At 46.8% G+C, this 57,671-nt stretch carries 44 protein-coding genes, 5 tRNA genes, 3 rRNA genes and 1 pseudogene (2 of these 53 running past the window's edge); 34 read left to right on the top strand and 19 right to left on the bottom strand.

The genetic code is table 11. The features are described 5' to 3' along the window. Together AB0763_RS12955 and thiH are read left to right on the top strand one after the other, a co-directional pair. On the top strand, positions 1–341 hold the 3' portion of the coding sequence (locus AB0763_RS12955; RefSeq protein WP_306102428.1) for a thiazole synthase. Its footprint begins 496 nt before the window's first position; only the last 341 of its 837 coding nucleotides appear in the window; the start codon falls outside the window, past its left edge; the stop codon is at positions 339–341. After that, entirely contained in the window at positions 342–1,454 is a 1,113-nt protein-coding gene (thiH, locus tag AB0763_RS12950; RefSeq protein WP_306102419.1) for a 2-iminoacetate synthase ThiH, read from the top strand. A 137-nt stretch (positions 1,455–1,591) separates the two neighbouring features. Here the strand turns inward: thiH and AB0763_RS12945 are convergent, their stop codons facing one another. Together AB0763_RS12945 and AB0763_RS12940 are read right to left on the bottom strand one after the other, a co-directional pair. Continuing rightward, on the bottom strand, positions 1,592–3,385 hold the full coding sequence (locus tag AB0763_RS12945; RefSeq protein ID WP_306102418.1) for an aminopeptidase P family protein: 1,794 nt from the start codon (positions 3,383–3,385) through the stop codon (positions 1,592–1,594). Positions 3,386–3,566: 181 nt separating this feature from the next. Further along, positions 3,567–4,523 (bottom strand): LysR family transcriptional regulator, encoded by a 957-nt coding sequence (locus AB0763_RS12940; protein WP_306102427.1) that lies wholly within the window; start codon positions 4,521–4,523, stop codon positions 3,567–3,569. A 165-nt stretch (positions 4,524–4,688) separates the two neighbouring features. Here AB0763_RS12940 and AB0763_RS12935 point away from each other — a divergent pair, with 165 nt between their 5' ends. Next, on the top strand, positions 4,689–5,870 hold the full coding sequence (locus AB0763_RS12935) for a multidrug effflux MFS transporter (RefSeq protein ID WP_306102417.1): 1,182 nt from the start codon (positions 4,689–4,691) through the stop codon (positions 5,868–5,870). Positions 5,871–6,043: 173 nt separating this feature from the next. Here the strand turns inward: AB0763_RS12935 and AB0763_RS12930 are convergent, their stop codons facing one another. From AB0763_RS12930 to AB0763_RS12915, 4 genes are read right to left on the bottom strand one after another with little or no spacing between them, the layout of a single operon-like run. Next, complete coding sequence (locus AB0763_RS12930; RefSeq protein WP_306102416.1) at positions 6,044–6,496, bottom strand: DoxX family protein; 453 nt, start codon at positions 6,494–6,496, stop codon at positions 6,044–6,046. A 9-nt stretch (positions 6,497–6,505) separates the two neighbouring features. Beyond that, positions 6,506–7,279, bottom strand: coding sequence for a DNA-binding domain-containing protein (locus AB0763_RS12925; RefSeq protein WP_306102415.1), 774 nt, complete (start codon positions 7,277–7,279; stop codon positions 6,506–6,508). After that, positions 7,276–8,127, bottom strand: coding sequence for a DUF692 domain-containing protein (locus AB0763_RS12920; RefSeq protein ID WP_306102414.1), 852 nt, complete (start codon positions 8,125–8,127; stop codon positions 7,276–7,278). The genes AB0763_RS12925 and AB0763_RS12920 overlap by 4 nt, the downstream gene beginning before the upstream one ends. A gap of 30 nt (positions 8,128–8,157) precedes the next feature. Continuing rightward, complete coding sequence (locus AB0763_RS12915) at positions 8,158–8,418, bottom strand: DUF2282 domain-containing protein (protein WP_306102413.1); 261 nt, start codon at positions 8,416–8,418, stop codon at positions 8,158–8,160. A gap of 259 nt (positions 8,419–8,677) precedes the next feature. On the opposite strand from AB0763_RS12915, the gene uvrD reads away from it, so the two are divergent. Beyond that, the gene (gene uvrD / locus AB0763_RS12910; protein ID WP_306102412.1) at positions 8,678–10,849 is read left to right on the top strand and encodes a DNA helicase II; all 2,172 of its coding nucleotides are present in this window, start codon (positions 8,678–8,680) and stop codon (positions 10,847–10,849) included. A gap of 810 nt (positions 10,850–11,659) precedes the next feature. Here uvrD and ggt read toward each other — a convergent pair. The 3 genes from ggt to rarD all read right to left on the bottom strand — a co-directional run bounded on the left by ggt (position 11,660) and on the right by rarD (position 15,108). Further along, entirely contained in the window at positions 11,660–13,411 is a 1,752-nt protein-coding gene (gene ggt / locus AB0763_RS12905) for a gamma-glutamyltransferase (protein ID WP_306102411.1), read from the bottom strand. A gap of 70 nt (positions 13,412–13,481) precedes the next feature. Beyond that, the gene (locus AB0763_RS12900; RefSeq protein WP_306102410.1) at positions 13,482–14,156 is read right to left on the bottom strand and encodes a LysE family translocator; all 675 of its coding nucleotides are present in this window, start codon (positions 14,154–14,156) and stop codon (positions 13,482–13,484) included. A 31-nt stretch (positions 14,157–14,187) separates the two neighbouring features. Beyond that, positions 14,188–15,108: an EamA family transporter RarD gene (gene rarD, locus AB0763_RS12895; protein WP_306102409.1), complete on the bottom strand. Its 921-nt coding sequence runs from the start codon at positions 15,106–15,108 to the stop codon at positions 14,188–14,190. A 177-nt stretch (positions 15,109–15,285) separates the two neighbouring features. Here rarD and recQ point away from each other — a divergent pair, with 177 nt between their 5' ends. The 3 genes from recQ (at position 15,286) to AB0763_RS12880 (ending at position 18,353) form a co-directional block, all read left to right on the top strand. Next, positions 15,286–17,124 (top strand): ATP-dependent DNA helicase RecQ, encoded by a 1,839-nt coding sequence (recQ, locus tag AB0763_RS12890; RefSeq protein ID WP_306102408.1) that lies wholly within the window; start codon positions 15,286–15,288, stop codon positions 17,122–17,124. Positions 17,125–17,163: 39 nt separating this feature from the next. Then, positions 17,164–17,475: a DUF3630 family protein gene (locus AB0763_RS12885; protein ID WP_306102426.1), complete on the top strand. Its 312-nt coding sequence runs from the start codon at positions 17,164–17,166 to the stop codon at positions 17,473–17,475. Between the two features lie 212 nt (positions 17,476–17,687). Continuing rightward, positions 17,688–18,353, top strand: a complete 666-nt coding sequence (locus tag AB0763_RS12880; RefSeq protein WP_306102407.1) for a 7-cyano-7-deazaguanine/7-aminomethyl-7-deazaguanine transporter — start codon at positions 17,688–17,690, stop codon at positions 18,351–18,353. 231 nt (positions 18,354–18,584) lie between these two features. Here the strand turns inward: AB0763_RS12880 and gppA are convergent, their stop codons facing one another. Together gppA and rhlB are read right to left on the bottom strand one after the other, a co-directional pair. Next, positions 18,585–20,078, bottom strand: a complete 1,494-nt coding sequence (gene gppA / locus AB0763_RS12875; RefSeq protein ID WP_306102406.1) for a guanosine-5'-triphosphate,3'-diphosphate diphosphatase — start codon at positions 20,076–20,078, stop codon at positions 18,585–18,587. A gap of 2 nt (positions 20,079–20,080) precedes the next feature. Next, positions 20,081–21,400 carry an ATP-dependent RNA helicase RhlB gene (rhlB, locus tag AB0763_RS12870; protein ID WP_306102405.1) on the bottom strand — a complete coding sequence of 440 codons (1,320 nt, stop codon included), beginning with the start codon at positions 21,398–21,400 and terminating at the stop codon, positions 20,081–20,083. Positions 21,401–21,513: 113 nt separating this feature from the next. Here rhlB and trxA point away from each other — a divergent pair, with 113 nt between their 5' ends. The 14 genes and pseudogenes from trxA to AB0763_RS12800 all read left to right on the top strand — a co-directional run bounded on the left by trxA (position 21,514) and on the right by AB0763_RS12800 (position 34,485). Next, complete coding sequence (gene trxA, locus AB0763_RS12865; RefSeq protein ID WP_306102404.1) at positions 21,514–21,840, top strand: thioredoxin TrxA; 327 nt, start codon at positions 21,514–21,516, stop codon at positions 21,838–21,840. Between the two features lie 199 nt (positions 21,841–22,039). Beyond that, positions 22,040–23,299 carry a transcription termination factor Rho gene (gene rho / locus AB0763_RS12860; protein ID WP_306102425.1) on the top strand — a complete coding sequence of 420 codons (1,260 nt, stop codon included), beginning with the start codon at positions 22,040–22,042 and terminating at the stop codon, positions 23,297–23,299. A gap of 97 nt (positions 23,300–23,396) precedes the next feature. Continuing rightward, positions 23,397–24,386, top strand: a complete 990-nt coding sequence (locus tag AB0763_RS12855) for a hypothetical protein (RefSeq protein WP_306102403.1) — start codon at positions 23,397–23,399, stop codon at positions 24,384–24,386. 188 nt (positions 24,387–24,574) lie between these two features. Further along, positions 24,575–25,738 (top strand): esterase-like activity of phytase family protein, encoded by a 1,164-nt coding sequence (locus AB0763_RS12850; RefSeq protein WP_306102402.1) that lies wholly within the window; start codon positions 24,575–24,577, stop codon positions 25,736–25,738. A 178-nt stretch (positions 25,739–25,916) separates the two neighbouring features. Next, positions 25,917–27,380: pseudogene (ubiD, locus tag AB0763_RS12845) on the top strand (4-hydroxy-3-polyprenylbenzoate decarboxylase); the annotation flags it as partial. A 127-nt stretch (positions 27,381–27,507) separates the two neighbouring features. Beyond that, positions 27,508–28,221 (top strand): NAD(P)H-flavin reductase, encoded by a 714-nt coding sequence (gene fre, locus AB0763_RS12840; RefSeq protein WP_306102400.1) that lies wholly within the window; start codon positions 27,508–27,510, stop codon positions 28,219–28,221. Positions 28,222–28,693: 472 nt separating this feature from the next. After that, a 16S ribosomal RNA gene (locus AB0763_RS12835) occupies positions 28,694–30,245 on the top strand. Positions 30,246–30,334: 89 nt separating this feature from the next. Next, positions 30,335–30,410 (top strand) — tRNA-Glu (locus AB0763_RS12830). Between the two features lie 41 nt (positions 30,411–30,451). Then, a tRNA-Lys gene (locus tag AB0763_RS12825) sits at positions 30,452–30,527 on the top strand. Between the two features lie 9 nt (positions 30,528–30,536). Further along, a tRNA-Ala gene (locus AB0763_RS12820) sits at positions 30,537–30,612 on the top strand. A gap of 10 nt (positions 30,613–30,622) precedes the next feature. After that, a tRNA-Val gene (locus AB0763_RS12815) sits at positions 30,623–30,698 on the top strand. Between the two features lie 323 nt (positions 30,699–31,021). Then, positions 31,022–33,912: ribosomal RNA gene (locus AB0763_RS12810) — 23S ribosomal RNA — on the top strand. Between the two features lie 242 nt (positions 33,913–34,154). Further along, positions 34,155–34,270, top strand: a 5S ribosomal RNA gene (rrf, locus tag AB0763_RS12805). The 16S, 23S and 5S rRNA genes sit together here with 5 tRNA genes alongside, the layout of an rRNA operon. Before the next feature lie 124 nt (positions 34,271–34,394). Continuing rightward, a tRNA-Ser gene (locus AB0763_RS12800) sits at positions 34,395–34,485 on the top strand. Positions 34,486–35,918: 1,433 nt separating this feature from the next. Here the strand turns inward: AB0763_RS12800 and AB0763_RS12795 are convergent. The 4 genes from AB0763_RS12795 to hemC are packed head-to-tail and all read right to left on the bottom strand — an operon-like array spanning position 35,919 to position 39,983. Beyond that, complete coding sequence (locus AB0763_RS12795; RefSeq protein WP_306102302.1) at positions 35,919–37,103, bottom strand: heme biosynthesis HemY N-terminal domain-containing protein; 1,185 nt, start codon at positions 37,101–37,103, stop codon at positions 35,919–35,921. After that, positions 37,100–38,281 carry a uroporphyrinogen-III C-methyltransferase gene (locus AB0763_RS12790; protein WP_306102303.1) on the bottom strand — a complete coding sequence of 394 codons (1,182 nt, stop codon included), beginning with the start codon at positions 38,279–38,281 and terminating at the stop codon, positions 37,100–37,102. The genes AB0763_RS12795 and AB0763_RS12790 overlap by 4 nt, the downstream gene beginning before the upstream one ends. Continuing rightward, positions 38,271–39,041 carry a uroporphyrinogen-III synthase gene (locus AB0763_RS12785; protein ID WP_306102304.1) on the bottom strand — a complete coding sequence of 257 codons (771 nt, stop codon included), beginning with the start codon at positions 39,039–39,041 and terminating at the stop codon, positions 38,271–38,273. Before AB0763_RS12785 ends, AB0763_RS12790 begins: the two co-directional genes overlap by 11 nt. 3 nt (positions 39,042–39,044) lie before the next feature. After that, complete coding sequence (hemC, locus tag AB0763_RS12780) at positions 39,045–39,983, bottom strand: hydroxymethylbilane synthase (protein ID WP_306102305.1); 939 nt, start codon at positions 39,981–39,983, stop codon at positions 39,045–39,047. A gap of 286 nt (positions 39,984–40,269) precedes the next feature. On the opposite strand from hemC, the gene AB0763_RS12775 reads away from it, so the two are divergent. From AB0763_RS12775 to AB0763_RS12740, 8 genes are all read left to right on the top strand, one after another. Beyond that, positions 40,270–42,789: a class I adenylate cyclase gene (locus AB0763_RS12775; protein WP_306102306.1), complete on the top strand. Its 2,520-nt coding sequence runs from the start codon at positions 40,270–40,272 to the stop codon at positions 42,787–42,789. Positions 42,790–42,972: 183 nt separating this feature from the next. Continuing rightward, a complete protein-coding gene (locus tag AB0763_RS12770; protein ID WP_306102307.1) occupies positions 42,973–43,089 on the top strand; it encodes a lipoprotein in 117 nt (38 codons plus the stop codon). Positions 43,090–43,126: 37 nt separating this feature from the next. Beyond that, positions 43,127–44,380: a diaminopimelate decarboxylase gene (lysA, locus tag AB0763_RS12765; RefSeq protein ID WP_306102308.1), complete on the top strand. Its 1,254-nt coding sequence runs from the start codon at positions 43,127–43,129 to the stop codon at positions 44,378–44,380. A gap of 11 nt (positions 44,381–44,391) precedes the next feature. Continuing rightward, a complete protein-coding gene (gene dapF, locus AB0763_RS12760; protein WP_306102309.1) occupies positions 44,392–45,222 on the top strand; it encodes a diaminopimelate epimerase in 831 nt (276 codons plus the stop codon). Further along, the gene (locus AB0763_RS12755; RefSeq protein ID WP_306102310.1) at positions 45,216–45,914 is read left to right on the top strand and encodes a DUF484 family protein; all 699 of its coding nucleotides are present in this window, start codon (positions 45,216–45,218) and stop codon (positions 45,912–45,914) included. The genes dapF and AB0763_RS12755 overlap by 7 nt, the downstream gene beginning before the upstream one ends. Next, positions 45,911–46,846, top strand: a complete 936-nt coding sequence (gene xerC, locus AB0763_RS12750; protein ID WP_306102311.1) for a tyrosine recombinase XerC — start codon at positions 45,911–45,913, stop codon at positions 46,844–46,846. Before AB0763_RS12755 ends, xerC begins: the two co-directional genes overlap by 4 nt. After that, positions 46,846–47,559, top strand: a complete 714-nt coding sequence (locus AB0763_RS12745; RefSeq protein WP_306102312.1) for an HAD-IA family hydrolase — start codon at positions 46,846–46,848, stop codon at positions 47,557–47,559. The genes xerC and AB0763_RS12745 overlap by 1 nt, the downstream gene beginning before the upstream one ends. 107 nt (positions 47,560–47,666) lie before the next feature. Beyond that, positions 47,667–50,153, top strand: a complete 2,487-nt coding sequence (locus AB0763_RS12740) for an EAL domain-containing protein (RefSeq protein ID WP_306102313.1) — start codon at positions 47,667–47,669, stop codon at positions 50,151–50,153. 39 nt (positions 50,154–50,192) lie between these two features. Here the strand turns inward: AB0763_RS12740 and AB0763_RS12735 are convergent, their stop codons facing one another. Beyond that, positions 50,193–50,741, bottom strand: coding sequence for a tRNA-uridine aminocarboxypropyltransferase (locus AB0763_RS12735; protein ID WP_306102314.1), 549 nt, complete (start codon positions 50,739–50,741; stop codon positions 50,193–50,195). Further along, entirely contained in the window at positions 50,738–51,487 is a 750-nt protein-coding gene (locus AB0763_RS12730) for a hypothetical protein (protein WP_306102315.1), read from the bottom strand. Before AB0763_RS12730 ends, AB0763_RS12735 begins: the two co-directional genes overlap by 4 nt. Before the next feature lie 36 nt (positions 51,488–51,523). Between AB0763_RS12730 and AB0763_RS12725 the strand changes: the two genes are divergently transcribed. Then, positions 51,524–51,994: an EVE domain-containing protein gene (locus tag AB0763_RS12725; RefSeq protein ID WP_306102316.1), complete on the top strand. Its 471-nt coding sequence runs from the start codon at positions 51,524–51,526 to the stop codon at positions 51,992–51,994. Between the two features lie 48 nt (positions 51,995–52,042). Here AB0763_RS12725 and AB0763_RS12720 read toward each other — a convergent pair whose 3' ends face one another. Continuing rightward, positions 52,043–52,876, bottom strand: a complete 834-nt coding sequence (locus AB0763_RS12720) for a Cof-type HAD-IIB family hydrolase (RefSeq protein ID WP_306102353.1) — start codon at positions 52,874–52,876, stop codon at positions 52,043–52,045. 138 nt (positions 52,877–53,014) lie between these two features. Then, entirely contained in the window at positions 53,015–53,989 is a 975-nt protein-coding gene (locus AB0763_RS12715; RefSeq protein WP_306102317.1) for an alpha/beta fold hydrolase, read from the bottom strand. 236 nt (positions 53,990–54,225) lie between these two features. Between AB0763_RS12715 and AB0763_RS12710 the strand changes: the two genes are divergently transcribed. The 4 genes from AB0763_RS12710 to AB0763_RS12695 form a co-directional block, all read left to right on the top strand. Continuing rightward, the gene (locus AB0763_RS12710; RefSeq protein WP_306102318.1) at positions 54,226–55,455 is read left to right on the top strand and encodes an EAL and HDOD domain-containing protein; all 1,230 of its coding nucleotides are present in this window, start codon (positions 54,226–54,228) and stop codon (positions 55,453–55,455) included. 208 nt (positions 55,456–55,663) lie between these two features. Beyond that, a complete protein-coding gene (locus AB0763_RS12705; RefSeq protein WP_306102319.1) occupies positions 55,664–56,680 on the top strand; it encodes an acyltransferase in 1,017 nt (338 codons plus the stop codon). A 198-nt stretch (positions 56,681–56,878) separates the two neighbouring features. Next, a complete protein-coding gene (locus tag AB0763_RS12700) occupies positions 56,879–57,253 on the top strand; it encodes a DUF4145 domain-containing protein (RefSeq protein WP_306102320.1) in 375 nt (124 codons plus the stop codon). Between the two features lie 251 nt (positions 57,254–57,504). Further along, positions 57,505–57,671, top strand: partial view of a lysoplasmalogenase gene (locus AB0763_RS12695; RefSeq protein ID WP_306102321.1) — the start only. Its footprint extends 457 nt past the window's final position; 167 of the gene's 624 nt are visible here — the first part of the coding sequence; the start codon lies at positions 57,505–57,507; the stop codon falls past the right edge of the window.

Raw genomic sequence — 57,671 nt, 5'->3', positions numbered from 1 at the left:
GCGCCGCTGTCATGCCGTTAGGGTCGCCTATTGGTTCAAATCAAGGTTTACAAACTCGGTCCTTGCTAGAGATCATCATCGAACAAGCTCAAGTGCCTGTTGTGGTCGATGCTGGTATAGGTTCGCCGTCAGATGCGGCGTTAGCGATGGAAATCGGTGCCGATGCCGTACTGGTCAATACGGCCATTGCTACCGCCAGTGATCCCCAAGCAATGGGGTATGCATTTAAATTGGCGGTAGAATCTGGACGCTTAGCGTATCTTTCTGGACTTGCGACACAGAACATGACGGCTCAAGCCTCTAGTCCGTTAACGGGTTTTTTGAATTCAGGGGGTGAGTGAATGAGCTTTCAAGCCTCTTTTGACCATTTGAATTGGGACGATATTCACCTGTCCTTATACAGCAAAACCGCGCGTCATGTTGACGTGGCGCTTGCGAAGCCAAAGCGTTCGTTAAGTGATTTAATGGCCCTGCTTTCTCCCGCGGCTGAGCCTTATCTTGAGCAAATGGCACAGATGTCTCAGCAACTGACTCGTCAACGGTTTGGTCACACCATGGGGATGTTTATTCCTCTGTACCTATCCAACTTGTGTTCCAATGTTTGTACTTATTGTGGCTTTTCGATGGAGAACCGGTTAAAGCGTAAGACGTTATCAGTTAAAGAAATTGAGCAAGAATGCCTGGCGATCAAAGCGATGAACTTCTCTCAGGTATTAATCGTGACAGGAGAACACGAAACCAAAGTAGGAATGGATTATTTTCGCCAAGCGATACCGGTTATTAAACGCTATTTTGATTTTGTTGCGATGGAAGTTCAGCCTTTGGATCTTGAACACTATCAAGAGTTGAAGCAACTGGGGGTCGACAGTGTGCTCGTTTATCAAGAAACGTACCATCGACGAACGTATGCACAACATCATTTACGCGGCAATAAATCCGATTTTGATTACCGCTTGCAGACGGCGGATCGGTTAGGTCAAGCGGGTATTGATAAAATAGGTTTAGGTGCCTTGCTCGGTTTACAGGACTGGCGTACAGATCTCATGTTTGTCGGCCATCATCTTGATTATTTACAACGTCGATATTGGCAGAGTCGATATTCTATTTCACTGCCCAGGTTAAGACCCTGTACCGGAGGGATTGAGGTGAAATCTGCGATGACGGACACGCAATTAGTACAAGCATTATGTGCATTTCGATTATTCAGTCCTGATCTTGATTTGTCCTTGTCGACACGTGAATCGCCTTGGCTTCGTGATCATCTGGTTGAGTTAGGGGTAACCAGCATGTCGGCGGCTTCCAAAACCCAACCCGGTGGATATTCTAACCCAGCGCCGGAATTAGAGCAGTTTTCGACAAGTGATGAACGTCCTGTCGCGATGATAGAAGATATGTTGATTAAACAAGGTATTACGCCGGTGTGGAAAGATTGGGATAGGGCCTATTCTTTTTAGCGTTCTACATGAGAGAAAAAGATAAATAGTGAACTTGCTTATTGTTCGTTTCACATGAAACACCGCCCAGATCGGGCGGTGTTTTTTTATGGCTAGCCATCGCTTAATGAAAGCCGTCTTAGCGTGATACGGGTTAATTAGCGTGACCTAACCAACGGGCGAGTCGCATGGGTGAGCCACTCAGCAAGGTCTCCTTCCACCAAGGGCAGTAGGGCATCGCGGACCTGCTGATGATAATGATTGAGCCATTGGATTTCTGTTTCAGTTAATAGTGTGGTGTCAATACAGCGCAGATCAATAGGGCAGCGAGTCAAAGAAGAAAAGCCATAACTCTCTCTGTCGCCTTGCGTCATCACTGGGGTGACTAGCTCAAGGTTTTCGATACGAATACCAAAACCGCCATCCTGATAATAGCCGGGTTCATTCGATACGATCATGCCTGGCTGTAGGGCGACTTCAACAGGACGCTTAGAAAGGTTTTGTGGTCCTTCATGAACATTCAAAAAATGGCCAACGCCATGACCTGTACCATGATCAAAGTCGTAGCCTTGCTGCCATAGTGGTTGGCGGGCAAAACTATCAAGTTGATAGCCGCACGTGCCTTTTGGAAAACGTGCGGTTGCAATATTGATGTGACCTTTTAAGACTAAGGTAAACATGCGCTTCATGTCATCTGTCGGTTGGCCAATGGCCACGGTTCTTGTGATGTCGGTTGTACCATCGCGGTACTGGCCACCGGAATCGACCAAGTATAGGCTGTTAAGGGTTAGGGTTTTAGGAGCAGGTTGGTTTTTGTGATTGTAGTGACACATCGCGGCATTTGAACCGGCCGCAGAGATAGTATCAAAACTAATATCAACAAAGCGCTCATCTTGCTGACGATAACTTAGCAGTTGGTCAGCTAAGGTGGCTTCGTCGTGTAAACGACCTGCCGTCACCTCGTTATCCAACCAAGCCAAAAAGCGAACCATGGCGACGCCATCGCGAATATGGCAGGCTCGCATCCCTTTTATTTCCGTGTCGTTTTTACATGCTTTTGGTAATGAACATGGGTCTTTTTGATTGATAATCTGCGCGCCCGCATTTTGTAAATGAAGGGCAAACCAGGCATTTGCACTATTCGCGTCCAGTTGCACATTCTGGTTGCTGAAGTTTTGTAAGTATTGTTGCAGTTGTTGTGGTTCGACAATCTGAACACCCTCGCCCCAGTGTGCAATGCATTCATCAGAGACGCGGTCTCGGTCGATGAACAAGGTGACTCGCCCTTGACTGTCGGCGATGGCGTGACAAAGAGCAACCGGTAAGCGGGATATGTCGCGAGCGCGAATATTTAACAGCCAACTGATTGAATCAAGGGCGGTAATGACAACAGCATCGATGTCCTGTTGTTGTAATTGAGCGGCCAGTTGTTGGCGCTTGTCGTAGGACGTTTGCCCACAATACTCGAGTGGCATAACAAATAATGGTGTAAGGGTTTGCGTTGGTCTGTCTTGCCACAAAGGATCAATGGCATTACTGTCGAGTAACTTGAGCGTCATGTTGCTCAGTTTGCTTTGCGCCTGCTGTAACCACGCAAAACTGTGTAGTTTGGGATCGATAGCGATGGTACTGCCTTTGGCAAATTGAGCATTGATCCAAGATAAAACCGGGGTCTCGATGAGGTGTTGATAACTGAAGAGGTCGTTGGGCACCTGTTGTTTGACTTGCACGGTATAGCGCCCATCCACAAAAATACCGGCCTGGTCCTCGACGCCAATGACGGCAGCCCCGGCAGAGCCCGTAAAACCGGTTAACCAAGCGAGACGTTCGTTATAAGCAGGGACATATTCGCCTAAAAACTCATCTTCACGTGGGACGATGATGGCATCAATGTGATGGTGTTGCATCCATTTTCTGAGGGCAGATACTTTATCGTGAGTCGACATTGCCATATAAAAAATCCTTGTTGTTGAGCCCTGTACTGGCCTTAAGCAAATGAGTGGGCACTTCATTGAGAACACATTATTGAGAGTCAATTAAGCTACTCTTTTTCCGATTGACGTGCAAATGACACGATCATGGCTATCGGTATAATAAATGCATTTTGTGTCTTTTTGTTGATTGCTTGAGCATTTACGTTAGCCCCTCAACACGCAAATGTTGTGTACTGGCAATGATCAGCTCTTTGAGCCAGTGTAATGCTGGGTCGCTATTTCGTTGCTGGTGCCAAAATAAAGTATAAGCCATCGCGGGAAAATTCATTGGTAAAGGCATTGTGACTAAGCCGTGCTGTTTCGCTGCCATGGTGACAAAGTGTTGTGGGGCGGTAAAAATAAAGTCGGTATACGTGCACAGTGAAATGGCACTATTAAAGTCGGGGACGGTAATCGCAATGTCTCGTTCAAGACCTTGGTCGGCTAATCGATAATCGAGTAGCCAGCGTTCATTACCGTCACAACGTACTTGGATATGGCGTGCTTGAAGGTAAGTGTCGAAGCTCCACTCTTGCTTTAATAATGGGTGAGACGCTCTTAGGGCACAAATTTGTACATCGCGAAAAATTTCTTGCTCGCAGATTTCACTGGGCGGATATAGGGTGAGTTTGGCATCGTTTATATCGAGGTCTTTACCGGTTAAGCCAAAGTCGAGATCGCCTCGTTTGAGTTGTTCGAAGGTGGTGTCAGACCAAGTATGAGTACTGATGGTTACCTGAGGCGCTTGTTGGAACATCTGTGGTAAAAAATGAGGTAAAATAAGCGGGTAAGCGCTTTCTATTGTCGCAATTTGAAATCGATAATCACTGGTGCTTGGGTCAAAATGATCCGGCTCGTTCAGCATTTCAAACTGCAATAACAGCTCAGTGATTTTGGGTGCGATCGTGTTGGCTTTTAAAGTCGGTGTTAGACCTTGATGTTTGCGAATAAAAAGTGGGTCATTAAATTGTATCCTCAACTTTGCCAGTGATTTACTGATACTCGATTGGCTTAAACACAAACGGTGTGCCGTTCGGGTCACACTGCATTCATCGTACAAAACCTTAAAACACACCAATAAATTTAAATCGAGGCGAGCGAGCTTTTCTACCTGCATAGGATTACCCAATATTTCTTTCCGGGAATAATACCCATGACTATACATCATTTTTATTCATATCTCTGTATGGGTAGAATACAGATTCACTTTTCTCTTTTTGTTGCTTGTAACAAATGAGAAGCAGCTCTTTTTCATTGTATTTTTAAATAGGTCGGTCCGATCATGACATCAAAGTTAAGCTTTCAGCTTGCCTTACTGGTTGCCTTAGTTTTATTTAGCCCCTTGGGGATTGATTTATACTTACCCGCGTTACCGGATATTGCTAATGAGTTTCATGTGGAACACACCTTAGCTCAAGACACCATCACTTGGTTTTTATTTGCGATGGGGATTGGCCAGTTAGTGGCGGGACCCTTGGCGGATAAATGGGGCAGGCGTACGATCGGGTTAATGGGGATCAGTGTGTTTGGCCTCAGTGCCCTAGCGGCTTGGTACGCTTATTCGATTGACTCACTGCTCATCGCTCGTTTATTACAAGGCTTTGGTGCTTGTGCAACCTCTGTTGCTGCCTTTGCTACCGTACGTGATCGATTTGGTCCTGAAAAAAGCGGTCAAATGATCAGTTATCTCAATGGGGCAATCTGTGTTATTCCCGCTCTCGCGCCTATTCTTGGTAGTTTTCTGACCCAGTGGTTTGACTGGCGTGCCAATTTTGCGTTCATGGCATTGTTTAGTCTGGTGGTTGGTGCGGTGATGTGTGCTTTTTTTAAAGAGACCAACCCACAAAAAGCCGTCGGACCTATCTTTAAGCCCACGCGATACTGGTCAGTATTGAAAGTGCCGAGCTTTGTTTTTCATGCATCACTGTGTTTGTTGGCGATGTCAGTCATCTTAGCTTATGTCACCAATGCGCCTGTGGTGTTAATGGAAAGAATGGGCTTGTCCATGTCAGAGTTTACGTTTTGGTTTGGCTGTAATGCGGTGCTCAATATCATTGCTTGTCTGGTTGCGCCAAAGTGTATTCAACGTTGGGGCGCCCATAAAACCATTACCGTCGGTGTCATTTCTTTGGGGTTCTCAGGCGTCGTGATGTTGCTATTGTCACCCTGGCAAACACCATTCGGATTTATGTTACCTATTTTTATGTCCTCTTGGGGGTTTGCCTGGGTTTTGGGGGCTTCAGCCGGTAAGGCCCTTGAGGCATTTGGCGATAAAGCGGGGACGGCAGCAGCACTATTGGGTGTGTTTCAAATGAGTGGCGCAGGGTTATTGGTTGGTTTAATCCAACGCGTAGACTGGCCGGCCGAAATCATGATTGCAGGTCATATGTGGCTGATTGTACCTTCATTACTGGTGTTGTGGTCGAAAACTGGCCGAGGTTGGCACTGGCAACAATCTCATTAAATGGAGGACTACCTCAATGGGTAATAAAGCGCAATAATGGTTTAGATTCTCCTTGCTTATTTGCGCCGTGATGAACTCTGCACTTAACTAGGCAAGTGTCATCAACGAACTTAGACACAATGAAAGCCGCACTAAACTGTGCGGCTTTCTTTTATGTTAGCCTTGATGCAGGGTTACGACGTCAAAAACTTTCTCGTTAACCAATGATCGATGCTGACTTTTCCCGCCCCGTGAATCACTAACAAGAGCAGCATTAATCCCCACAGTTGGTGATCGTAAAAACCTTGTTGCCAAAGAACAGGGTAAGAAAGTACGGCAATGATATTAAAAGCAAAAAGGATGATTGCAAAAGGACGAGTGAGAAGGCCAAGCAAGATAAATACGGGCACGATTAACTCGACGGCAGTGCCAAGGTAAGCGGCCCATAGCCAAGGTAGAATCGGTACCGAATATTCATACTCAAACAAGAAAAGTGTACTGTCCCAACTGCTTATTTTTACCAGACCGGCCTTAAAAAAAGCCATGGCCACGACATAACGACTGATTAACAGCGTGATAGGCAGAAGGGTATGGTGAAGTGCATTCGTGAGGCTCGAATAGGTATTAATGAACGATGAATGAAGCATAAGTAATCCTTAGTCCTGTTTTAAAGTAAAGCCGACAAAGAGGTTATGGGCCAATAAATGATCAAGCTCTGTTAAGAGAGATTCATCGATAGACTTTAATGGCAAGGATTGATCAAACGCTTCAACTAACCCTATTGCGCGACTCGATACACGCAACGCTTGCCAACGGCCATCTGGGTAGACTTGAATAATGGCTTGTTCGTTTTGTTGTAATTGCACGTTTTCAAGGCCGCCTTGCTCCACCGCATCAATCAGGCTAAAAAGCGCAAAATGGGAATAAAAAGTCTTTATGCCGTGATGAAGATTCAGACTGACACAAGGCCATTGCTCATCTTGTAATGAGGCTAAATGGGTCAGTGGTAAGGTATCATCACTTACGGGCACGGTATTATGCAGACGATTTAGGGTTTGATCGATCAGACATTCTAAATGCGCGAGTTCGGTAATAAAAGGAGCCGCCTCGAGAATCGTATCGATTTGAGCCAATGTTTTCTCAAGGCCGTGGCCGTAATGGGTAATATCGCCCGTCGTTAAAGGGTGTTCTTCGATATAGCGTTTAGCGACGGCATTAAAGCACGCATCGCCGATCATTTTTCGCGTGTACGGATAGGTTGCTTGCAGTACTTCCGTCAGGCTAACCAATAAGTGATTTTGATAAATTTGAACGCCTGCCTCAACCGCTATTTGATGGCTGGCTAATTGGCAAGTTGTCAATTGCTGTTGCCAGTCATCACGTTGATAGAGAGAGTGACTGAAACATTGCTGCCAAGAGTGTAAGTTCATGAGGCCACCTGTTGTGTGAGTACTTGGCGTTGGATCTGAGCGGCTTTATTGGCTTCTTGATTGAGCACGGACAACTCGGGAATATCTGAATCCCATTCGATTAGGGTAGGAAATATACCGTGCACTTGAGTCCACTGTTGATAGAGTTGCCAAACCTCTGGGCACACGGGTTGATTATGAGTATCAATATAAATGGTTTGATTTTCACCAGTGTTTTGTTTGGTGAAGCCGGCGAGGTGGATTTCTTTGACGTGTTCGGCAGGGATAGCATCGAGATAAACTTGGCTATCAAAACCGTGGTTAAAGGCGGAGACATACACATTGTTGAGATCGAGTAATAAACCGCAATCCGTGCGCTTTTGAACTTCAACTAAAAATTGCCACTCTGATAATTCACTTTGAAAAGTCTGTAAGTAACTCGATGGGTTTTCGATCAATAAAGGGCGTTTCAATGCATCTTGAACCTGTAATACATTGCGGCAAAAAACATTTAACGCTTCTTCAGTATACGGAATGGGCAAGAGATCGTTGTGATAATAGCCATCGACTTGACTCCAGCTAAGGTGTTCAGAAACAAAGCGGGGCTGAACGTCATTAACGAGATGAACCAGTTGCTGGAGATGATTTGTTTTTATGCCGTCTGCAGACCCCAATGAGAGGCCAACACCGTGACAGCTAATTTGATAATGTTCTTGTAGCCGTTGTAATTGCCGTCGTTGCGGAGAGAAAGGAGCGAAATAATTTTCACTGTGAATTTCAAGCCATGAAATCGCATCAAAATTCGCGTGCTCAATGTCATTCCAATGTGGGTGTCGAAGTCCTATTCCCATATCCAATGTTGACGTCATTATCATCGCTCCTATTGTGGGTAAGCAAGATTAAGAAGAGGTAGTGCTACCGCCGGTTAATTTGCCACAAAGACCCGCAGGGACAATCACAAAGGCATCAGACTGGTTATCTTGTGTTGCTGTTCCTGCACAAGAACTGGTCTTGGTGGCACAATCGTTCTGACCCGCTTTAGACACGCCATAACACTTTTCTTTGCCAGCAGCTTCCGCTGGTGCAGAGGTGAGAATCGAGCCAGAAAATGCCACAAGACTCGTGACGGCGGCGGCCATTGCAATATTGGATTTTTTCATTGTGTCTTCCTTATTATCAGATTTCATCGTGGTGTGATTAAGTCAGCATGTATTCACTGAGCTTATGAATAAAGATAGGTAAAGACCGAAAAACCTTTCAGTTCGATGTCGTAAATTGTTAGTTTGATCAACTTTTTCGGATGGGAGGATTGATTCCATTGAGAAAAAAATCAGCACTTTTTCGCTTTGGCTCATGAAACACAGTACGTGTTTCGGTATACTTAGCCTTTATGTATAAATAACCAGTAGCGAGCCTGACATGGACCCTTCTCTTCTTCTCGACGGTTTAAACGAAAAGCAGCGTCAAGCCGTTGCTTCACCACTAAAAAATTTATTGATTTTGGCCGGGGCGGGCAGTGGTAAAACACGAGTATTGGTTCATCGAATGGCCTGGCTACTGTCTGTTGAGCAAGCGTCGCCATTTTCCATCATGTCGGTCACCTTCACCAATAAAGCCGCTGCTGAAATGCGAGGTCGAATTGAGGAGTTGATGCACGGCAGTGCGGGCGGGATGTGGACGGGTACGTTCCACGGTATTTGCCACCGTATTTTAAGAGCGCACTATCTAGATGCAAACTTACCAGAAGACTTTCAAATTCTCGATAGCGATGACCAGCAGCGATTGTTAAAGCGTTTGATCAAAGCTCAGAATTTGGATGAGAAGCAATGGCCAGCAAGGCAAGTGTCATGGTGGATTAACGGTAAAAAAGACGAGGGGTTAAGGCCTCAACACATCGACAGTTACCAAGACCCCATTACGCAAACCTACATTCAAATTTATCAAGCTTATCAAGAAGCGTGTGATCGCGCTGGCTTGGTTGATTTTGCAGAAATTTTATTGCGTTGTTTGGAGTTGTTACGCGACAAACACTACATCCGCGAACATTATCAAGCGCGTTTCAAGCACCTGTTAGTTGATGAATTTCAAGATACCAATAACATTCAATACGCTTGGTTACGATTGCTTTGTGGTCCAGAATCACGGGTGATGATCGTCGGTGACGATGACCAATCTATCTATGGCTGGCGCGGTGCGAAAGTAGAAAACATCGAAAAATTCACGCTGGAATTTAACGACGTAGAAACCATTCGCCTAGAGCAAAATTATCGTTCGACGAAAACCATTTTAGAAGCGTCGAATACCTTGATTGCGAATAATACTGAGCGCATGGGTAAAAGCTTGTGGACCGATGGCGAGGCTGGTGAGTTGATCTCGGTGTATTCTGCGTTTAACGAACTCGATGAAGCGCGCTTTGCCGTGAATAAAATTCAGCAATGGCAAGATAATGGCGGCAGCTTAAATGACTGTGCATTACTGTATCGCAACAATGCACAATCTCGCGTTCTTGAAGAGGCTTTGATTCAATCTAACTTACCATACCGTATTTACGGTGGTATGCGATTCTTCGAGCGGCAAGAAGTCAAAGACGCCCTAGGTTATTTGCGCTTGATGTCCAATCGCAACGATGATTCCGCTTTTGAGCGCATTGTTAACACGCCAACGCGCGGGTTAGGTGATAAGACCCTTGAAACCATTCGTTTTGCAGCACGCGATCGAGGGGCAACGTTGTGGCAGGCTTGCCAAGCACTGATTGACGAAAAAGTGTTAGCGTCGCGCTCGGCTTCGGCATTAAATCGCTTTATGGAGTTGATTGATGCTTTAGAGGATGATTCTCGCGATATGCCATTGCATCAACAGACGGATCACGTGATCAAAGCGTCTGGGTTGTACGCAATGTATGAGCAAGAAAAAGGTGAAAAGTCCAAAGCACGCTTGGAAAACTTAGAAGAGCTGGTGACAGCCACTCGGCAGTTCGAAAAGCCCGAAGAAGCGGAGGACATGACGTTATTAACGGCGTTTCTTACCCATGCCGCCTTAGAAGCAGGGGAAGGGCAAGCCGATGAATTTGATGATGCCGTACAATTGATGACACTGCACAGCGCCAAAGGGCTCGAGTTTCCCTTGGTCTTTATGGTTGGCGTTGAGGAAGGGATGTTTCCAAGCCAAATGTCTGCCGAAGAGGCGGGCCGTTTGGAGGAAGAGCGCCGGTTGTGTTATGTCGGTATGACGCGAGCGAAAGAAAAGCTGTATATGACCTATGCTGAAATGCGTCGTTTATACGGCCAAGATAAATACCATAAACCGTCGCGATTTATCAGTGAATTACCAGAATCCTGTTACGAAGAAGTCCGTATGAAGGCCAGTGTGTCACGTGCTTCACAAACAGGGCGCTTTAGCCAAACCGCAGTCAAAGAAAGCTTTAACGAAACGGGTTTTCAATTAGGCCAGCGCGTTGTACACCCCAAGTTTGGCGAAGGGACCATTATCAATTTTGAAGGCAGTGGGCCGCAAAGCCGGGTACAAGTCGCCTTCAATGGCGAGGGGATCAAGTGGTTAGTGACGGCTTACGCCAAGCTAGAACAGATTTAGCGCTCACAGGAGCAGAGTGATACCAACCAGGTTCAGCCTGTATTGCGCAACTGCGTATATCAATCTGATTAAGGAAGGCGCAGGGAAACCTTGCGAACAAGGCAACCTCTTTGCTGATAAAGACAAGAATATAAGTAGTTACTCTAAATGGTCTTTTCTTAACGACGTTATCGAGTTTTTAACCCGCTATTTATTCGTCGGTTTGGTATTGGTTAATTTGGTTGTGGGCATAAAAAGAAAAACCCCGATGGCTAAGCCAGTCGGGGTTTATGATCTTACTCGCAGCAATCCAGCTACTAAAGGTGCTCCATGCATCATTCCGTGATAGTGTGCTGATTCCTTCAGCGTAGTCCTTACGTCGCCTTCCTAGCGGTGTCCTAACTTTCCGTGTAACCAGTTATCCTAACTGGGCAACATCACTGTTCCTTTAGTGGTGTCCATTGCATCATCCTAATGCTAATCCTGCCTCTCCAGAGGGGTCCAAGCTATCCGTAATCATTACCATCCTAGTAACGATAAGCATCCATTCTTGTTCCATTTCTTCCATGGTGATTACTTATCCATAGTAACCTGTTTCATCCTGAAACCATTCCATGTCAGTCTCCGTTTGACGAAGTAGATATTACCCGACCCGATAATTTAAACAATCGATCAACTTCAAAGATTTGATAAGAGATAATAAACAAAATTAATAACAACTTTAAAATCAATTACTTATTTGTTGGCATAATTTGCTCTTACTACTAAATGAGTAGAAAACTCACCCCTATGTGAGAGATCTCTTACAAAGGGGTGGGGAAACTAACCCAATTACTGCCCAATCGCTGTCCCTTCACGACGAGGGTCTGCGGCACCTTCTAGGCCGTTAGGGGTTAAACGAATGGCATGTAAGCCTGAATTGAGATCTCTAACAGAGACATCGAAGCCCATTTTCTCCATCGGGACTTGCCATTGAGTGGCCTTGGTACCGGCTTCGAGATCCACGGTACCAAAACGGTTGAGTACGTGCGGCATACTCACCGCTTGTTGTATGTCCATTCCCCAATCGAGGTGGGCAATAAGCGATTGAGCAACATAGCCAATAATCCGACTACCGCCTGGAGAACCAATGGCTAGGTAGGGTTTATTGTCTTCAAGTACGATGGTCGGTGACATCGACGAGCGCGGTCGCTTACCTGGTTCGACTCGGTTGGCAATCGGTTGACCGTCGACTTGAGTGCGGAAAGAGAAGTCGGTGAGTTCGTTGTTTAAGAAGAAGCCATCGACGAACAAGCGTGAGCCAAACACGTTTTCGATAGACGTGGTCATCGAAATCACATTACCGTCACTGTCGACGATATTAAAGTGACTAGTACAGGGGAGCTCTATAGCTTCATCGGGTTGATAGTTTAACGCATGATCCCAAGGCGGATTGCCCGCCGCTACCTTAGTTAGGGCTTTACCCGGTTCAATTAATTCAGCGCGCTCTTTAAGGTAATTTTGATCCAGTAAACCGGAAACGGGCACAGGCACAAAATCGGTGTCCGCCATATACAAGCCACGATCAGCAAAGGCGAGTTGAGAGGCATCAGCGAGTACTTGCCATGAGCGCGGATCATTGGGGCCCCATTGTTTGAGGTCAAAGTGAGACGTAAAAGAGAGAATTTGACCTATGGTGAGACCACCAGAGCTAGGCAAGCCCATACCGCAGACCTGTTTACCATGGTAATCGACACAAACAGGGTCGCGTTGTTTGACTTGGTAGTGAGCCAAGTCATTGAGACTTAATACTCCGGGGTTGCCCTTGGCATTGTTAACCGTATCGACGATATTTTGCGCGGTTGTACCTCGATAAAAGCCATCGGCTCCTTGGTCGACAATACGTCTTAAGGTCGCCGCATAACCCGGGTTTTTAAGCAAGGTTCCCGCTGTTTTCGGGCTGCCATCGGGGTTTAACAAGTAAGCCGCCGTTGCTGGGAAGCGTTTGAGTTTTTCCACATCTCCGGCAATCAAAGAGGCCAAACGCGGGCTGATGATAAAGCCTTGTTCTGCTAATTTGGCGACGGGTTCAATGATTTTATCCCAAGCGAGTTTGCCATATTGCTGGTGCATGTCCCACATCAGCTTAACCGTGCCAGGGGTGCCGACCGAGCGGCCGCCGACAACGGCATCATAAAACTGCAGCGGTTGCCCTTCATCGTCGAGAAACAACTGAGGGGTCACGGCCATTGGTGCAGTTTCACGAGCGTCATAGCTGACCAACTTGTTCTTCTTGGCATCCCAATACATCATAAAGGCGCCACCGCCAATACCTGATGACTGTGGTTCGACCAAGCCAAGTGTCAGTTGAACGGCGATCATAGCGTCGACCGCGTTGCCGCCTTGAGCCAGTACTCGAGCCCCGGCATCACTCGCATGCGGGTTAGCCGCAGTGACCATCCAGTGTTTGCTTTTTACGAGTTGTTTGTCAATGACGCCGGTTGCGTCTTCAGGGGCGACTTGGTCGGTAACTTGCTCAGCGACGCTGTGTGCAGCAAGGGCAGATAAGGTAAGCGTCGTGAGTAGATGGCGTTTCCATTGCATTGTAGTACCTCCTTTGAATGAAGAGGTACTTATATCATATTTAATGCATAGTTGGCGTTAGAAATAGACTTTAAATTGAATGGTTTAGAAAAAGCTGAGACAAGATAGTGCCGCCGACGAACAAAAATAATACGCCGCAGATCGCGTCGATGACGGGTGAATATTTCTTTAAGTGTCGTTCCATTTTGGCAAATGATAATGAAAAAGCCACTAAACCAAACCACAAAAACGCCAAGCTCACCATTAAAAACCAAATCATGCCTTTTAAGCCCAAGCTCATGTGACCTGGCAATAAAGAGGTAAATAAACTGACAAAAAACACCAAGGCTTTGGGGTTAAACAAGTTTGTCATGACACCAGTAAAAAAGGCTTTAGGCATCGATAGGGTGGTCGCTTCGATAGTTAAGTGGGTGGGGTTTTGCTCGCAAGAGGTATTGGCCATGGTGCGAGTTTTGATTAAGCCACTTAAGCTTTTATAAGCCAACCAAAGTAAATAGCTGCCACCGAGTAATTGCACGATAGAAAAGAGTTGTGGACTGTGTTGAATAAACAAACTAATGCCAAACAGGCTCAATAAGGTGTGAACACCAATGCCGACCGCTAACCCTACAGCGATAATGAGTCCGGTTATACGTCCATAACGCGCTGTGTATTGGGTGACGAGGGCAAAGTCCGGTCCGGGGCTCATTAATCCAATGAGGTGGACGAGACATAAAGTCAGTAGTGATGAAGCTAGAGTAGTCATAAATCTCCGTCTAATCGTTACAATCGTTGGGTTAGTTGATCGCCTTTGGCGTAATCAGTCGCTGTTTTCGATGGTTGTACCAAGCGTCTAAACAAAAAAGAATTAACGCTGCCCAAATAAAGGCAAAGGTCACCAGTTTGCCATCGGTGAGGGGCTCGCCATAGACCGCGGTGGCCAAAATAAACATCAGGGTTGGCCCTACGTATTGAAAAAAGCCCAGGGTTGACAGTCGTAAATGGGTGGCCGCACCGTTAAAGCACAGTAGTGGCACCGTGGTTATCACGCCAGCGGACAGTAAAAATAGCCAAGTGATCAGCGTGCTGTCCGTCCATTGTAAAACCGAGTTCGGCGCGAAGAACAATAAGAAAATAAGGGCAACGGGCATCAAGAGCAGGGTTTCAATAAACAAACCAATTTGGGCGTTTATGGCCAATTTTTTTCTCAACAGGCCGTAGAAACCAAATGTGCAGGCCAATGCGATGGCAACCCATGGAATGGAGCCAAAGAGGATCAATTGAATCATCACGCCAATGGCAGCGAGAAAAACAGCAAACCATTGCCTCGGCCTTAAGCGCTCTTGTAGAAAGAGCAAGCCTAGCACCACGCTAAGTAGGGGATTGATGAAGTAGCCTAAGCTTGCGTCTAGCATGTGATTGGCGTTGACAGCCCAGATGAAAATCAACCAATTAGACGCGATGAGCAGTGAGGTGGCCAGTAATCGATAGCGAGTACGACGGTCTGCGAAGGCTTGTCGCGTCTGTGGCCATTGCTGTTTGAGGTGTATGATCAGAGCGAGAAAGAAAAAAGACCAAAGCACGCGATGACTCAAAATCGCAAATGGCGACACGCCAGCTAAGAATTTAAAATAAATAGGTGCAATACCCCAGATAAAGTAGGCGCAAAGCGCAAGTGTAATACCTATGCGGGTAGTGTTGTCACTCGGTAGATTCATCGAAACCGTCAACTCGAATATGAATGTGCAAATGAAGTAGTATAAAACCCGAATAGTCATTCACCTAATAATTTGCGGTTTTATTCGCCGCCGTTCCCCTCTACAATGTAGCGCCGCAACCGAGTTACCAATAACGAAGATCCCAATCAATTTGGATCCGAAACATAGAGATACCGTATGACCTCTGCACTTTCCGACGCGATGATTGATGACCAAGACGTAGAACCACAAAGCGTTTTACAGCGAGTGTTTGGTTACGCTTCGTTTCGCCCTGGTCAACAGCAAGTCATCGACGCTGCCTTAGAGAATCAAGACAGTTTAGTGATTATGCCGACAGGGGGAGGAAAATCACTGTGTTATCAAATTCCAGCCTTGATTAAAAACGGCCTGACCTTAGTGATTTCACCCTTGATTTCATTGATGAAAGATCAAGTCGACCAACTCAAGGCCCATGGTGTCGCGGCGCAGTGCGTCAATTCCACCATGAGTCGAGAATCGTTAGTCGATGTGTTTCAAAAAGCTGAATCTGGGCAACTGTCTTTGTTGTATGTTTCACCTGAGCGTGTACTTGGCCAAGATTTTTTGTCGCGTTTGGCCGATTGGCCGCTTGCCATGGTCGCGGTTGATGAAGCGCATTGTATTTCACAGTGGGGGCATGATTTTCGCCGAGAGTACGCACAACTTGGTTTACTTAAAGAGCATTTTCCGCACGTTCCCTTTATGGCATTAACTGCAACAGCGGACGAAGCCACTCGGCAAGATATTTTACACCGCTTACAATTGACGGACCCTCATGTGCATATGGGCAGTTTTGATCGCCCCAATATTCACTATAACCTGGTAGAAAAGCACAAACCGGTGGCGCAAGTCATTCGCTTCTTGGCCTCTCAGTCAGGTCAAAGTGGCATTATTTACTGTGGCAGTCGTAAAAAAGTCGAAATGCTGACCGAAAAACTGTGTCAAAACCACATCCGAGCGGCAGGGTATCACGCTGGTATGGAAACGGATGAGCGTGAATATGTTCAAGAAGCCTTTCAAAAAGACGACATTCAAATTGTGGTTGCTACTGTTGCTTTTGGAATGGGGATTAATAAGCCCAATGTACGCTTTGTTATCCACTTCGATATTCCGCGTAACATCGAATCCTATTATCAAGAGACAGGGCGCGCCGGGCGAGATGGTTTGCCGGCCGAAGCCATGATGTTGTATGACCCAGCGGATATGAGTTGGTTAAGGCGTATTCTCGACGAAAAAGAAGACGGCCCTCAAAAGCAAGTGGAAAGCCACAAGCTCAATGCCATGGGCGCCTTTGCCGAAGCGCAAACTTGCCGCCGACAAGTGTTGCTGAACTATTTTGGTGAGTATCGCCATGAGCCATGTGGCAATTGTGATGTTTGTTTGGACCCGCCTAAGCACTTTGATGCGACAGAGCAAGTGAGAAAAGCACTATCATGCGTGTATCGCGTCAACCAAAGCTTTGGTATTGGCTATGTGGTCGAGGTGCTACGCGGGATGCAAAATATCCGCGTCCGGGAAAACGGTCACGATAAAATCTCTACTTACGGCCTTGGTAAAGATTACAGCCATGATTATTGGGTCAGTATCTTTCGTCAATTGATCCACAAAGGCTTACTGCAGCAAAATATTACTCGAAACTCGACCCTGCAGTTAACAGAAGAAGCGAGGCCAATCTTACGTGGTGAAGCCCCGGTGGACCTGGCTGTCCCTAGGTTAAACGTGGTTGCCCGCTCAGCCAAAGCCGATAAATTGTCGAGCAAAAACTACGACAAGAAGTTGTTTGCGAAATTGCGCAAACTGCGAAAATCAATTGCTGATGAAGAAGGGCTGCCGCCTTACGTCGTGTTTAACGATGCGACCTTAATTGATATGGCTGAAGTGTTGCCGACTTCCTATGGTGAAATGCTGGCGGTGAGTGGGGTTGGACAAAGAAAATTAGAGAAGTACGCCGACCCTTTCCTCGATTTAATCCAAGCGCATTTAACGTCATCCATTTAGCCATCGAGGAACTTAGGAGTATTGAATACTGTGCCTTCCATTCATTTTGGTTTAGAACGCTATCAGCTAGCGCCGTGCTCTGTGGTATTGTCGCTGTCTGAATTTGACTTTGATCGCTTCCCGCAGTGGGGCGAAGTGTTACTTGCCCAATTACCGGCTACGCTGATTGAAGCCCAACTCGATGGCGACTTACACAGCTGGCTCATTGACTTTGAAGATTGCCGTTTATTGCTCAAGGCCGAGCATTACAGCGAAGCGGTCTGGCTTGAACCTATTGATCCTGTGCAGTCGCAAGCGGTGATGGACTATTTAGCGCAGTTGTTTGAGCGTGGATTTCACTTAGTGGTCTAGCAATCGATTGCTCAAAAACCAAGCATTGCACTAGGCTTAGATTTTTGTATAATCCCCGCCTCACTACATTGTGTAGTGACATAGATTGGCGTTTTCCTCCCTGGCAGCGATTTCTCACTGCGGTGTGGTTGGCACGCTAAGCGTTAAGTAATTTTCATTTACTTGTTCATTTGGGTTCCCTCACCCCCAAACCAAACCAAAAAGGTCACAATATGTCGACGTTTACTCCTGCGCAGCAGCGCAAAGCCTTGGGCTACCTTACCCTGTTTCATTTACTTGTTATCGCTTCAAGTAACTACCTTGTACAAATTCCCTTTACCGTGTATGGCTTCCACACCACATGGGGCGCCTTTACGTTTCCGTTTATTTTCTTGGCAACCGATTTAACCGTGAGGATCTTTGGCTCGGCATTGGCGCGCCGGATCATTTTTTGGGTCATGATCCCTGCGTTGGTTATTTCCTATCTGGTGTCGGTCGTGTTTATGAACGGCAGTTACGCCGGGCTCGGGGCGCTCGGCGAGTGGAATACGTTCGTCGCGAGAATTGCGTTAGCCAGTTTTATGGCCTATTTGTTGGGGCAAATACTCGATATCAATGTATTCAATCGCTTGAGAAAGCTTCGCCAATGGTGGATTGCGCCGACGGCATCAACCTTATTCGGCAATGCATTAGACACACTGGCCTTTTTTGCCATTGCCTTTTATCAAAGCCCAGACCCATTCATGGCTGAGCACTGGACAGAGATCGCACTGGTTGATTACGGCTTTAAATTGATCATTAGCTTGGGCTTATTTGTGCCTTTGTATGGCGTATTGCTTAACTTCTTGGTCAAGAAGCTGACGAGTGTCAAAGAAGCGGTTCGACCGCAGTTGGCTTAGTGACATCAAACGCTGATTACAGGCATTGATGAGAGAAAGTGCAAAAATTAAGTCTTGAACAGACCCCCAATGATTGGGGGTCTTTTGGTGTTTAAGGGTCACCGAGGGCTGAAAAGTACCGTTTATATTGACTCAGAGTCTGAATGTTTCCAGCAAAGAGCGTCTTTAAGCTTTTCTTTCCGGTTATCACTCACTTTATCAACAGGTTGGCACCTCAGCATTAAGGCAAGGCTAGTGACTTTTTATCGTTAAAGGCCAGCCTAAATCCGTTTGGCGGTTCGCTTCAATTTCCAGTTCCGTCGCCGAAAGTGGGTTGGCGTCAAGCCAGTCCTGAGCGATGCTTAACGTCAAGTTATCTTGCTGGGCCTGCAAGGTCACCTGTGGCTCTAAGTCTGGAGCACGTCGATGGCTGAGCAATACCGCTAAGCGCAACAGGCGCAGTAAACGCTTGGCACTGTTCCCCGACAGAGCGTGTTGTTCAGGCAAAGAGCTTAAATGCTCGCGGTAACGACGAACCACTTCGCCTAACAAAAACTTTTGCGCGCGAGTAAAGCCCGGTAGGTCGAGGTGTTGTAGCAAGTAAGCACCGTGTTTGCCTCCTTGCTTATAATCGATCGACAAACCGATTTCATGCAATTTAGCTACGGTATCAAGCAGCACTTCTGCTTGGGGTTCAATCAGCCACTCACTGTTGTTCACATCGCGTAGCAAAGATTTCGCCAGTTTAGCAACCTGATCGCCATAATTGACATCAATTTGATAGCGGGCTTGGAGGCTCTGAATGGTGCGTTGGCGAATGTCTTCGTGTTGCAATTCATCAATCATTTGATAAATGAGCCCTTCGCGCAAGGCGCCACCGGCTAACGTCATTGAGTCAATATCAAATAACTCAAATACGGCAATTAATATCGATAAACCACTTGGGAATACTAAGGCGCGCTCAAGTGTGAGTCCGTCTATTTCAAGCTCTTCTAAGTGGTCAGCAAGCATGGCTTGTTTTTGCAGTCGCTTGAGCTTGGCGAGGGTAATGACTTCATCCATCCCTTGCGCCAACATGATTTCTTGTAAGGCCTGAACGGTGCCGCTGGCGCCGACACAGTGCTCCCAACCGAGCTGTTGATACGACTCAAGAATGGGGCGCAAGACTTGTTTTGCTCCCTCAATGGCATTGTCAAAATTGATTTGATTGAGTTGCCTGTCTTTAAAGTAATGCTCAAGCCAAGTCACGCAACCCATTTTTAGGCTGGTGAGTGCTGTGGACTCAAAGCCTTGACCGATAATGAGTTCAGTACTGGCACCGCCAATATCGATCACTAAACGCCGCCCAGTCCCGCCAGAAGTATGGGCTACACCGGTATAAATGGTCGCTGCTTCTTCTTCACCGTGTATGACTTCTATCGAGTGGCCCAAAATGTGATTGGCCTTTTCAAGAAAAAGGTGCACATTTTTTGCCGTTCTCAACGTCGCGGTACCCACAATGCGAATGTTCTCTTTGGGTATGTCTTGCAAACGCTCGGCAAATAAACTGAGGCAATCCCAGCCTCGTTGCATCGCCTCTAAGCTGAGATTGTTCTCTTCATCGAGGCCAGCCGCTAAGCGAACTTTGCGCTTAATTTTGGCCATGGTTTGCACGCTGCCTTGAACATGGCGCACGATCAACATATGGAAACTGTTCGAGCCCAAATCAATGGCCGCATACATGGGAGAAGAAACCGCTTGATTCATATTTACTCTTTGCCCTTGTTATAAGTCCTTTGACGGTTGCGCTGAGGTTTGCGGTTGTTGTTGCCGCGAGAACCATTACCGCGAGAGCCGCCGGTGTTAGTACGACGTTGTTGTGGTTTAGTACGCAAACGCGTTGGGGCGGGTAAGTCAGTCAAAAGGGCGTCTGAGTTGTAATCTGAAACCGGGATTGAGTGTTCAATGTACTCTTCGATGGCCGGCAGGTTTATCGCATACTCTTCACAAGCAAAGCTGATTGAGTGACCGCTTTCGCCAGCGCGCCCAGTACGACCAATACGGTGTACGTAATCTTCACAGTCGTCAGGAAGGTCGTAGTTAAAGACATGGGTGACTTGCGGAATATGCAGACCACGTGCTGCGACGTCTGTCGCGACCAAAATGTCTAATTGTCCTTTGGTGAACTGCTCGAGAATTTTTTCGCGTTTCTTCTGTGGTACATCGCCAGTCAACAAACCAACACGGTGATTATCAGCGTCGAGGTGTCCCCACACTTTTTCACACTTGTGCTTGGTATTGGCAAAAATAATTGCTCGGTCAGGCCATTCTTCTTCGATCAAAGTTTGCAGCAGTGCCATCTTTTCGTTGTTCGAGGGGTAGAAGAGCTCTTCTTGGATGCGGTGGCCGGTTTTTTGCGTCGGTTCGACCTCAACGTGTTGTGGATCCGTCATGTGTTCAAATGCCAATTCTTGAACTCGGTAGGACAAGGTGGCAGAAAATAGCATGTTTAAACGACTTTTCGACTCTGGCATGCGGCGGAACAAAAAGCGAATGTCTTTGATAAAACCAAGGTCGAACATGCGATCGGCTTCATCGAGCACGACGGCTTGAATGGTATTGAGGTTAAAAACGCGCTGTTTGATGAAATCGATGATACGACCGGTGGTACCAATGAGAATGTCCACGCCTTCATTGAGTTTGGCTTGTTGCTTCTCATAGCTTTCGCCGCCGTAGGCTAACGCGGCTTTTAATCCGGTACTTTCGATTAACGGTTTTGAGTCATTGTAAATTTGAATGGCCAATTCACGCGTTGGCGCCATGATGATGGCACGTGGCTGGGTTGGCGTTCGTCCCTCTGGTGCTGGTGTCACCAATAAGTGATGGAAAGTCGCAGTAAGAAACGCGAGCGTTTTACCTGTCCCTGTTTGGGCCTGGCCTGCGATGTCGTGGCCGGAGAGCAGTACCGGCAACGCCTTTGCTTGAATTGGAGTACAATGGATAAATCCTTTTTTCTCCAATCCTTCAATAACTTGGGGGTGTAAATCCAAGTCGGCGAATTTTTGCTCTGTGATATGTGTCTTTTTCATTGCTATAGAATATCAGCTAAAGCTTGCAATACGGAAGTAAATCCATTCCAATAGAGCATCTAATTACTGATTGATGTCTGATCAGTTTCAGAAAACACACATTGGAGTGGAAGATGAGTGATAATATTGTGCAGCTAACTGATGATGGTTTTGATAATGATGTTATCAATGCTGCAGGCCCTGTTCTTGTGGATTTCTGGGCGGAGTGGTGTGGACCATGTAAGATGATTGCCCCGATTTTAGATGAAATCGCGGAAGAATACGAAGGTAAACTCACTATCGGCAAGCTAAACATTGACCAAAATGCAGATACGCCAGCTAAGTTTGGTATTCGTGGCATCCCAACACTGCTGTTGTTTAAAAATGGCAGTGTCGCAGCAACGAAGGTTGGCGCATTATCGAAAACTCAACTAAAAGAGTTTCTTGACGCGAACATTTAAGTCGATGACTGTGTGACAAAACCGTGTAAATATGAATTTGCACGGTTTTGTTTTACTGGAACTAGACTATCATTATATTTAGTGCTAACTTATCGCACGTTAATTGAACAGTAATCTCTTCTTGGTCACCCCTGCGACCGAATTTATCTTAACACTAAAAAAAACAGACCATATTTTGACAAAACAAGAATCCACCACCATGAACCTGACAGAACTGAAGAACAGACCCGTGTCTGAGCTTGTTAAATTGGGCGAAAGTCTAGGCCTTGAAAACCTAGCGCGTCTTAGAAAGCAAGATATCATCTTCTCAATTTTAAAAGCCCATGCGAAAAGCGGTGAAGACATCTTCGGCGATGGGGTTCTTGAGATCTTACAAGACGGCTTTGGTTTCTTACGCAGTGCAGACAGTTCTTACCTCGCTGGCCCTGATGATATTTATGTGTCACCAAGCCAGATTCGTCGTTTTAACCTGCGTACTGGTGACTCGATTGCCGGCAAGATTCGCCCGCCTAAAGACGGCGAGCGCTACTTTGCGTTATTGAAAGTTAATACCGTTAACCACGATAGACCGGATAACGCGCGCAATAAAATCTTGTTTGAAAACTTGACGCCGTTACACGCCAATGAGCGCATGGTGATGGAAAGGGGTAATGGTTCGACCGAAGACATTACCGCACGTGTTTTAGATTTGGCATCGCCAATCGGTAAAGGCCAGCGCGGTTTGATTGTTGCGCCGCCAAAAGCTGGTAAGACGATGTTGTTGCAAAACATTGCACAAAGCATCGCTTACAACCACCCTGAGTGTGAGTTGATGGTACTACTCATCGATGAGCGCCCTGAAGAAGTGACCGAGATGCAGCGTTTGGTCAAAGGAGAAGTGGTTGCTTCTACCTTTGATGAACCGGCTTCACGCCACGTTCAAGTGGCTGAAATGGTCATTGAAAAAGCCAAGCGTTTGGTTGAGCACAAAAAAGATGTGGTTATTTTGCTCGATTCTATTACCCGTTTGGCCCGTGCTTACAACACCGTGATCCCTTCTTCTGGTAAAGTGTTAACCGGTGGTGTGGATGCGAACGCATTACATCGACCTAAGCGATTCTTTGGTGCAGCGCGAAATGTTGAGGAAGGCGGCAGCTTAACCATCATTGCGACAGCGCTTGTGGATACCGGCTCTAAAATGGATGAAGTTATCTACGAAGAGTTTAAAGGTACTGGTAACATGGAATTGCACCTCAACCGCAAAATTGCTGAAAAACGCGTCTTCCCTGCTATCGACTTTAACCGTTCTGGTACTCGCCGTGAAGAATTGTTAACTAAGACCGATGAACTACAGAAAATGTGGATCTTGCGCAAGATAGTACACCCGATGGGGGAAATCGATGCGATGGAGTTTTTGATTGACAAGTTGGCCATGACGAAAACCAACGATGAGTTCTTTGACGCCATGCGACGTCAATAACGAAAAAAGACTGTTAAGCGCCGTGCAATGCACGGCGTTTTTGTTTGCATTTTTCGCTTTTCGGCTCACAATGAGAAGAAGACAAGGAGGAGCAAATATGCAACAAGGATGGTCTGCATACCTGCTTTTGTTCGTCACTGCGTGTTTTTCTCAAGGTCTGGTTGCCAAGCAATTATCTCAGGCAGAAATAGACAGGTGGCTCGACGATGAGCAGGTCAATCAAAAAGCGGCATTATTACTCAGCGAGTTTACCAAAGATCGCTTAGATGTTTTGCGTTTTTCACTACAAAGAATTGCTTTGCCTCAGCAAGAAGTCGTTCGATTTAAACTGCTGCAAGCCATTGAGAAAAAACAGTGGATCTTCGATGGTCAAATGATGGCGTTTATCGAAGAGCAGTCTCGTCGTTCACCGACTTACCAGTTTCGATATCAAGGCAATGGTTACGAATACACGGTGCCGGCTTTCGATTACCCCGCGGTGGCTAATCGCTTACTTCAGCAATGGAAAAAAAATCAGCAGGGATTGTCTTTTGTGTTGGCGGCAGAAAGAGGTGAGCTTGATCTCGAAGACTGGTTGAGCCCCAGACACCCCGACTATCAATCACGACGTCGTTTATTGTTAGAGCACTTATCACTGCTATCACCCGATGCCATTGCCTCGCTGGCACAACAATTAACCTCAATGGGGGTCACTCGTTGGTTGCCCAGTTCTGAGTTAGTCATGCGTTTGGCTCAAGCCAGTGGTGATCGCAAGGTCTATGATTTATTGTGGAAAATGAGAGCCGATCAATATGGCCAGATGGCGTTAAGGGCGTTAGCGCAAAGGAATACTTCTTTTTCTCAGCAGCAGATCATGGCGGCGGTAAGCAATCCTTCACTAAAGCCATTGGCTTTGGAGTTGTTAGCAAAAACGCAACCTCTTACCCCTCAAGTGCGTCAGTTTCTCGTTGAGAAAATGGGGGACCGCAACGATGCCCAAGCACTGGCTCGTACCTTAGTTCAACAAGGCCATGTCGACTGGTTAAAAGAAGTCATCAATACCAATAAGCAAGTGGATATCGCCGCCATAGAAGACGTCTTGTACTAGTGGAAATGTGCCATTATTCACACGGCTTTGTGATGAGATACCGAGGGGGTGAGAAGCACAACTCACCATTTATAATTCTGGTTTATTGTTACCTTGGTTTTGTTTAACTACATGAATATAAAGCATTTATTTTTTCTTGATGGGCGAGTTGTGTGATAAAAAGACTGCTTTTGAAAGGAGTCTAGATTATGAAAGCCGGTGTTTTGTCTTTGTTTCTGTCATTGAGTAGTGTTTCTGCTTTGTCTTATGGGCAAGTGAATGTTGGCGAAGGAGGGCGTGACCAAGACATGCCAATCGCGTCGGTGACACTGATTGGAGAAAGTCGAATTGACAACCAAGCTCAGTTTGACGGAGTGACGATTGGGGGACTGTCTGGAATCGATTATAATCCTCAAACCAAACAGTGGGTTGTGATCAGTGATGATCGCGGCGAACACGGCCCAGCGCGGGCGTATCTAGGTCAGCTTGCGGTGACCAAATCGCATATAGGTGATTTTCAAGTCTCTGACATGATCACCTTTGAGCAGCCTGATGGCAGCCCTTATCCCAGAGCCAAAGCCTTTAAACAGCACGGTGACATTGCCGACTTTGAATCGGTTCGCTTTAACCCCTGGCAACCACAAACACTGAGATATACCAGTGAAGGGGACCGCACTTTGGGCTTAACGCCTTTTATTCGTGATGCGCGTTTTCCTTCTGGCCAGTGGTTGGCCTCACTGACCATTGCCCCGCAAATAAAAGCGGCTATCAATCACGGTTATTATGACAACCTCACTTTTGAAGGCAGTAGCTTTACACCGAGCCAAGATTTTTACTTTGTCGCTATGGAAGCGCCGGTCATGCAAGATGGGCCAGTCCCTAATGAAGAGCATGGGGGCTACTCACGGTTAATCAAATACGATCGACAAGGGCATATTGTCAGCCAATACCTTTATCCTGTCGATGCTTGGCCTGCCTTACCAGGGAAGGGGAAGCACGCCGATAATGGCGTATCGGAAATTCTTGCAATTGACGATAGTCATCTGCTGTTTGTCGAGAGAGCGGGTATCCAAAGTCAGTCAGGTTCTTACCACAATCACATCCGCCTTTATCAAGTCAGCCTTGAGCGGGCAAGTAATGTCAACCGAGAAGACAGTGTCGCCCATCGGCCTGAATTACAGGCTGTAAAGAAAACGTTATTACTCAATTTAAATGATCTTGATTTATCGCTGCTCGATAACATTGAGGGCATCACATGGGGACCGCGCTTAAGTAATGGTAAGTCATCCTTGATTTTGATTTCCGACAATAACTTTAATCGCCATGAAGTGACGCAGTTGTTGGCTTTTTCAGTGACGATGAAGGGTGAGTGAGGACTTCTCAGTGGTCGATAAGGCGACCACTGAATAAAGGAGATGAATCTCAATCGAGTTCTCGCTGGAAAACCCATGCTGCTAGGTGCCTTTTCTTCCTTGTTTTGACGAGAAAAACAACAGCGCGGACGGTTTGTTTTGTTATACTGCCGATATGTCAATCTAGATATACAGAGCTATGAGTTTTAAAAACTTACGTGATTTTATCGAGCAGTTAGAAGAAAAGGGCCTTCTCAAGCGTATTACACACCCTGTCGACCCACATTATGAAATGACAGAGATCAGTGATAGAACCTTGAGAGCAGGTGGCCCAGCTTTATTATTCGAAAACCCTGTCGGTTACGATATGCCCGTGTTGACCAACTTGTTTGGTACGCCTGAGCGCGTTGCCATCGGCATGGGGCAAGAGAGTGTGTCAGCGCTGCGAGATGTCGGTAAGTTACTCGCGTATTTGAAAGAGCCAGAGCCCCCTCAGGGTTTTAAAGATGCTGTAGATAAGCTGCCGGTGTTTAAAAAAGTGTTAAACATGCCGGTCAAAAAGCTGCGTCGAGCGCCTTGCCAAGAGATCGTCTGGAGTGGTGATGAAGTCGATTTAGATAAAATACCGGTGATGAGCTGCTGGCCAGGCGATGTGGCTCCTTTGCTGACCTGGGGGCTGACGGTGACCAAAGGCCCGAACAAGAAAAGACAAAATCTCGGGATTTACCGCCAACAAAAGTTATCTAAAAACAAAGTCATTATGCGTTGGTTGGCGCATCGAGGCGGCGCTCTTGACCTACAAGATTGGGTTAATACACACCCAGGGCAACCTTTCCCTGTTTCAGTGGCGTTTGGCGCGGATCCTGCTACCATACTTGGCGCCGTCACCCCCGTTCCTGACAGCTTATCTGAGTATGCGTTTGCCGGTTTACTGAGAGGCAGTAAAACGGAAGTGGTGAAGTCAATCAGCAATGATCTCGAGATTCCTGCCAGTGCCGAAATTGTCCTTGAAGGGTATATCGATCCAGAAGAAATGGCGGAAGAAGGTCCTTATGGCGACCATACCGGCTATTATAATGAAGTGGAACAGCATCGTGTTTTCACCATCACGCATATCACCATGCGTAAAAAGCCTATTTATCACAGTACCTATACCGGGCGCCCACCTGATGAGCCAGCCGTGTTAGGCGAAGCTTTGAATGAGGTATTTGTGCCTATTATTCAAAAGCAATTTCCAGAAATCGTTGACTTTTACCTCCCACCGGAAGGGTGCTCCTATCGCATGGCGGTGGTCACAATGAAAAAACAATACCCAGGCCATGCTAAGCGAGTCATGATGGGGGTATGGTCGTTTTTACGACAGTTCATGTACACCAAATTTGTGATTGTGTGCGACGATGATGTCAATGCACGTGATTGGAATGACGTTATATGGGCAATCACCACACGAATGGATCCGGCACGTGATACGGTCATGGTTGAGAATACGCCGATAGATTCGCTAGACTTTGCTTCTCCTGTCGTGGGCCTTGGTTCAAAAATGGGCCTTGATGCGACCAATAAGTGGCAAGGCGAAACCGCGAGAGAGTGGGGAAGACCCATTGTAAAAGACCCTGAGTTGGTTGCAAAAGTTGATGCAATGTGGGATGAATTAAACATTGTTTAAAAGCATTTAAGTATGGGCTAGGAAGTACCCCACAACGCCAGTCCAGTTTCGAGCTAGGAGAGGGAGAGATCCCCTCTCTAGCGCATTGAATACCAACTCATCAAAGTGAGTTAAGAAGGAAGACATGACAATAGAGTGTAAAGTAAAATCGATATCACCATTAGCCAGCAATACTTACCATATCGTACTTAAGCCAAGTGAACACATTGAGTTTGTGGCTGGGCAATATCTCATGGTCGTTATGGGAGATAAGGATAAGCGCCCATTCTCTATTGCCAATAGTCCTCAGTCATCGGGTGAGCTGGAACTGCACATCGGTGCGGCCGAGCACAGCAGTTATGCTTTTGAAGTGGTTGAGCAGATTCGACATGCGCACGCTAACGATGGTGTGATTACCATTGATGTACCACACGGTAAAGCTGGTTTTCAGACGCCATCTGAGGATCGCGGAGTGTTGTTAATTGCCGGTGGTACGGGCTTTAGTTATGTGCGCTCTATTTTAGATTACTGTATTGAACAACAATTGCCGAACCCTATTTATCTTTATTGGGGCGGGAGAAACAGAGAACAGCTTTATCAGTATAAAGCGCTGACCGACTTGTCTGCTCAATACGATAATGTTCAGTTCAAGCCCGTTGTTGAGATCGCGACCGATGATTGGCAAGGCCATGTCGGTAATGTGCTTGAAGCCGTGGCGCAGGATTTTGAATCATTAGAAAAAATGGATATTTATATTGCCGGCCGTTTTGAGATGGCGGGTGCAGCCAGAAGTCAATTTACAGAACAAAAAGCGGCAAAAATAGACAGAATGTTTGCTGATGCTTACGCATTTATTTAAAGTTTAGCTTCTATTTTGGCCATCTTGAGTTAAAAAACGCCGATTAGGCGTTTTTTTTATTTATTTGCTAAAAAAGGCTTGCATCAAAATCTTCACTCCCTATAATGCGCACCCACTGACACGGCAAAGCGAGATGCTTAAATGCTTTATCAGTAAGACGGCAAAGAGTGATTCACTCTTTCGATAAAAAGTTTCAAAAAAGTGTTTGACACAGAAACTTAAATCGCTAAAATAGCCGTCCACTTCGAGGGAAAGCCTTGAAGCAAAGCTCTTTAACAATTTAAACACTATCAATCTGTGTGGGCACTCGTTGATGATAATCAATAGATTCTTAGGAATCACATTGGTTTCAATGAACTGAGTGACCAAACGAGTCGAAAGACTTGGCACAGTCAATTCACAGTCCTTATTCGGCAACGAATAAAGAATGTAATCAGTATTCATTGAGCCGCTCGAAAGAGCACAAAAACTTTAATTGAAGAGTTTGATCATGGCTCAGATTGAACGCTGGCGGCAGGCCTAACACATGCAAGTCGAGCGGAAACGAGTTATCTGAACCTTCGGGGGACGATAACGGCGTCGAGCGGCGGACGGGTGAGTAACGCCTGGGAAATTGCCCTGATGTGGGGGATAACCATTGGAAACGATGGCTAATACCGCATAATCTCTTCGGAGTAAAGAGGGGGACCTTCGGGCCTCTCGCGTCAGGATATGCCCAGGTGGGATTAGCTAGTTGGTGAGGTAATGGCTCACCAAGGCAACGATCCCTAGCTGGTCTGAGAGGATGATCAGCCACACTGGAACTGAGACACGGTCCAGACTCCTACGGGAGGCAGCAGTGGGGAATATTGCACAATGGGCGCAAGCCTGATGCAGCCATGCCGCGTGTATGAAGAAGGCCTTCGGGTTGTAAAGTACTTTCAGCAGTGAGGAAGGGGATTAGGTTAATAGCCTAGTTCTTTGACGTTAGCTGCAGAAGAAGCACCGGCTAACTCCGTGCCAGCAGCCGCGGTAATACGGAGGGTGCGAGCGTTAATCGGAATTACTGGGCGTAAAGCGCATGCAGGTGGTTTGTTAAGTCAGATGTGAAAGCCCGGGGCTCAACCTCGGAATAGCATTTGAAACTGGCAGGCTAGAGTACTGTAGAGGGGGGTAGAATTTCAGGTGTAGCGGTGAAATGCGTAGAGATCTGAAGGAATACCGGTGGCGAAGGCGGCCCCCTGGACAGATACTGACACTCAGATGCGAAAGCGTGGGGAGCAAACAGGATTAGATACCCTGGTAGTCCACGCTGTAAACGATGTCTACTTGGAGGTTGTGGCCTTGAGCCGTGGCTTTCGGAGCTAACGCGTTAAGTAGACCGCCTGGGGAGTACGGTCGCAAGATTAAAACTCAAATGAATTGACGGGGGCCCGCACAAGCGGTGGAGCATGTGGTTTAATTCGATGCAACGCGAAGAACCTTACCTACTCTTGACATCCATAGAACTTAGCAGAGATGCTTTGGTGCCTTCGGGAACTATGAGACAGGTGCTGCATGGCTGTCGTCAGCTCGTGTTGTGAAATGTTGGGTTAAGTCCCGCAACGAGCGCAACCCTTATCCTTGTTTGCCAGCACTTTGGGTGGGAACTCCAGGGAGACTGCCGGTGATAAACCGGAGGAAGGTGGGGACGACGTCAAGTCATCATGGCCCTTACGAGTAGGGCTACACACGTGCTACAATGGCGCATACAGAGGGTTGCCAACTTGCGAAAGTGAGCGAATCCCAAAAAGTGCGTCGTAGTCCGGATTGGAGTCTGCAACTCGACTCCATGAAGTCGGAATCGCTAGTAATCGTGGATCAGAATGCCACGGTGAATACGTTCCCGGGCCTTGTACACACCGCCCGTCACACCATGGGAGTGGGCTGCAAAAGAAGTGGGTAGTTTAACCTTCGGGGGGACGCTCACCACTTTGTGGTTCATGACTGGGGTGAAGTCGTAACAAGGTAGCCCTAGGGGAACCTGGGGCTGGATCACCTCCTTATACGAAAGATTATCTTTCGATGCGTGTCCACACAGATTGATAGAGTTTAAAAAGAGTTCAAAGAAACATTCCCATATGTTTCGAATAGTGTCCCGTTCGTCTAGAGGCCTAGGACACCGCCCTTTCACGGCGGTAACAGGGGTTCGACTCCCCTACGGGATACCACTTTACTGTTTATGGCCACAAGGCGGTAAACAAGAAAAGTTGGGTCGTTAGCTCAGTTGGTAGAGCAGTTGACTTTTAATCAATTGGTCGCAGGTTCGAATCCTGCACGACCCACCATTTCAAGATGGGGCTATAGCTCAGCTGGGAGAGCGCCTGCCTTGCACGCAGGAGGTCTGCGGTTCGATCCCGCATAGCTCCACCATCTTGAACATGGGCGATTAGCTCAGTTGGGAGAGCACCTGCCTTACAAGCAGGGGGTCACTGGTTCGAGCCCGGTATCGCCCACCATCTTTAAGCGCATTACTACTATGAGTAGAAATGAGTGTGTTTAAAAATGGTTTCTCTTTCATTAGAAAGACAATCATGCTCTTTAACAATTTGGAAAGCTGACAAAACAATCTCTTTGAGATTGTTTGTAAAAGTTCTCAATTATCTCTTTAAGAGATAACCAACACACAATCAAGTGTTCTTGGGAAAGCATAGCAATATGTTTTCAAAATTGAGTCCGGCAATATCGAGTTCGTGACATGTATAAAAACACGAACACACCTTGGTGACTAACCGCTTTACTTGTAAAGCACATCAACTCAAAAGACTCTTTTGGGTTGTATGGTTAAGTGACTAAGCGTACACGGTGGATGCCTTGGCAGTCAGAGGCGATGAAGGACGTACTAACTTGCGATAAGCGTAGATAAGGCAGTAAGAGCCACTTGAGTCTACGATTTCCGAATGGGGAAACCCAGCTGCATAAGCAGTTATCATTGTGTGAATTCATAGCACAATGAGGCGAACCGGGGGAACTGAAACATCTAAGTACCCCGAGGAAAAGAAATCAACCGAGATTCTGGAAGTAGCGGCGAGCGAAACCGGATTAGCCCTTAAGCTTTTTATGCGTCAGGTGAAGTGTCTGGAAAGGCACGCGATACAGGGTGATAGCCCCGTAACCGACAGCGCATATTCAGTGAAATCGAGTAAGGCGGGACACGTGATATCCTGTCTGAACATGGGGGGACCATCCTCCAAGGCTAAATACTCCTGACTGACCGATAGTGAACCAGTACCGTGAGGGAAAGGCGAAAAGAACCCCTGTGAGGGGAGTGAAATAGAACCTGAAACCGTGTACGTACAAGCAGTAGGAGCAGGCTTTGTCCTGTGACTGCGTACCTTTTGTATAATGGGTCAGCGACTTATATTCAGTGGCAAGGTTAACCGTTTAGGGGAGCCGTAGGGAAACCGAGTCTTAACTGGGCGCTCAGTCTCTGGATATAGACCCGAAACCAGGTGATCTAGCCATGGGCAGGTTGAAGATTGAGTAACATCAATTGGAGGACCGAACCGACTAATGTTGAAAAATTAGCGGATGACTTGTGGCTAGGGGTGAAAGGCCAATCAAACCTGGAGATAGCTGGTTCTCCCCGAAAGCTATTTAGGTAGCGCCTCGGACGAATACTACTGGGGGTAGAGCACTGTTAAGGCTAGGGGGTCATCCCGACTTACCAACCCTTTGCAAACTCCGAATACCAGTAAGTACTATCCGGGAGACACACGGCGGGTGCTAACGTCCGTCGTGGAGAGGGAAACAACCCAGACCGCCAGCTAAGGTCCCAAATTATAGCTAAGTGGGAAACGATGTGGGAAGGCTTAGACAGCTAGGATGTTGGCTTAGAAGCAGCCATCATTTAAAGAAAGCGTAATAGCTCACTAGTCGAGTCGGCCTGCGCGGAAGATGTAACGGGGCTAAGCTATAAACCGAAGCTGCGGCAATACAGTTTACTGTATTGGGTAGGGGAGCGTTCTGTAAGCCGTTGAAGGTGAGTTGTAAAGCTTGCTGGAGGTATCAGAAGTGCGAATGCTGACATGAGTAACGATAATGGGGGTGAAAAACCCCCACGCCGGAAGACCAAGGGTTCCTGTCCAACGTTAATCGGGGCAGGGTAAGTCGACCCCTAAGGCGAGGCTGAAAAGCGTAGTCGATGGGAAACGGGTTAATATTCCCGTACTGCTTATAATTGCGATGGGGGGACGGAGAAGGCTAGGTGGGCCTGGCGATGGTTGTCCAGGTTCAAGTGCGTAGGCTAAGGAATTAGGTAAATCCGGTTCCTTGTTAGGCCGAGACACGACGTCGAGTCACTACGGTGATGAAGTCATTGATGCCATGCTTCCAGGAAAAGCCTCTAAGCTTCAGATTATAAGCAATCGTACCCCAAACCGACACAGGTGGTCGGGTAGAGAATACCAAGGCGCTTGAGAGAACTCGGGTGAAGGAACTAGGCAAAATGGTACCGTAACTTCGGGAGAAGGTACGCTCTTGACGGTGAAGTCCCTTGCGGATGGAGCTATTAGGAGTCGCAGATACCAGGTGGCTGCAACTGTTTATTAAAAACACAGCACTGTGCAAAATCGTAAGATGACGTATACGGTGTGACGCCTGCCCGGTGCCGGAAGGTTAATTGATGGGGTTAGACTTAGGTCGACGCTCTTGATCGAAGCCCCGGTAAACGGCGGCCGTAACTATAACGGTCCTAAGGTAGCGAAATTCCTTGTCGGGTAAGTTCCGACCTGCACGAATGGCGTAATGATGGCCACGCTGTCTCCACCCGAGACTCAGTGAAATTGAAATCGCTGTGAAGATGCAGTGTACCCGCGGCTAGACGGAAAGACCCCGTGAACCTTTACTACAGCTTGGCACTGAACATTGACCCTACATGTGTAGGATAGGTGGGAGGCTTTGATGCATGGGCGCCAGTTCATGTGGAGCCATCCTTGAAATACCACCCTTGTAGTGTTGATGTTCTAACTTAGCCCCATTATCTGGGGTGAGGACAGTGCCTGGTGGGTAGTTTGACTGGGGCGGTCTCCTCCCAAAGTGTAACGGAGGAGCACGAAGGTGGGCTAATCACGGTTGGACATCGTGAGGTTAGTGCAATGGCATAAGCCCGCTTAACTGCGAGAATGACGGTTCGAGCAGGTGCGAAAGCAGGTCATAGTGATCCGGTGGTTCTGAATGGAAGGGCCATCGCTCAACGGATAAAAGGTACTCCGGGGATAACAGGCTGATACCGCCCAAGAGTTCATATCGACGGCGGTGTTTGGCACCTCGATGTCGGCTCATCACATCCTGGGGCTGAAGTCGGTCCCAAGGGTATGGCTGTTCGCCATTTAAAGTGGTACGCGAGCTGGGTTTAGAACGTCGTGAGACAGTTCGGTCCCTATCTGCCGTGGGCGTTGGAGAATTGAAAGGGGCTGCTCCTAGTACGAGAGGACCGGAGTGGACGAACCTCTGGTGTTCGGGTTGTGTCGCCAGACGCATTGCCCGGTAGCTAAGTTCGGAATCGATAACCGCTGAAAGCATCTAAGCGGGAAGCGAGCCTTGAGATGAGTTCTCCCTGGCGCTTTAAGCGTCCTAAAGGGTTGTTCGAGACTAGAACGTTGATAGGCAGGGTGTGTAAGCGTTGTGAGGCGTTGAGCTAACCTGTACTAATTGCCCGTGAGACTTAACCATACAACACCTAAAGGGTTTTTATCGGACTCGATAAAGAAACTTGATTGTGTCGAGAACACAAACAGCTTTCCAGATTATTTGGATTCTTCCTCGCTACATAGGTAGCGCCGGGATAAAGTTCGATAGCAAGGCAATTTGTGAACGAGCGAAGGAGTTTATGTTTTATAAATGACTGAGCGAGAGAGCAAATTAACACCGCTAGCGGGCTTTATAGCCAGCGGAAGAAACCAGACAAAATTTTGCTTGGCGACCATAGCATTTTGGACCCACCTGACTCCATGCCGAACTCAGAAGTGAAACAAAATTGCGCCGATGGTAGTGTGGGGCTTCCCCATGTGAGAGTAGGACATCGCCAGGCTGCTATTTAGTTTTCAGATTTTTAGAAAAATCTAAAGGCAAAAATTGTCTTCTTATTTTACTAAATCGAAAACAAACACAAGCTAAAGCGCGTAAGATAAGACTTTAGACTGTGAACAATTTGTGGAGAGATGGCTGAGTGGTCGAAAGCACCGGTCTTGAAAACCGGCAACCGTTAATAGCGGTTCTAGGGTTCAAATCCCTATCTCTCCGCCACTATTCAAAAAGCCTGACTCATTTGAGTCAGGCTTTTTTTGTGTTTGTAAAACAAGATCGCTGCGCTGCAAGATCGTTTCACTTCAAGGACGCTTCGCTCAAGTGGCAAGGTAAGAGCAGTGTGACACAGTCAATGACAGTCTGAAACAGTCCGCTTCGCTTAACACAGTGTAATACAGGTCATGTGCTGAGACTGTCCTACACTGTTTTATACTGTCTTTTACTGTTTTAGTCTTTATCTTGCTACTTTTTTATAGGCTTTTGGGTTGCCATGATCCAAATGCTATTCACGCTATGTTAACTCAGCAGTGGGCGTTTTTGATTTTGGGCTTTACCGCGTGATCGGTACGGGGTCAGCAGCTTTGAAGAAGCTCGATCATATCAGTGAGGGGGGGGTAGAGAAGCTCTGACCCCTGTATGTTGTATTCAAAGACGCTTCGCTGAAATAGAGTGTGACACAGTGAAAGACAGTGACCTTTACTGTGTTTCACTGTTTTATACTGTCTTATATTTTGGTTTTACCTAACTTAAACGGGGTCGGATTTGCGAAATAGACTGACTGACAGCGCACTCGGTATTATGCGGATCCGACCCCTGGAAGTGATGAACCCAATAGGCAGAGAATGACTTTTGGTGTTGTTGGTGTTGATTGTCATCATGTACGGTAATGGTTGAGGTCAGTCTTTGTTCTTTGCCAAAGTACGTTTTCGAGTCATAGGGGTCGGATCCACAACAGTTAGGCGCATAGGGTGAGTGCTGCGATCCCGCGAATCCGACCCCAGGGTGATTTCTTCCCACTCGTTTTTCTCAGTAACCCATCACTTTCGTGAACCACAGTGAAAGACAGATCGCTGCGCTACAAGATCGTTTCACTTCAAGGACGCTGCGCTCAAGTGGCAAGGTAAAATCAGTGTGACACAGTCAATGACAGTTTTACACAGTCCGCTTCGCTTAACACAGTGAAAGACAGGTTATGTGCAGAGACTGTCCTACACTGTTTTATACTGTTTCACACTGTCTTTTACTGTTTTAGTCTTAGGTTTTTTACTTGGAACGAAGTGATCTTGTGACTTGGAGCGAAGCGATCTTGCTACTTTTTTATAGGCTTTTAGGTTGCCATGATCCAAATACTAGTCACGCTATGTTAACTCAGCAGTGGGCGTTTTTGATTTTGGGCTTTACCGCGTGCTCGGTAGGGGGTCAGCAGCTTTAAAGAAACTCGATCATATCCGTTCGCATTGGGTGGCGAAGCTCTGACCCCTGTATGTTGTATTCAAAGACGCTTCGCTGAAATAGAGTGTGACACAGTGTAAAACAGATTGCTTCGCTTAACACAGTGCAAGACAGCGATCTTGCCACTGTCCTAAACTTTTAAGCGTAAAAAAATGCCTTCACAAGGAAGGCATGGATAAGGGATGACAGGGCGCTTGAAGCTAGGCACTTTCCTGAGCGATGAGCAAGGCGCGCTGTGTGACATCGTGAGCTGCTTTTGGCATGTCTTGATGTTCTAAGCACTGGGCTAAACTGGCGTAATCTTGGATGGAGGCACGTTGCTGTAAAGCTTGCTCTAATGCTTGTTGAGCATTGCTCCAATCCTGTTTAGCCATCAAGCGGTGACCCAGTGCACTTGCCGCTTCTGCGTGCGTTGGCATTTTATTCAAGGTTTGTTTCAAAATGGCAAACACTTGGTCATCAAGCCTTTCATGTAACTGTGCCAATTTTTGGAATGGCCAATCAAGAGAGCTCGACTTACAAATTGGTCTTAGCTGTCGCAAAGCATCTTCGTGCTTGCCAAGCTCAATCAGAGACTCAATGTAAACCTTGTTCACTTGCAGATCGTGTTTGGCCTTTCTTGGCAGCTCAACCCAAAAGTGAGCTAAGCCTTGATAATCTTTTTGGTCAGCGAGCGTCATCATCGGCAATGTTTGGCATTTTGCCATTAACGCTTGATACTCCTGATCCGAAATGAGTTGAAGCTTTTTCATTTTGGGCAGCAACTGGTGTAAAGATGCCCAGTCTTGCGTGGCGGCGTAGCATTCTTTTAGTTGCGTTAAGACAATCGCGTTATCAGGGTAATCTGTTTTCAACTGCTTAAGTAATAGAATTGCTTGTTGATATTCTTTGTTTTTTACCCATTGTTTTGCTTTGGTCAGTTCGATGGCCAGCGTAGAGCCATTTTGGTCATTAGCGAGTGTCAGGTAGTAATCTCTTTGCTCAATATCGCCTCTTGATTGCGCGGCTTCCGCGGCGATCAAGTAACACAAAAAAGGCACATCGTGGTGTTTCGCCCAGCGAGTGACTTTTTTCTCGGCCTTTTTCCAATCTCCTTCGAGTAAATGGACGATCCCTTCATTGGCCAAACGGCGCGAGTGACGCACTTTACGCAGCGAAAACCAATTAAAAGTATTAAAACCGAAACGCCAGGTTCTTTTAATCAGAAAGTCAATGGCGAAAATAGCCAGCAAGGTGAACACGATGAGAAGTGTAAAGGTGGTAAAGCTCATTTCAGTCGTGGTGTTGGCGATTGAAATCAGCACGTAGCCTTGTTCTCCAGAGTACTGAGTTCCAGCAAAAAGGCCAAAGCCCAGCAAGACAAAAAGGATGATCAGTTTTATCATTGAGAGATCTCCTTATTGGGCAAGGCAGAAACAGGCGTGACTGCTCTGCGGATGCGTTGACGAATGGTATCTTCAAGCTTAGGCGCTGAGACAATTTCATCAGGGTAGTTGGTGGTAATGTCTTTATTAGCCAGTTCCGAAATGTCTTTTTGGAAGGCAACAACAACAGGTGAAGTTTGGTTAAAATACTGTGTTGACCATTTGACCACCGTCTCTAGTGCCGATTGATAAATATCGCCACTTTCATCGTTGACGGAATGGATGGCGGTTTCAATTTTGGCCTGGATATTTTCCCGTAAATAAAAGTGTTGTTCTGGTGACAATAACGGTGTCGCACTGCCATCGCGAGTACGGAAAGTAATAAAGTTGTCAGCAAAGTCCTTCAGAGAGGTTCTTAAGTTATGCTGCCAATTGTCAATGCTGTCTGTCATTTGGTCTTTGGCTTGTTCTTCTGCTGGCGGCAAAATAGCGTTGGCCAGTGGTAAGAGATCCACTTGTTGCTGCAAAGACATGAGTTTTAAAATTAACCCATCGTGGTCAATGATCGGAATACTTTTAAGGCGAGTGATGTCGGTTGCCATTAAACGTCGTAGTGGCACCAAACTTGGGTCGTTCAGGGAAGCGATACGCTGATCCGCACTTTCGACTAACTCTGTTGCGGTGACAGGATCGTGCTCTAAAAACAATTTACGGCTGGCGAGTTTGACCAAGTAATCGGCTTCAGACAACAACCAATCATTGGGTCTTCTGCCCTGTACATCAGCCAGCGCCTTCTGCAAGCTTTCAATGCTGTTGTCTTGTTGCTTTATAAGTGTATTTTGTTGTTCGATTTGTTGCTGCCACTGTTGTTCTTTTTGTTGTAGCTGGCTAGAAAGTTGCTGTTTTTGTTGCGCGAACTTTTGCTCAAGCGTGTCGAGTTGTTGTGTCTGGCTGTTTTTGATACACAAATAGAGGTAGTAATTAAACGCTCCGAGTAAAAGCGCAACAACAATGATTAACAACGCCCATTTCTTTTTGCCAGATGGTTTTGGCTTTTTATTTTCCTGAGGCTCAGGTTGAACTGGCGTATGTGTTTCAGCGGAATGAGTTGACGTGCTCTCGGTTTGAGAATCATTCTCTGCCTTATTCAATGGCTGCGAAGGCTTGTTATCCGTACTGTTTTTTTTGTCATTCGTCATACATATTCTCACAATCATTAAAACCGAACTGAGTAATCGTTCGTAATATTTGTTGGTTGGATGCACCATTACTGCAATAAATTTTTTGCCAGGGCCATTGGTTGGCAAAATCCACCAGTCTTTCACTGGGAACGACCGCAGTGCATTGAGAGAGCCACTTTGGGTCAATCGCCGTGATGGGCTGACAGAACAATTCTATTTGCTCCCCACTGGTGAGTATAATGGTGTCGACCTTATGTTTTTTCCAGATATCTCGTTGTTGCTCAGCCGACCAAGTCGTGGCCATTTTTTGATAAGCCGTTAAGTAGTTTACTTGAGCTCCTCGGCGAATCAATTGTTGCTTGAGCAAATCACGACCACTGTTAGCTCTTAGTATCGTAATGCGTTTATTGGCGACCTGCTCTTGAGTGAGTTCTGGTAATAACAGGAAATGCTCACTATCAGAGACACTAGGATAGTGTACGTATTGTTGGGTCACTTTGCTTAAATCGTGTGCAGTTTTTTGACCAATGGCAAGATATCGAGGAGATTTAGGCCAATTTAAACCCTGCCGGTGTAAGTATTGATGACAAAATCGCACTGCATTAGGGCTGATGGCGATAGCGATGTCACATTGATTTAATGACGGCCACAAATAGGCTAAATCCCGCCCCTCAGCAAAGGTTATCAACGCGTGATGAAGCGCGGGTATACCTTGCCCGATAAGCGATTGAGTTAATGCTTGGCCGCTTTCATCTGGGCGTGTCACCAATACTGTCATCAATTACTGCTCTTGGTATAACTTACTCAAAATGGTGTCAGCGCCCTGAGAAAGCAACTCTTTTGCCAAGGTGACACCCAGTTGCTCTGCATCTTCTCGCGCGCCTTTGATTTCACCGCGTACGATTCGACTGCCATCGGGTTCACCCACTAAAGCCCGCAACCACAATTGGTCGTCTTGCAACTCAGCGTAACTGCCGATTGGGACTTGGCAGCCGCCTTCTAAAGTGAGATTCATGGCTCGTTCACATAATACTCGGTCTGCCGTGTCTTGGTCGTTAAGAGGGCTTAGAAGTTTGATTAAACGTTCGTCATCGAGGCGGCATTCTATGCCGACGGCTCCTTGTCCGACCGCGGGCAGTGAAATTTCGGGAGGCAACTCACTGCGAATGCGTTCACCAAGGTCGAGGCGTTTTAATCCTGCGGTAGCAAGAATAATGGCGTCGTATTCACCCCGGTCTAACTTGCTCAAACGAGTGCCGACGTTCCCTCTTAGTTCCTTGATAATCAGGTCAGGGCGACGTTCTTTAATTTGGCATTGTCGACGCAGACTACAGGTACCCACAATGGCGCCTTGGGGCAGTTGATCGATGTTATCGTAGTGATTGGAGACAAAAGCATCGGTTGGATCGGCTCGTTGGCAGATAGTCACAAGACCAAGCCCTTCAGGAAAATCGACCGGTACATCTTTCATAGAGTGAACCGCAAGATCTGCTCTGCCCTCAAGCATTGCGACTTCGAGTTCTTTGACAAAGAGCCCTTTTCCTCCGACTTTTGCCAGCGGTGTATCAAGGATAATATCGCCTTTGGTCACCATAGTCACAAGCTCAACCTGTAAGCCAGGGTGGTGAGTCTCTAGGGCATGCTTAACAAAATTGGCTTGCCAAAGTGCCAGTGGACTTTTGCGGGTTGCAATTCGAATCGTTGAGTCAGATTTACTCATGATATCCTCTAGTGAAAAAGTGTTCATTCATCCTAACATAATGGTGTAAAACTATGTTACTACCCAATATCCAGCCGTCCATTTTTCAGCTATCGGGTTAAAATAAAGAATAATATTCGGCTTAATAAATTTTGACCGCTAACATATTTTTCTTTTTATGTGGGTTATTTCTTTACCAATTTAGCCCCAAATGTTAGATTGATCACGTTTTTGATTGCAAAGAGATTAATCTCTGAGCAATGTTAACGATCAATTCTAATGATCATAATGAGTTAAGGATTGTCATTTGCAAGCGTTTATTGAAACCATCACCAAGAGACTCGATACTCTTAACCAGCAGCGTCAAGAACGTTCGTTGGCTTTGATGGATGACGCTTGCCGATACGTTTATCAATTACTACCCGCTTTATTCCACTTCCATCATCCGGATTTACCGGGGTTTCAACTTGAGCCAACACCGCATGGCGTGCGTGATTTTACCCTGCAGCCAGAGCATGAAAAAGCGATGGAAGTCCAAGGGCTTCATTACCTGCCTCTTATTGACCAAACGCCCGAGTCACATCAAATCTTGGCCCTATATACTATGGGCAGTACCTCGTCGATAGGACAAAGCTTGTCCAGCGACCTCGATGTTTGGGTGTGTGTGTCGCCCTCGATGTCCAAAGAGGAACGTCAGCGTCTAACAGAAAAATGTCGCTTGATCAGCCAGTGGGCATTGCGACAAGGCGTTGAGGCAAGTTTTTTCGTTATGGATGCTGATCGCTTTAAGTGCCAGCAATCTGATGAAATGACGGGTGATAACTGCGGGTCTTCCCAGCATTTGTTATTGCTTGACGAGTTTTACCGTTCAGCCGTTCGGTTGGCCGGTCAGCGCTTACTGTGGTTGATCATCCCACCCGAAATGGAAGAGTGCTACGACGATTACGTCGCCTACCTAGCTGATTCGGGGGCATTGGATATGGATCAGTGGCTCGATTTTGGTCCATTGTATTCGATCCCTGCGCAAGAGTATTTTGGTTCTAGCCTGTGGCAGTTGTACAAGAGTATTGATTCGCCTTACAAATCGGTGCTCAAAGCTATCTTGCTTGAAGCTTATTCGTGGGAATACCCCTTCACTCAATTATTGAGCGTTGATACCAAACGTCGCTTTTTTGCCGATGAGCCTGATTTGTATGGGATGGATGCCTACTATCTCATGCTGGTTAAAGTCACTCGATACTTAACTCAAATTCAAGATTATCAACGCTTGGATCTCGTTCGCCGTTGCTTTTATCTTAAAACACACGAAAAATTGTCTCGTGATGCGGGTCGCGAGTCCGTGCCATGGCGTCGACAATCACTACAAGACATGGTCAAACAGTGGCAATGGCCGCTGGCGACGTTGCAAGAGCTTGACAATCGTCGTTACTGGAAAGTCGAACAAGTGCAAAAAGTGCACGTTGAATTGCTGAGCGCATTAATGAAAAGCTATCGCAACCTGATCAGTTTTGCGCGCCGCAACAACATTACCTCGGCAATCAGCCCGCAAGATATTAGTATTTTAGCTCGTAAGTTGTATGCCGCCTTTGAAGTACTACCGAGTAAAGTCACCCTGCTTAACGCGCAAATTTCACCGGATTTACACGAACAAGACTTGAGTTTGATTCAAGTGGGTGAGGGCGGTGTTAATCGCGCCGGTTGGTATTTGTTTAAAGCCCCTCTTCATCCGCAAAAATTCATTGGTGCGCGACCTTTAGAGCAGCACGATCACTTAAGTAAGCTTGTGGCGTGGTCATTTTTCAATGGTTTATTGACGGAGTCCACGCGGGTACACACCAAAGTCAAAGGTGCTGACCTCGATATTGATAAGCTTTATCAAATGGTTGGAGACTTGCGCAATACGTTCTCTTTGAAGAAGAGAAGGCCGAGTATGGAAGCACTAGGGAGTCCTTGTGAAATTAACCAATTGGCCATGTTCATTAATTTTGAGCACGATCCAACGGCGCAACTGAGCGGAAAAGATCTAAAAATCGATCTTAAACAGGTCAATATTTTCAGTTTTGGGCAACCACAGCAAAATTTAGTGGGCAGTGTTGATTTAGTTTATCGCAACTCTTGGCAAGAAGTGAGAACGATGAGCTTTAAAGGCACAACGGCGATGATTGACGCCCTAAAAGCTCTACTGGGTAAGATGCATCAGGACGCCATTCCCCCCGAGTCTATCGATGTCTTTTGCTACAGCAAAAATCTACGCGGTGTGATGCGCAACATGGTTTATCAATTGCTCGCAGAATGTATTGATTTGCGTTTAAAACCGATCGAACCTGGTCAGCGTCGACGATTTAAAGCCATGCGTCTGGCTGATAAAACCTTTGGGCTGTTTTTTGAACGACGTGGCGTTATGGTGGAAACACTGGAGAATTCGGTCGACTTCTATCGCTCTATTTCTAGCAGTAAGCTCAAAGGTTCACCTTTAATGATGCTAGACAAAGAGCAGGCCTACGAATTACCAGACGTCGTCGATTGCTACGCCAGTGAAGGCCTCGTGCAGTTCTTTTTTGAAGACACCGATGACGGCTTTAATATTTACATTCTCGACGAAACGAATCGGGTGGAGGCCTATCACCAATTTACGGGCTCTAAAGATGACATGATTGCCAATGTCAATAACTTCTACACCACCATTAAAGATGAACACCAAGTCTCTGCTCAGTTTATTAATTTTAATTTACCGCAGTACTACCAGATCATCCATCAAGGCGTGCAAGCACACGTTATTCCTTATCGGACGGGTGCCAGGCCCGAGTCAGCTGCGGTAAATCAGTAACCCAAGTGACAGCCCAAGGGTTGTCACGTCAAATGAACCGAACTCGGGTGAACCACGTCGGTTCATTTTGACGAAATGGTCTTAATTGTTCAAATTTCCTTTCTCTTCATTTCCTTCCCCTATTGCTTTTCTGTACTGTGGTGCGATTATAGGGAGCATTGTTCAACAAACGCGATTCAGACCATGAAAAAAGTCTTGACCTTGATGCTGATGCTAACGATTACCGCGCTTACAGGTTGTGGGCAAACTGGCGATCTTTACCTACCAGATCATCAACAGCAAAACGAACAAACTCAATAATGATTAATTCCAGTTGTTAAATTAAGGGAAGTGAATTTTGGATTATTTTAATTATCAGGAAGACGGCCAGTTGTGGGCAGAACAAGTCTCCTTAGAGCATCTTGCTCAGCAACATGGCACGCCTTTGTATGTGTATTCAAGAGCGACACTAGAACGCCACTGGAATGCGTTTGATAAAGCGGCTGGTTCACATCCTCATCTGGTTTGTTATGCAGTTAAAGCGAACTCTAACCTCGGTGTATTGAATGTTCTCGCACGACTTGGTTCAGGCTTTGATATTGTTTCAGGTGGTGAGCTAGAGCGTGTGATTGCCGCCGGTGGCGATGCGAAAAAAGTCGTGTTCTCTGGTGTGGGTAAAACCCGTCAAGAAATGAAACGCGCGTTAGAGCTAGGGATTAAATGTTTTAACGTTGAGTCTGAGCCGGAACTGGAGTGCTTAAATCAAGTGGCTGCTGAAATGGGCGTTAAAGCGCCGATTTCACTGCGTATTAACCCTGATGTTGATGCTAAAACGCACCCTTATATTTCAACTGGTTTACGCGACAATAAGTTTGGTATTGCCTTTGATCGCGCGCCGCAAGTGTATCAATTTGCTCAGAGCCTTGAGCATTTGAATATTGTCGGTATCGATTGCCATATTGGCTCGCAATTAACCGACCTAGCGCCCTTTATCGATGCGACGGATCGCTTGTTAACGTTAATTGACAACTTGAAGGCACAGGGTGTCAACATTCGTCATCTTGATGTCGGTGGTGGCTTAGGGGTGGTTTACCATCAAGAGCAACCGCCGCAGCCCGCGCAATACGCAACCGCATTACTCGAGCGCCTTCATCAGCACCAAGACCTTGAGCTGATCTTTGAGCCGGGTCGAGCCATTGCCGCGAATGCGGGCGTATTGCTGACACGCGTGGCGTTTTTAAAGCACACTGAACATAAAAACTTTGCCATTGTCGATGCTGCGATGAACGATTTGATGCGTCCCGCCCTGTATCAAGCATGGCAAAACATTGTGCCGGTCTCGCCTCGTGAGGGAGAAGGCAATCGGTACGACTTGGTAGGTCCAATTTGTGAAACCGGTGACTTTATTGGTAAAGATCGCCAACTGGTACTCGAAGACGGAGATTTATTGGCTGTGCGTTCGGCGGGTGCCTATGGTTTCGTGATGTCTTCCAATTACAACACTCGTACTCGAGCCGCTGAAATCATGGTTGATGGCGACAAGTCTTATGTCGTCCGCCAACGTGAAGAACTGCAGCGACTATGGGAACTAGAGCAAGTGCTACCGGAGTAAAGAAGACGTTTATGCATTTTCACTTTTCTAAAATGCACGGCTTGGGTAATGACTTTATGGTTGTTGATTGCGTTACTCAAAACGTGTTTTTTTCGCAAGATCTGATCCGCCGCTTGGCGGATCGACATACTGGTATCGGTTTTGACCAATTGCTGGTGGTTGAAGCCCCTTATGATCCCGAAACGGACTTTCACTACCGTATCTTTAATGCCGATGGCAGTGAGGTCGAACAATGTGGCAATGGCGCGCGCTGTTTTGCGCGTTTTGTTCGCATGAAAGGGCTGACCAATAAGTACAGCATCAATGTGAGCACCAAGAAAGGCAAGATGGTACTGAACATTGAAGATAACGATTTAGTCAGAGTGAATATGGGCGTACCGGAATTTTTACCCAATAAAATTCCTTTTAAAGCGAAGCAGCAAGAAAAAACCTACATCTTACGAGTGGATGAACACACCTTATTTTGCGGTGCGGTGAGCATGGGCAATCCGCATGTGGTGACGGTTGTTGAGGATATAGACCAGGCTGACGTCGAGCACCTAGGTCCTTTGTTGGAGTCACACGAACGTTTTCCTGAACGAGTTAATGCGGGGTTCATGCAAGTCGTGAGTCGCCAATCGATTCGACTGCGAGTATACGAACGCGGTGCAGGTGAAACACAAGCCTGTGGTAGTGGGGCTTGCGGTGCGGTGGCGGTCGGCATTGTACAGGGTTTGTTGGACCACAGTGTCTCGGTATCCTTGCCCGGTGGTGAGCTTAAAATTCAATGGCAAGGGCCAGGTAAACCGCTTTATATGACCGGACCTGCCACGCATATCTACGATGGGCAAGTGTCATGTTAGAGTCGCAAGAAAAAAGCCTTTTCGATGCGTCGCCTTTATCGTCTGAGCAAGTTGCTCAATACTTGCTCCGTCACCCAGAGTTTTTTCTTAAGCATCCCGATATCGTTGACCAAATCGACATTGAGGTCACCGGTGAAGGGGTCTTTTCTCTTGGCCAGTTACAACAACGGCGCCAGCGACAAAAAATCCTCGATTTAGAGGCTGAGATCGAACGCTTGCGAGACGTCGCGTCGAACAACGATAAAACGTTTTATCAGTTTATGTCGTTGCAGACAAGGTTGCTCGAATGTCGCTCACTTGACGAGGTAGAAGCCCAACTGCACGCATTGGCCAATCACCTAGGACTCCAGTCATATTTACAGCTATTTGACCACGACAAAACGTCTTCTCTGTTATCGCGTGATGGCTTTAAGCGCTTTGCCAAACAGCACCTCAACGGCAAAAGTGCTTATCTTGGCCGTTTGCGCAATAAAGACCGCGAAGGCTTATTTGGAAAACAGTCGGCTCCAGAGCTAGGTTCCTATGTGGTGTTACCGCTGCGCTACCAAGAGCAAACCTTGGGTATTTTGGCCTTTTCTAGTGAGGATGGCGGTCATTTCGAGCCAGAGATGGATACGCTATTTCTGGACCAACTCGCCGGCTTAGTAAGCCATTTACTCTGCGTGTCATTGCCAATGGAATCCCGTCGATGAGCGAGGTGGTGATTGCCGATTCACTTCAACGCCCGTTGCTGAAGTTTTACGAGTTTTTGCGCAGTGAGAAAGGGTTAAGCTTACATACGCAAAGAAACTATAAGCAGCAACTGCAGACCGTGGCGGAGCAACTGCAAAGCTTGGGCGTATTGCGTTGGCAAGAGGTGGATGCCGGTTGGGTTCGTCAATTGGCAGGGAAGGGCATGAGGGATGGCATGAAAGCCAGTTCTCTGTCTACTCGTTTGTCGAGTTTGCGCAGTTTCTTTGATTTTTTGATTTTGCGTGGTGAGTTAGAAGCGAACCCGGCTCGCGGTGTCTCAGCGCCTCGTAAACAACGGCCCTTGCCGAAAAATCTCGATGTTGATGAAATGAACCAGTTGCTCGAGGTCAATGAAGATGATCCGCTTTCTATCCGTGACCGCGCGATGATGGAGTTGATGTATGGATCCGGCTTGCGCTTGGCGGAGCTGATCTCTATTGATGTTCGAGATGTCCGTTTGCGTCAAGGTGAATTACGGGTTATCGGTAAAGGGGACAAAGAGCGACAGGTGCCATTTGCGGGCATGGCACAACAATGGGTCGCCAATTGGATGAAGGTGAGAAGCCAATTGGCCAATGCTGATGAAAGCGCTTTGTTTGTGTCCAAATTAGGTCGTCGAATTTCGCCGCGCAGTGTGCAAAAGCGCATGGCTGAATGGGGACAAAAACAGTCGGTCGCCAGTCATATTACCCCGCATAAGTTGCGTCACTCTTTTGCCACACATATGCTCGAGTCAAGTAATAATCTCAGGGCAGTACAAGAGTTGCTCGGTCATGAGAATATCTCGACCACCCAAATCTATACGCATTTGGATTTTCAACACTTAGCGACGGCGTATGATGAGGCTCACCCACGAGCGCGTAAAAAAAAGCCCAAAAAGGATGAAAACTGATGCGATTCTACCGTTCGATTGGCCCAATAGCGGCTTTGACCTTTGATCTTGATGATACCTTGTATGACAACGCACCGGTTATCGAACAACTCGAAAAGCAAGTCGCGGCTTGGTTTCAACAACGTTTAAGTGCCATCGGTCTTGAGTATCAACCACAGCAATGGCAAGAATTTAAGCGCCAAGTGTTGGCGCGTGATGCCAGTTTGTCTGATGACGTCACACGGTGGCGCTTAGAGCAATACAAGTGGGGGTTTGCGCGTTTGGGTGTGGCCAATGGCGATCAACTCGCGGCGCAAGGGGTGGAGATGGCGCTCTATTGGCGCAGTCGATTTTCGGTGGACGAGCCAACCCATCAACTGTTAGCGGCTTTGGCGCAGCGTTGGCCATTGGTGGCTATTACGAATGGGAATGTCGATGTCGAGGCCATTGGTCTTGCGCCGTATTTCCAACGCGTGTTGCGCGCCGGCCCCGATGGGCCAGCCAAACCGGCTCCTGCGCTGTTTCACCTTGCCCAGCAGGCGCTGAATGTTCCTGCCGAGCAAATTTTACACGTTGGCGATCACCGTGAGAAAGATATCTTAGGGGCGCGGCAGTTTGGCATGCAAACCTGCTGGCTCAATCGCTCCGGTTGTGGACGTGATCTCAGTCGAAGCGTACGCATTTTGGCCGATATTGAGATAGATGATATCCATCAATTACACTGGCTTTTGTAACCATTATCTCATTATAAAGCTCTAGATTCTTGACTTACTTGGTATTTTATCGTGTTTGATTGTAGATTATTCTTGGCGACAACAATCATATAGGGTGCATCGAGTTAATGGATACGAGTTCCTTTTTGGTGGAGTGCAGTGATCAATTGGTGGAATGCCTGGCAGAAATCGAGCACATTGAGCATTCCTCACCGTTTATTCAAATTTTCTCTACTCAAACAGCGGCTGAGGTTTTTCCTTATACACGTTTACTATTAGAACGCTTCCCCGACGCGCAGTTAATCGGCCACAGTACTCGACAATTGATTGATGGTAATCAGTTGGTAAATGAGGGCACGTTGATTGTGATGAGTTTTTTTGATTCGGTGTGCTATGTACCGGTTGTTGTTCACCACAGTAGTGATTATCAACGTGAATCGTCCGTTGCACAGCAAGCATTTCAAGGGGTGGCCGATCTGAAGGCCATCGTCTGCTTTACCACTCAAAACCATTATCAATACGATCTTTTCTTGCACGGCCTCAATACCTTTGGCTCAGTGTCTGGCGGCCTTGCCCTGCCTAACAACAGCGAACACGCCTATGTCATTGCACAAGACCAAGTGTATTTACAAAGCAGCGTATTAATAGGGCTCGTGAGTCAACCACTTAAGGTGTGGACGCAACTTCACTCGGAATGGAACCCGATTGGTCTGCCGATGCAAGTCACAAAAGCGGAAGGCAACCGAGTGTACCAGCTCAATTATCGTCCGGCTTATGATGTGTATCGTCAATATCTTAGCGATGGTGCTCATGTTGATTGGCAAACCCTGGCGAACTTTCCCCTTTATCACACCCAAGACGGGCAAGATCGTTACCTGCGTATCGCGCAAGTGTTTGATGATGGCAGTGTGTTGCTGGAAGCGCCACTAGAGCAAGATCAATACGTGCAGTTTTGTTTTAATCACCCCTCTCTCACGCTTGAGCAGTTGGCCCAAGGCGTGGAAGATCTCGCGCTTCGTCAACCGGAAAGTATTTGGGTCTACAATTGTATATCAAGGCTCGACTTTTTAGATGGCTCACAAGAAGTAAGATCGTTTAACGGTGTGGCGCAAGCGTATGGTAGCTACACTAATGGAGAGCTGTTCAACGATGGCAGCGGCAATCGTATTCATCACCACAGCTTGACTTACATTGCCTTGCGTGAGTCTTTTGACGTCACCGACATTAAGAAACCGATCAAGCCAGCGAGTAGCTCAATGTCGCCGCTATTTCACTTGGTACGCAATGCGCTAGATGATGTGAAACGTCAATCGCTGCATCTAGAGTACCAAATCAACAAACAGGCCCAAAAGCTCGAACACAATACTCGCATTGATTCACGAACCGGTTTACCCAATCGCACAGCCTTACAACAGCACTTGCCCGTGATGAGAGCTGACGAGCAACTGATGACGATTAAGTTGCAAAACTTTAGTCAAATCAATGATAAATATGGCTATTCTGTCGGAGATCAGTTGTTGAGAGAAATCTCGCTGTATCTCGCTGCGCATTTGCGCAAACACATCGGTCAGGAAAGTGACAGTCACTTGTACAGTATTGGGATTGGCGAATGGGGGTATGTGTTCCGCTCTCGCAGCGATATGTCGAGCTGTAAACAGGCGTTTATGGAGTTTGCAGACCAAATTGAGCAACACAATTTTCGTTTACCCGGTTTGAGTTCGATCGATTATTTGTCCGTATCGATTTGCAGTGGTTTAATTCGCCTGTGTGATTACCCTGACTTATCACCTGACGCTTTGCTATTGAGGGCCATTGAAGCTCGCAAGGTGGCCAGCAAAAATAACCTTCTTTTTTGTAACGCAAAAGACATCGAAGAGAATGATACTGCGCGAAAACAGCGTTTAGTGTGGTTTGATAAGGTGACACAAGCGATCTTACAACACAAGGTGATGGCTTATTGTCAGCCCATTGTTCACGCCAACAGCCATGAATTATTCTCGCTAGAATGCCTGGTTCGTATTTTAGAAAGCGATGGCAGTGTGATCAGCCCGGGTCAGTTTTTGCCTATGATTCAAGATACCCATTTGTACACTCGCTTGAGCCGTCAAATGATCAATTATACCTTCGAACACATGGGGCAACGGCAAGAAAACTTCACCATTAATTTATCGGCTCAAGATTTACTGAGCAATCAAAACCTTTATCACCTTGAAGCGGCCATCCAACAACTCGACAATCCTCATCGCGTGGGCATTGAAGTCGTGGAGTCAGAGCAAATTCACAACTACGGACGGATGCTCGAAGTGTGCGGGCATTTCCGCCGCTTGGGCGCGCGTATTATCGTCGATGATTTTGGCTCGGGTTATTCCAACATTGATGAGATAATCAAATTAGAGCCAGAGATTATTAAGCTCGATGGCTCTTTGGTCCGCACCATAGATAAAGATGCCAAGCAATGTAAAATTGTCGAACAGTTGATTCGTCTCTGTCAGGTATTTAACGCGAAAACCGTTGCCGAATTTGTTCACAATCAAGATGTTTGCCAGCGGGTAGAAGCGATGGGCGTCGATTACATTCAAGGTTATTATATCGATGCACCAAGCCCTCTTAAGTAACTCATTGACTGGCGACTTGCCTGGTCGAGATGTGAAGCACTAGGCGCTGCCATTCATGTTGCGGGTTAAATAATCGTGCTGGTAGCGGTCAAAACTCTGTTTGAGTGCGGTGGTATCAATACCGTGTTTAACCGCGAGCTCCATGCCCACTTCAAAGGTGCATAAGTGCCCCTCTTGTTGGTTGCGTCTTAACCGAAAGTCACTCGACGGTAAATCCGATAAGCTCAATCGCGGTAAATGGGCCAACCAAGTGCTGCGATTGTGGATCTTTTTGGCTTCTTGCCACGTGCCATCGAGCAAAATATACAATGGCGTTAGGTTTGGGTCTCGCTGTGTAGAAAACCATTGTGTTTCACTAAGGGCTTGTTCTGTCGGGTAGACCACCACAGGTTGAAGGTCTGGCCGTTTTAGGTATTGTGCTAAGTTGAGCGGGATTTGCTTTCTTTGCCATATCGCCATCGAACTTTGCGGCACGCATTGATGCCAAAATTGTCCGGTATTGGTTGGCCGTTGGTGTTCATTCTCATGGATCAATAAGAATGTGAGAAACGGCCAGTGAGGGGCGCTAGACGTTGGCGTATTAATCATTGCGGTTCTCGTGTGGGGTAAAAAATAAGCGCAGGGTGAATCGCGAACTCTTGATGATTTATGGACTCAGTCTGAGTGGTTAAAACGCCATTGTGAGTGTGGTAGACCCGGCGCAATACAGCGCGTTGATCTTGTATTAATGTCATGACAACTTCAACCTTATTTGCTGATAGTCGTTGCCAAAAACCACGGTTGTGCAAGATAAAAGAGGGGTGAGTGTCGGTTTGTTCTGTTGAAGGGCGCTCAGAGTCGACGTGAAAGTACTGCTCTTGAGCGCTGTGATCGGCGCGCAGCGCTAAGGTGATGTAGGTGTGTTCCCCCTGTTTGAGCTGGGTTTGGTAGTGGCCGACGAGTGGTTCGTCTTTTGATCGGAAGCGCGTTGAGGCGTGGCAAGGCATTGATGGACTTGCGGTCGAGTGTATAGGAGTTAGCTGCGTTGCGACCAAGGTAATATCACTTTGACTCACGACTGAGCTTGCTTTTAAGTGGCCCTGCACATAAAACGCCCCTGGCTGAGCTTGTGGTGAGCGAAAATGGCTTTGCCAATGCGAGGTTGGGAGTTCGAGGAGCCACTGTTGATGACTATCACAAGGTGAAAAGTAATACTGATGTCCCCCTTGGCTAATCACGCCTGTCAGCGCAATCGAGTCCGATGGGAAGGAGCGGCTTGGCTGTGAGGGCGATTGGCAGGCGGCGAATAATACCGACAGACAAACAATGAAACCCTTGAGCTTGCGCGTTATCATATGGACCTTCCAAGACAATGAATAAAGTGAATCACGATGGCATATTGGTTATTTAAAACGGAACCCGATACTTTTTCAATTGATACCTTAAGAGTGCAAGGTATCTCACATTGGGAGGGCGTGAGAAACTATCAAGCGAGAAATTGGTTGCGCGACAGCGTCAAAATCGGTGATGAAGTCATGATTTATCACTCCTCTTGCAAACACATTGGTGTGGCGGGGATTGCCAAAGTGGTCAAAGAGGCGTATCCAGATCACTTTCAATTTGACCTTGGCAGTGACTATTACGACAGCAAAGCGACGGTTGAAAAGCCGCGCTGGTTTATGGTCGATGTCGAGTTTGTGCGTAAGACCGAACGGTTGATCCCTCTTGCCGCGCTCAAAACTCGCCCCGCGTTGGCGGATTTTCCATTAGTGAAAAAAGGCAACCGCTTATCCGTCATGCCGGTTACCCCAGCCCAGTGGCAAGACATTTTGTCGATCGAGTCTTTATCATACCGCCAGTAAATGGGGCAAAAAAAGGCTTGTCAGTATGAGAACGACAAGCCGACATGCCTACGCGGTTTGCGGTGAAGTGGTCAGTAAATGCCGCTGAAGATAATCGGCAACCGCGTCTTGATCGTGATGCCCAATGACCTTATGTGACGGTAAAGCGTGCTTTAAACGCTGGTGAGCATTGTCCATTATCAAACCTTGCCCAACCGCTTCTAACATGGCTTGGTCATTCATGCCATCCCCAAACGCCATGCATTGAGAGAGCTCAATACCTTCGTGTTGACAAATCGTGGCTAAGGCTTGGCCTTTTGAAACCCCTTTCGCCATGACTTCGAGGCACCAAGGCGTTGAAAAAACCACGGAGAGTTGATCTTGAAAGACTTGTCTGAGAGCTTGCTCGTGTTTGATCATGGCCTCAGGGTGACGTTGCTTATGAGTAAAAAAGACTTTGTAGATCCGTTGGGTCGGCGCGTCATTGGTTGAAAATGTATCGTACATAAACCCCGACTGACGGTTAAACGCCTTGATTAAGGGGTCTTCCTGGTTGAGTAACCAACGCTGTTCTTGATAGAGGTGAATGTACACCTCTGGGTCCGTTTTCACCACATCGATAATCGCTTGTACCAAATGAGGTGGCAGGTAGTGTTCGGCCAATTTCTGGTTGTCTGGCGAGTGAATACAGGCGCCATTTGAGGTGACCATGTAGGCGGGAATACCGGTTTTCTGCCGAATTGAGGCAACATCAATGTGGTGACGACCGGTAGAAAACACAAAGCGATAGTGTTGCTGATGGAGAGCCTGTAATGTTTCACGTGTAACGACAGAGATGTCATGTTGAGCGTTGAGCAGTGTGCCATCGAGATCTGAGGCGACCAGTTTGATTGCGTTCACGATATTCCTCTACGGGTTAGTGGTTTAGGCACAGTGTAAAACATCGACGAGTTGGCAAACAGTGCCCATTTTGGGCGTTATTATTTCCTCATTTCCTATCCTCCCGTCTTAGCGAATGACCGCAATGTGGAGTATTGAAGGCTAGGTGGTCTTGGGTTGGTGGCGAGAAAAGAATTGCAACATGGTATCCAGTGCTTGAGTTCGATAATGATCACTTTCAAACAGAAGTTCGTGCTGAGCGTGTTCAATGGTGACGAATTCGCTGTGTCGATTGGTTTTACGCAGTTTTTTGAATAAGACCTGATGGGCTTTGTTGACCACAACCCGATCGTCGCCAGCTTGCATTAACAATACGGGCAGTGACAATTGCCGAGTTTGTTGTAAGCATTGTTTGGCCGCCATCAGACTTTGCCAAACCCAATGGTAACTCGGCCCTCCCACTTGCAGCTCGCTATCTTGATGGTAAAGGGAACGAAACCAATCGTAGCGAGTACGACTTTGGCTAAGAAAATTACCGGAAAAGGGTTTGTCTAAATAATGCCGATTGCGAGTGGCAAACGTGGGTTTTCCGTATATCGCAGATAACAGGTGCGCAAATGAAATGGCAATAGGTTTGATATACCAAGGTACGGGAATCCCAAACATAGGGGCGCTAAGGCATAAGGCATGAAAAGGGTGCGATGGCGTTTGCTGTAAGTAGCGTGTGGCAATCGCGCCGCCCATGGAATGAGCAATGATGCCATTGAATTGATAGTGGCTGAGGTTAACATGCTCAACAACACTCTTCATATCATTGACATAATCATTGAACACATGGACATGGCCGATGTCGGAATCGTCGACGAGACGCTGTGAGCGGCCTTGTCCTCGGTGGTCAAAGGCGTAGATATCATAGCCTTGTTGAAAGAGATCAAAAAACAATTCTTGGTACTTAAAACAAGACTCCACTCGTCCGTTGACCACCGTCAGCGACTTGGTGTGCTCCGGCGCGGTCAGTTTGCACCAGTAAATGCGTTTGTTATCGACGCCACGGATAAACCCTTCTTGACGTTGTTGCCACAAGTCGGCAATCGGGCCATTAATGGCGTTATTGAACAGGTCTTCAGTGGAGTACATACCGTTTTTTAATCCTAGGTTACCAGTCTCTATCATGTTGAAAATAATGTGTTGTTTCAATGGCTATTGATCATGACCATGAGATAAACCGGGTAAGGGGGCCATCTCAAGGTGGGTAAATCATAGTGTAAGGGAGCAGGGGGGCAAAACAAACATAAAACAAGTTGCTTAATTATTGGACTCTTCACCGGTATATCTTTTAAGATAGTACAATATTTGTTTTGCCACTGATGAAGATGCAAAAGACTTACGTCGCTAGACAGGCAATTTTTAATCGCAAGAACACTACCATTGGCTATGAGTTGTTATTTCGCGACGGCGCTAATAACGGTTTTCCTAGTCATATCAGTTCAGAGCGCGCAACCTATCGCATTATCGTTGAGAACTTTCTCTCATTAGGGCGAAATCCCGATGTGATCCACTCGCGTTGCTTCATCAATTTCACCTACAAAAGCTTATTGAGAATGTTGCCACTAAGCTTGCCGAAAGGGCAAATTGTGGTTGAGATCCTCGAAGATTGCCCCCCGACAAAAGCCCTTCTCGATGCGGTACGAGAATTGTACCGACAAGGGTATATCATTGCCCTAGATGATTATGTTGACGACCCTCGTTGGCGTCGGTTTATGGCTTATGTTCATATTATTAAAATTGATATACAAGCCCAAGGGGTTGAACAAAGCTGTCAGTGGGTTAAAAAGCAATTAGCCAGTGGGTGTCGGCAACAATTTCTCGCCGAAAAAATTGAAACTCAAGCGGAACATCAGCGCTGCCTTGAGGCGGGGTTTCGTTTTTTCCAGGGGTATTTTTTTAGTAAGCCTGAAATCTCTGAGAGTCGTTATGTCAGTCCTGAACAAACAACGGCGCTCTCTTTGTTTCAGGAGGTGTGTCGGTCCGAACCTTGTTTTAAATCGATCGAGAAAATTATCGCCTCCGACATGACGCTTTCCTATAAGCTTCTAAAATTTGTCAATAATCACTCGGCGCAATTAGAGGTCAAAATTCGCTCTTTTCATCAAGCCTTGGTTTACCTTGGCCAAGATAAATTGAGGTTGTTCGTCTCTTTGATTGTGGCGTCTTACATTTCAGGAACAAAAGTGAAAGAGCTTGTGCCATTGTCGATGCAGCGCGCTCAATTTTGCCAGCACATGTCACAACACCCTCGTTTTGCTCATCTTGAGGTACAAGGCTTCTTGGTTGGATTATTGTCATTACTCGACACCTTGTTGGACATGCCTTTAAATCACATCATTGACCAGTTGCCGCTATCCGATGGTTTAAAAAATGCGTTGTTGCGCCGAGAAGGAGAGTTTGGTGCTTTGCTGAATTTGGAAGAACATTTTGAGCGGGCAGACTGGCAGCAAATTGAGTCGATCAGTCAACATCTTGGTCTCTCGAGTCAAGAGGTCAAAGAGGCGCTAATGAGCGCGCAGCAATGGAGTCATCAATACGCGAAAATGGCGTCGTAAGGCGAGCTTTTTTAGTTTTATCCCTTTTTTAGAGCAATGATAGGCGTGAGGAATTTTTGTTTTACCTAGGAGTTATCGATGGGTCATCACAACACTGCGATTTCATTTACTCTTCCCCCCAGGGTTAACAAAACAATGACGATTTACTGCTGAATTATTGTTGCGCTCGGCATACACTGGTCAGATATTCCTCACAAAAGAAGCGATTATGTCGAAAAGAATAGAGTTTTTTGATTTGTTACGCGTCGTGGCGGCAGTGGTCGTGGTGGCGATTCACGTATTAGGGCCTTATCGGCATCAGTTTTCGTCGTTGCCTTTTGACCAGTGGTCTTTTGCTGTTGGCTTAAACAGTGTCATACGTTGGGCGGTACCGGTATTTTTACTCATTACCGGCGCCTTAATGCTCAGTGATCGACGGCCATTTCAGTTTGGTTATTACTTAAAGCGACGGGTGGCGAAAGTGGTGATCCCTTTTGTGGTTTGGTCTATTTTCTACGCATTTTTTGCCAGTTTTACGCCTCAAGGCCAGTTTAACCCGGCGGTTGTTGAGCATATTCTCGCCAACATCAGCGAGCATGCGGCGTATTATCACCTAGGCTTTTTCTATTATTTTATCCCTTTGTATTTATTAGCCCCGTTTTTTAAAGCCGCCATCGAACGTTGGGGGGATGAAGTCGCTTACGGGTATGTCTTTATTTGGTTAGTGACGACCGCCTTGTATTTAGCTCACATCGATGGCCCGTGGAGTCAACAAATGTGGCTGTACTCTGGCTATTTACCGCTCGGCTATCTTTTGTTGAATCGCATGCCTAACTCGTCGAATTGGGTGCTCGGGGTCACGGCAGTTGGGACGTTGTCGCTAGTGACAACCGCGTATATGGTGATTGACCAAAGCGTGATTGAGCAACAATACACCATTGGGCGTTGGCTCTCTTATAAAACCCTCAATGTGGTGCTCGCCGCCAGTATGGTGTTTGTGTTGGGGCGTTGGGTGTGTGAGTCTCTCCCCCCATCAAGTAAACAGTCGGTGGCCTTTATCAGTCGCCACAGCTTAGGTATTTACTTAGCGCATCCGATTGTATTATGGCCGATGAAACAACTTGGCTGGTATCAAGGCAATACTTGGCTTCTCATCCCTCTATGGACAGTGATTGGTTTTGTTGGCGCTCTTGCGATCAGTTACTTACTCTCTAAAACCCGAGTAACGGCCTGGTTAGTCCCTTAAATAATCGTCGCCCCTAGGATCGCTTAAGCGGTTTGGTTTCTGGGGGCACAATGTTGCCTATCCGTTGGCGCTTATCACGGTTTGGCGGTGATAAGCGTTAGCAAATTTACATCACGTGTATTGCACCTTGCCAGAAATACTGCTAATTGTTTATTGAGCTGATAACCATTTATTCAGTTGAGACAGTGAGGACGTAGTATGACAAACCTGAATCGAGTTGTACGCGGTGGCCATAAACTAGAAACGCTATTGCGTCGCCAATATCATGCCTCGGGCGGTGAGTTGTTGGAGATGGTCGATGACTGTGAAAGCCGTTTACCTCACACCACGGTGGAGAAGCTACGCCAAGTCGCATCAGTGCACCACGATGCTTTGCAAGGTCAAGCGTCTTACGACGTGAGCCAAGATTTTTTTGCTCTGTGTAAAGAATGTGAACAAGCACTGCGGCCGAGAAGTTATCGCGCCATGTGGGGAATGGCTTTGTTGCTGGTTGTGTTGAGCACCTTAGCGGCCTTTGCTTTTTACTATCACCACTGGGATGTTCTGTCAGCGCACTTTCCCTTCCTACAGTAAATCAACTCCCCTGATCATGGGTAATATTGTGATGAAATCAATCGCAATTTTTTGCCGTGCATCTGTACTTCACTGATATTTCCTGAAATTATACTCACTCAATCAAAAAACAGAGAGCGTTATTGTCACTAGTGAGTCGAGAGTCCTTAACCTTGATGCCGGTTAACGTTAATGCTTACTCGAATTGGGCGCTCTTTCTGTATGTGATATGAGTCAATGGTATTTAAACTATTTAACTTAGGTACGTAAACATGTGGAGTTGGCTGGCGATTGGTTTATGCGCTTTGATGTCGGTAATCAGCACTAAGCAGTCACATTTATTGCAAGCACAGGTTTTTAAGTCATTCACGTTTGTGTTGTTGGCGATTCTGGTGAGTACGCAAGTGATCACGCCTGTCGGCAGTCAATGGCTGTGTGT

Origin of the sequence: Vibrio sp. HB236076 (genome assembly GCF_040957575.1) — a bacterium.
GTDB lineage: Bacteria > Pseudomonadota > Gammaproteobacteria > Enterobacterales > Vibrionaceae > Vibrio.
This window is presented reverse-complemented; position numbering and strand designations above follow the sequence as displayed.

What these genes read in the sequence shown, in the direction of transcription:
- thiH (WP_306102419.1), top strand. Translation starts at nt 342, where the DNA reads ATGAGCTTTCAAGCCTCTTTTGACCATTTGAATTGGGACGATATTCAC.
- AB0763_RS12945 (WP_306102418.1), bottom strand. Translation starts at nt 3,385, where the DNA reads ATGGCAATGTCGACTCACGATAAAGTATCTGCCCTCAGAAAATGGATG.
- AB0763_RS12940 (WP_306102427.1), bottom strand. Translation starts at nt 4,523, where the DNA reads ATGCAGGTAGAAAAGCTCGCTCGCCTCGATTTAAATTTATTGGTGTGT.
- AB0763_RS12935 (WP_306102417.1), top strand. Translation starts at nt 4,689, where the DNA reads ATGACATCAAAGTTAAGCTTTCAGCTTGCCTTACTGGTTGCCTTAGTT.
- AB0763_RS12930 (WP_306102416.1), bottom strand. Translation starts at nt 6,496, where the DNA reads ATGCTTCATTCATCGTTCATTAATACCTATTCGAGCCTCACGAATGCA.
- AB0763_RS12925 (WP_306102415.1), bottom strand. Translation starts at nt 7,279, where the DNA reads ATGAACTTACACTCTTGGCAGCAATGTTTCAGTCACTCTCTCTATCAA.
- AB0763_RS12920 (WP_306102414.1), bottom strand. Translation starts at nt 8,127, where the DNA reads ATGACGTCAACATTGGATATGGGAATAGGACTTCGACACCCACATTGG.
- AB0763_RS12915 (WP_306102413.1), bottom strand. Translation starts at nt 8,418, where the DNA reads ATGAAAAAATCCAATATTGCAATGGCCGCCGCCGTCACGAGTCTTGTG.
- uvrD (WP_306102412.1), top strand. Translation starts at nt 8,678, where the DNA reads ATGGACCCTTCTCTTCTTCTCGACGGTTTAAACGAAAAGCAGCGTCAA.
- ggt (WP_306102411.1), bottom strand. Translation starts at nt 13,411, where the DNA reads ATGCAATGGAAACGCCATCTACTCACGACGCTTACCTTATCTGCCCTT.
- AB0763_RS12900 (WP_306102410.1), bottom strand. Translation starts at nt 14,156, where the DNA reads ATGACTACTCTAGCTTCATCACTACTGACTTTATGTCTCGTCCACCTC.
- rarD (WP_306102409.1), bottom strand. Translation starts at nt 15,108, where the DNA reads ATGAATCTACCGAGTGACAACACTACCCGCATAGGTATTACACTTGCG.
- recQ (WP_306102408.1), top strand. Translation starts at nt 15,286, where the DNA reads ATGACCTCTGCACTTTCCGACGCGATGATTGATGACCAAGACGTAGAA.
- AB0763_RS12880 (WP_306102407.1), top strand. Translation starts at nt 17,688, where the DNA reads ATGTCGACGTTTACTCCTGCGCAGCAGCGCAAAGCCTTGGGCTACCTT.
- gppA (WP_306102406.1), bottom strand. Translation starts at nt 20,078, where the DNA reads ATGAATCAAGCGGTTTCTTCTCCCATGTATGCGGCCATTGATTTGGGC.
- rhlB (WP_306102405.1), bottom strand. Translation starts at nt 21,400, where the DNA reads ATGAAAAAGACACATATCACAGAGCAAAAATTCGCCGACTTGGATTTA.
- trxA (WP_306102404.1), top strand. Translation starts at nt 21,514, where the DNA reads ATGAGTGATAATATTGTGCAGCTAACTGATGATGGTTTTGATAATGAT.
- rho (WP_306102425.1), top strand. Translation starts at nt 22,040, where the DNA reads ATGAACCTGACAGAACTGAAGAACAGACCCGTGTCTGAGCTTGTTAAA.
- AB0763_RS12855 (WP_306102403.1), top strand. Translation starts at nt 23,397, where the DNA reads ATGCAACAAGGATGGTCTGCATACCTGCTTTTGTTCGTCACTGCGTGT.
- AB0763_RS12850 (WP_306102402.1), top strand. Translation starts at nt 24,575, where the DNA reads ATGAAAGCCGGTGTTTTGTCTTTGTTTCTGTCATTGAGTAGTGTTTCT.
- fre (WP_306102400.1), top strand. Translation starts at nt 27,508, where the DNA reads ATGACAATAGAGTGTAAAGTAAAATCGATATCACCATTAGCCAGCAAT.
- AB0763_RS12795 (WP_306102302.1), bottom strand. Translation starts at nt 37,103, where the DNA reads ATGATAAAACTGATCATCCTTTTTGTCTTGCTGGGCTTTGGCCTTTTT.
- AB0763_RS12790 (WP_306102303.1), bottom strand. Translation starts at nt 38,281, where the DNA reads ATGACGAATGACAAAAAAAACAGTACGGATAACAAGCCTTCGCAGCCA.
- AB0763_RS12785 (WP_306102304.1), bottom strand. Translation starts at nt 39,041, where the DNA reads ATGACAGTATTGGTGACACGCCCAGATGAAAGCGGCCAAGCATTAACT.
- hemC (WP_306102305.1), bottom strand. Translation starts at nt 39,983, where the DNA reads ATGAGTAAATCTGACTCAACGATTCGAATTGCAACCCGCAAAAGTCCA.
- AB0763_RS12770 (WP_306102307.1), top strand. Translation starts at nt 42,973, where the DNA reads ATGAAAAAAGTCTTGACCTTGATGCTGATGCTAACGATTACCGCGCTT.
- dapF (WP_306102309.1), top strand. Translation starts at nt 44,392, where the DNA reads ATGCATTTTCACTTTTCTAAAATGCACGGCTTGGGTAATGACTTTATG.
- AB0763_RS12755 (WP_306102310.1), top strand. Translation starts at nt 45,216, where the DNA reads ATGTTAGAGTCGCAAGAAAAAAGCCTTTTCGATGCGTCGCCTTTATCG.
- xerC (WP_306102311.1), top strand. Translation starts at nt 45,911, where the DNA reads ATGAGCGAGGTGGTGATTGCCGATTCACTTCAACGCCCGTTGCTGAAG.
- AB0763_RS12745 (WP_306102312.1), top strand. Translation starts at nt 46,846, where the DNA reads ATGCGATTCTACCGTTCGATTGGCCCAATAGCGGCTTTGACCTTTGAT.
- AB0763_RS12740 (WP_306102313.1), top strand. Translation starts at nt 47,667, where the DNA reads ATGGATACGAGTTCCTTTTTGGTGGAGTGCAGTGATCAATTGGTGGAA.
- AB0763_RS12735 (WP_306102314.1), bottom strand. Translation starts at nt 50,741, where the DNA reads ATGATTAATACGCCAACGTCTAGCGCCCCTCACTGGCCGTTTCTCACA.
- AB0763_RS12730 (WP_306102315.1), bottom strand. Translation starts at nt 51,487, where the DNA reads ATGATAACGCGCAAGCTCAAGGGTTTCATTGTTTGTCTGTCGGTATTA.
- AB0763_RS12725 (WP_306102316.1), top strand. Translation starts at nt 51,524, where the DNA reads ATGGCATATTGGTTATTTAAAACGGAACCCGATACTTTTTCAATTGAT.
- AB0763_RS12715 (WP_306102317.1), bottom strand. Translation starts at nt 53,989, where the DNA reads ATGTACTCCACTGAAGACCTGTTCAATAACGCCATTAATGGCCCGATT.
- AB0763_RS12710 (WP_306102318.1), top strand. Translation starts at nt 54,226, where the DNA reads ATGCAAAAGACTTACGTCGCTAGACAGGCAATTTTTAATCGCAAGAAC.
- AB0763_RS12705 (WP_306102319.1), top strand. Translation starts at nt 55,664, where the DNA reads ATGTCGAAAAGAATAGAGTTTTTTGATTTGTTACGCGTCGTGGCGGCA.
- AB0763_RS12700 (WP_306102320.1), top strand. Translation starts at nt 56,879, where the DNA reads ATGACAAACCTGAATCGAGTTGTACGCGGTGGCCATAAACTAGAAACG.